We start from the raw sequence: 54,642 nt of genomic DNA, 5'->3' as shown, positions 1-54,642 counted from the left end.
GTCCTTCGACGAGAGGGAGCCCATGAGCGCAGCAGCCGAGGCGCCGTCGCCGCAGACGGGCCGCACGATCATCACCGACGTCCCCGCCCGGCTGGACCGTCTGCCCTGGTCCCGCTGGCACTGGACGATCGTGATCGGCCTGGGGACGGTCTGGATCCTCGACGGTCTGGAGGTCACGGTCGTCGGCAACATCGCCGGCCGGCTGGCCGAGCCGGGCAGCGGGGTGTCGATCACCTCGGGCCAGATCACCGGCACCGCCGCCGCGCTGTATGTGGCCGGCGCCTGTTCGGGGGCCCTCTTCTGGGGCCGCCTGACCGACCGCTTCGGCCGCAAGAGGCTCTTCATGATCACCCTGGCGGTGTACCTGGCGGCGACGGCCCTCACCGCCGTCTCCTGGGAGGCCTGGTGGTTCTTCCTGTTCCGCTTTCTGACCGGTTTCGGCATCGGCGGTGAGTACGCGGCGATCAACTCGGCGATCGACGAGCTGATCCCGGCCGCCCACCGCGGCAGGGTGGACCTGATCATCAACGGCAGCTTCTGGCTGGGCGCGGTGGGCGGTTCGCTGCTCTCGATCGTGGCGCTCGACACGGACCTGCTGGCCAGGAACGTCGGCTGGCGCCTGACCTTCGCCCTCGGAGCCGTACTGGCCCTGGTCATCCTCCTGGTACGGCGGCACGTCCCGGAGAGCCCGCGCTGGCTGCTGATCCACGGCAGGGACCGGGAGGCGGAGGAGATCGTCCGTGGCATCGAGCGGCAGGTCGAGCAGGAGAAGGGCGAGCCGCTGCCCGAGCCGCGGGGCGCGGCGTTGGAGATCCACCAGCGCAGGAGCGTGACCTTCCTGGAGATCGCCCGCACGGTCTTCGGTCACTACCGCAGGCGGGCCGTCCTCGGCTTCTCCCTCTTCATCGGCCAGGCGTTCCTGTACAACGCGATCACCTTCGGCTTCGGCGCGATCCTGACCAGGTTCTTCGACGTGCCCTCCGGCCACACCGGCTACTACTTCGCGGTGATCGCGGTCGGCAACTTCTTCGGCCCGCTGCTGCTGGGCAGGCTGTTCGACACGGTGGGCCGGCGGGTGATGATCTCCTCGACGTACCTGCTGTCGGGCCTGCTCCTGTTCGGCACGGCGTGGCTGTTCGACCAGGGCTCGCTGAGCGCGGGCACGCTGACGGCCTGCTGGTGCGCGGTCCTGTTCTTCGCCTCGGCGGGCGCCTCCAGCGCGTACCTGACGGTGTCCGAGGTCTTCCCGATGGAGACGCGGGCGATGTCCATCGCGTTCTTCTACGCCCTCGGCACGGCGGCCGGCGGCATCAGCGGCCCCCTGCTGTTCGCCGACCTCACCGGCACGGGCAAGGTCGGCGACACGGTGCTGGCCTTCTCGATCGGCGCGGCGCTGATGTGCGCGGCGGGCCTGGTCGCCGCCGTCCTGGCCGTACGGGCGGAGCGCCGCTCCCTGGAGGACATCGCCCGCCCGCTGACGGCGGTGGCGAGCCGGGTCGCGCCGAGTACGCCGAGTGCGCCGTAAGGGCGTGGGGTCGTCAGGCCCCCGTCGTGGAGCCGGGCCGCACGATCATCAGTACGGTCACGGTGGCCCACAGCAGGTTGAACACCCCGGTGTACATGGCGAGTTGCGCGGGATTGGTGCCCCTGCCCTCCACCACCGCGCCCTGAGCGGGAAGCACCAGCGCGGCCAGGACGACGGCGGCGAGCGCGGTCAGCACGATCGACGTGATCAGCCAGCCGCTCCCGAGCACGCCCATCTCGCTCGCGGTGGCGAACCCGAAGACCGGCACGACGACGCCGACGAGGGCGTAGACCCGGCAGATGCCGTGCAGCAGGCGCAGCGTGCCGGTGACATCAGGAGTGCTGCCGGCTCCGGGAGCGCCGGTGGCATCGGGAGTGCCGGGCACGGCGAGGGCCCGGCGCGCGGCGGGCGGGAACATGCTGGCGGCGACGGTCACGGGGCCTACGGCGACGATGGCGGCGAGGACGTGGACGGCGAGGAGGAACTTGGTCACGCGGTGACGGTAGGCGGCGTCCGGATCCTGCAGAAGCGGCGGAAGTGCCATGGACCAACGGATTCCCGCCACGCGGACAGCACGGAGCAACCGCTGTTAAGACGCTGACGGGCGCCGCTGGCGGCAATCCGGCGTAGGCGTACGATCCCGCCATGCACACCGTGGCCGTACTGGCGCTGGACGGAGTCATCCCCTTCGACCTCTCCGCCCCCATCGACACCTTCGGCTGGGCGCGGCTGCCCGACGGCCGGGTGCCGTACCGGGTGCGGGTGTGCTCGGTGCGGGGGGAGGTGAGCGCGGGGGCCTTCACGGTGCGGGCGCCGTACGGCCTTCAGGCGCTGGCGGAGGCGGACACGATCATCCTGCCGGGCGTGGCGGAACCCCCGGAGGAGCTGCCGCCGGGCGTGACCGAGGCGCTGCGCGCGGCGGCCGCGAACGGCACCCGGATCGCCTCGATCTGCGTGGGCGCGTTCCTCTTCGCGGCGACGGGCCTGCTGGACGGCCTGCGCGCGACCACGCACTGGTGCGCGGCGGGGGACCTGGCGGCGCGGCACCCGGGGGTGACGGTCGACCCGAACGTCCTGTACGTCGACAACGGCCAGTTCCTGACGTCGGCGGGCGCGGCGGCGGCGCTGGACATGTGCCTGCACATGATCCGCAAGGACTTCGGCTCGGCGATCGCCGCGCACGCGGCGCGGATGTCGGTGATGCCGCTGGAACGGGAGGGCGGCCAGGCCCAGTTCATCGTCCACGACCTGCCCCCGGCGCCGTCGGGGGCCACCTTGGAGCCGCTGCTGCACTGGCTGGAGGACCACTGCGACCGCGACATGACGGTGGACGAGATCGCGGCCCGGGCGGGCATGAGCACCCGCACCCTCAACCGCCGCTTCCGCGAGCAGACCGGCACGACGCCGTTGCAGTGGCTGCACCGGGCGCGGGTACGGCGGGCACAGCATCTGCTGGAGACGACGCCGTACCCGGTGGAGCGGATCGCCACGCAGACGGGCTTCGGGTCGCCGACGGCCTTCCGGGAGCGGTTCCGGAGGGTGGTGGGGACGAGCCCGCAGGCGTACCGGAGGGCGTTCAGGGCGGGGGAGCGGGCGTAGCCGTAGGCGGGGCCGGGACCGTACCCATGTCTCTCTAGGCCTTGCGGTCGGCGACGGCCCAGGAGGCGAGGGCGACGGCACCGGCGACACCAAGGACGGACGGCCAGGCGCCGACCTTCTTCGCGAGCGGGTGCGACCCGGCGAACGCGGCGACGTAGGCGGCGCTCAGCGCACCGGCGGCCTTCCCGCCGGCCTGCTTTCGCCACTGCTGAGCGGCGGTGACCCCGGCGACGGCCAGCACGGCTCCACCGAGCTGCCGCTTCTTGGTCCATCGGGCCACGCCATACCCACCGACAAGTCCGGTAGCGGCCACGACTGCACTGGGAACCCTCGCCACAACTGCCTCCTCTTTCTCCGCTTTTTCTGCTCTTTTGCGTGATGCCTGGGCCTGAGGCTAACGCGCAGCCGAACGCGCTCTCCCAACCTGAGTCGGATCTTGTCAAGTCTCCGGCGGAAGGTGCACGACTGAAGCCCCCCACGGAACTCGCCGTCGTCGTGGGGGGCTTGGTCGGGTGCTCTGCTTTTCACGGGGATGCGGGTGTCTGCGGCACCCGCGGGTCAGCGCGGCTCACCATGAACTGCAGAGCGCCGTGACGAACACGGTCGGGGCGTGGCGACCTCGCACGCATCCACACGTTGCGAGGTCGCCACGCATCTCCCGTGCCGTCGGCGGGCGAGCCGGCCGGCCCACCGGAAGCTGGCCGGCCGCCGCTTACCGCCGTCAGGGGGGTACCGAACCGCCCTCTTAGAAGGCGCTGTTGCTGCAGCCCATCGTCGACCCGATGTGGGTGTCCTGCGCGCCCGGGTCGCCCTCACCGTTGAGCGCGTTGCCCAGCACGCCGTTGAGGATCCCGACCTCACCGAGGACGTCGAGGTTGAGGTCGTGCGACTTGCAGTTGGAGCTCTGCAGGACGCTGCTGCCCCCGCCGCCACCGCCCTCGCCGCCGGCGTAGGCGGTGCCAGAGGCCAGAAGCCCGACGCTCCCGAGAGCGGCGACCAGGACGGCAGCCTTGTGAAGCTTGTGCATTTCATCTCCATCGCGTGTGGTGGATACGATCTGTGGCAGATCGACTTCCGTCAGTGACGGAGATTAGTGTGCAAATCCTCCAAAGCGGACAGCGACGCGCCGGTTGATGAGCGCGTAGCGTAACCGACTCAGCACGGACCGGCATCCCGGGGTCCCGACCGGACCCCCGCTTCCCCAAGCCGCGCCCTTGAGCTGACCACCCGTCACGTCCCCTGCCACCAGGTGCGACGCACACCGAGCCGCCCACCCCGGGCACCCAACGCGCCCAACCTGACGCCTCACCCACCCGGGGCTCCGCTTTCCCGCGGCCCTACGGCAGCGTGCCGCGAGCGACACGTTCGACACGGTGATCACCCAACGGGGCAGGTCAGCTCGGGCTTGGACCGGTTCGGAGAACAGGCCACCACGGCAAGCGACAGGTACGAGGGACGCTCGAGGTAGAACCCGAGCGATATGTCACCGCCCGAACTCAGCTTCCCAAAGGCAGAATTGATCAGCTCAGCGAGATCGAGGAGGTCGCGCTCGCGGTCAGAGGCGAACCGGCCCGCATACGCGGCCACGCGCGCCCCCATCCAGGCGGCGGCGTCCTTCGCCTCACCCCACGTGCCACGAACCAGGGAACGCGGTTTGACGAGCCAGTACGCCGTCTCCAACGGAGGAAGATCCACGGTCGGGAACTCCGCCGCAACCTCCCGATAGCGCTGGATCAGCTCGGGCTTGCTGCCGGCCGGCGGCGGCTCGGGATGCGGAGGCCGGCGGAGGGCCTCCTGATCGAAACGTTCTTTCGTCCCGACCCATAGATAGCCGTGGTAGTGCACCAGTGGTTCCCCGTAGACGTGAACGGCCGAGAGTGACCGGCCCCGGACTCACGCAGAACCCGGGACCGGTCGGGGGAGATCAGACGGACAGCCCGAACCGAGCCGGATCGATACCGGCCACGGCCAACTCCTCCGTCGTGAACCGCAACGGCTCCACATCGGGCCGCTTGCTGTCACCCAGGGCCCAGGCGTCGTCGCCGATCCGGGCGAGCGTCACGCAACCCTCAGTACAGGGACCTCCGCAGGCCTTCACGAAGGAGGCCCCGCTGATGTCGAGCCCATACAGCTTGTTTCCGTCCAGCATCACTGCACCTTCCTGCTCAACTGGTCACGGCCATGGCTGACCGCCGCCGCCCATCCGGGGCGGAAGTTTGGGAATGGAGATCGGTGCGCTGGTCACGCGAGCGTGGCCGCTGCATGTCCGCCGAAACAGGTCAGATCTCCCATGTCACGCCGCCCTCGCGCACGTGCCTGATCGTGTGATCCACGAATCGCCACACAGAACGCGTGGGCATCAGAACCGCCTTGCGTTCATCTCGTTCACGCGTGCCCGCAGGCGCTCATTGGCGTCGGCCGGCCGGAGATCGTCCGGGTTCGCTTCCCATTCGATGCCCCCACCCGAGGGGCGGAGGAGGGCCCGTCCCGCCTGGTATCCCATCACCTCGCCGACACGATCCCGCTTGGTGTCGTAGGCGAGCTCACCCACGTCCGGAGTCACCGTTTCCGCCATGTGAATCACGCTAGAAAGCGGCCAGGTGGGCCCTCAACGAACGTGCCAGAACTTGCCGAGGATCACCCGAGCGCGTCGATCGCCGACGTGATCAGCTCGCGGGCCTTCGAGCCGTAGACGGCCAACTCCTGGAGTGCCGCGAAGGTCTGCGCATACAAGTCGATCTCGTGGCTCTGCGTCACAGTGAGATGTGCGGAGACCAACTCGACGTTGGCCACCTCGGAGTCGTAGAGGAAGAAGCCCTCAACGGGCCAGATGCGCGACCGGTCGGCGGTCAGGGGGATGATTCCGAGCGAGATGGACGGGAGGGACGCGGCGGTGAGCAGGTGGCCGAGCTGCCCGGCCATGGCCTCAGGGCTGCCGATGCGGTAACGCAGGGCGGCCTCCTCCAGTACTATCGCGAAGCTGTGATCGCCTTCGTGAATGACGTGCTGTTTGGCGACGCGAACACGCACCGCCTCTTCCACGTCGTCGGCCAGCCGACGTCGATCGCGAATCGACCTCAGCAGCGCCCCGATGTAGGGGGCCGTCTGCACGGGGCCCGGAATGAGCCAGGATGAGTAAATGCGAAAGCGGCGGGTGCGTTCCCAGAGGGGAACGACAGATTCCTGCGCGTGACGCAGTCCGGAACGCTCCATGCGCCGCCACTCGACGTACATGCCGTCGATACCACGTGCCGTCGTGACGAGATCGGCAGCGAGATGCGGCACACCGCAGTGCAATGCCCAGGCCTGAAGGTCGGCTTCAGAGGGAGTCCGAGCCCCGCTCTCGTACCGGGAGCACTTGGATTCGTGCCAGTCGGCAAGCGCAGCCAACGCCCGCGCGGTGAGCCCGGCATCGAGCCGGATCTCGCGCAGACGTTGGCCGAGAGCCTTACGGGCTTCGTGGACGCTGGAGGAAGGGGACGACATGACGTTGCGTCGGACTCTACCTGCGCCGATCAGGCGAGTTGGTAGTCAGTGTGAGGAATGCCCAGTTCCCACACCGCCTCAAAGGCGGCCGCGCACAGTTTGATCTCCTGGGGGTCGGTGCTGAGCGACGGTTCCAGCCACTCGCCCTCACCATCGAAGTGGTTCACGAGCAGCAGGGACGAGTCGAACAACCAGAAGTCGTTGCCGGGCAGGGCGATACCGGTGGCTTTCCTGCGCGGCAGCCAGCGCACTTCCTCGCCTGCGGCTATGTTCAGGCCGTCGGTCACCTCGTGCTCGAACCGGATGTACTTGCTCACCGGCTCGGACACGATCCGGGCGCGGCGGACCTTCACACCTCGGCTCGTTGCCTCGGAGACCAGGGCGAGCCAGTCGGCCCACCTCTCGGCGGGGTCGATCGCCGCGCCGGCATCCCAGTCGATGTACGCCGGGTCCGACTTCATGTAGGAGTCCCGCATCTCCAGATGGACTGCCGATTCACGGCATTCGCGGAACAGTTCCTCAAACGTCGGAACCGTGGTCACGCTGTACCTCCAAGAAGAACTGGACCATGCGCCTCGGGATCTCTACCACGGACTCATGGCCGGGGATGTCCATCTGGCCGAGCCGTTCCGCGTCCAGCACTTGCCATCCCTGTACGAGATAGGTGTCCTTCTCTTCGTCCAGATACACCGTCGGGGAGCCGCCGCTAGGGCTCTCCGGGTCCTTGCCGAGCTTGCGCAGGGGCATGGGGTCCACCTCCGTCGTGGGCGACGATCCGTGTGCCAGAGCGTGCCCGACACGGCGTCCCGCGGGACAGCGGCTTGCCAGAACTTGCCAGCCCGACTATCCGGACGTGGACGTCCCCGCCCAGTCGCTGAGCAACTGCCGTGCCGCGTCACCGGCATACGCGTGCTCGGCAAACACGTCGAAGAGCCGCCTATAGCGCTCAACGTCCTTCGCCTCGCGCAGCACGACCCGCCCGGTGAAGACTTCCAACGTCGCCAGTGTGGTGTCGTAGACGGTGAAGGTGTTGAACGGAACCTCGGAGACCCGGGCCGACAGCGGAAGCACCTTGACATCCACATTCGGGCGACGCGAGAGCGACACGAGATGTTCGATCTGCCGGGCGATGACGGCCGCCTCACACAGTTGCCACCGGGCCGCCGACTCGGTGAGCAGGAACTCGAAGCGCTTTTCAGAGTCATCGAGTACGGCCTGCCGTTCCCGCTTCAACGCGATGACTTGGTCGACGTTCCTCGCCTCCGAGGCTGACGTCTTCGTCATGACGTGCCGCATGTACTCGGGTGTCTGAATCAGTCCCGTGGGGATCGCTGGGAGGAAGTAGCGCAGGCGTGTAGCGCTCCTCTCCAAGGCGGCGAGTTCATGCTGGACGCCACTCGGAGCGTTGGGCTCTGGGTCCAGCTTCATCCGCTCCCCCAAGTCAACTCGACAGGACCTGTGTTCCGGCGAACCCCACGACGCAGCGGAGTCATCCGGCCCGCCATCGTGCCTCGTTGCGCGTGCCGAGCGTTCCTATGAAGGCGCGCCATGTGACAGGTCGCACCCGGATCACAGAGCCATCCCCCCGCTTTGAATCGCGTATGAGCGTGTCGTCGTCTGTGTAAGCACACTCCACGCACTCGGTCCCACTGCCACCACTGTAAGAGGACTTGAACCAGTGAAGTTGTGACGAGGCTGCCATCAAGGCTCCCTGCTGATCCGCTCGATGAGTTCCGCTGACGACTCGAAGTCGAGTGCTTGAGCGCTGAGGTACTCGAACGCCAACTTGTAACGGTCCAGTTCTTGCGGCTTCTCCATGAAGAGTCCGCCGCCGATGAGGTCTACGTACACCACGTCGAGTTCCCGAGCTTGCCCGCGCAGGACAGCGAAGCTGCCTACGGCCGCTGCGTGCGCGCCCCGTGCGAACGGTAGTACCTGGACCGTGATGTGCGGCCGTTGTGATTGGGCGAGCAGGTGATCCAACTGTTGTCGCATGACCTCTCGGCCACCGACCAAGCGACGGATGGCAGCCTCGTCGATCACACACCAGATGTGCGGTGGCTCTTCGCGATCCAGCAGTTGCTGACGTTTCATACGGATATCGACCATGTGCTGGACCTCACGCTCCGGGCACTGCACCTCCGAGGCTCTGTGTACGGCTTCGGCGTACTCTCGGGTCTGAAGTAGGCCGGGGATGTACATGCAGGCGTAGTGGTCCTCGCGTACGACCTCGTCTTCGAGAGTCAACATGAGGTTCATGGACTCAGGGATGGGATCGGCGAGTGAACGCCACCAGCCCTGGATCTTGGCGCCCTTGGCTAGCTCAACCAGCGCCAGGCGTTCCTCGTCTGTGGCGCCGTACTCACGGCAGAGCGCGTCGACAGCCGGCCACTTGACCGTGCCTTCCTTCGTCTCGTACCGGCTGAGCGTCGCCTTGGAGATACCGACGCTCGCTCCCGCCTCCTCCAGGGTTAGCCCTTTCAGCTCTCGGAGCCGACGCAGGTCAGCTCCCAGTTGGCGCCTACGTGTGGTGGGTCCAACTGCCATGCCTCCAGCCTTTCCTGTTCACGAGGTAGATCGTCCTCAACCCTCTGGAGTACTGCAAGGTGGTGCGCGCCGGGGCGCTTTGTGCGGCAGCGCGCTCCTCTTTGCAAGGGATGAGAGTTCCATTTTGGAAGTTGCGCCGCAACACTTGGTAGCTGTGAGGTTACTTGACGCGCAGAGCGTCACCGGCAGAGTGAGCGAGGGAGCGAAGTACGCCATGGACTGCACGGGTTGTATGCCACGAAGGGCATGGAGGCTGCCGTTTCTGGCCGAGGCGGAAGAAGTGGCAGCACTGCGGCGGATCCTGCGGATTCACCTTGAACGTTGGGGGTTGCAGGAACTCAGCGAATCCGCGCAACTGTGCGTCAGCGAGCTCGTCGCCAACGTCATCAAGCACGTGGGCCCTGGCACCCCGACCATGCTTGCGGTGTCCATGAGCGGCACTCGCTTGCGCATCGAAGTCCAGGACCCCGACCCCCGAGCTCTCCCCACGCTGACGGACGTAGATGCGGACGCTGAGGCAGGGCGTGGAATGGCACTCATCGAGGCGATCTCCGACCGTTGGGGCGTCGACCTTGCGCATGGGCGCAAGGCGACTTGGTGTGAGTTCCGCACGAACCTCGAGACCGCTGATGGGCATACGACAGGCCCTCGCGTAACCCGGGCGGCGAACGTACTCGGGTTGTACGCCGACGTGACGAAGCTGCCGACAGGAACGAGGCCTGGTCGGCTGGGTGCGGCAGTGGCGGAGGAGGCAGCGATCAACGTGATCGCCGATCTTCTGTACTGGCTCGGGGCGCACGGCCGGGACCCGGACGAGGTGCTGGAGCGGGCCCAGACCCACTTCCAGGCCGACGTTTAAGTTCGCTGATCGACAGCGTGGGTCAGCTCGCCGTGATGGCCGAGTACGTCCACACGTCGGCGGGTAGTTCATGCGTCAGGCGCCATGTGATCGCCATCGGCTTGCTGCCGGTGTGGTCCTCGTAGGCGGCCGGGCCGAGCAGCATCCACGGCTGGGACTTGCCTATGTCGGTGTTCTTGTAGCGCCGCACGAACAGCAGGACGTGGCTACCGCGTTCCTTGTGCTGCTGGTAGCGCATCCCGGTGGGGGAGTTGGCGGCCGTTGAGTTCTGGGACTCCCAGTGGAAGAGCATCGGACTCAACGCGTAGTCCTTGTACCGGATGGTGGGCGAGAAGTCCTTCTCGTTCTTCTCCAGCGTGATGAGGAGTGCGTCGGTTCTGAGTTCCTCGACCCATTGCACGCCCTGCGCGAAGGAGCGGGGCATCTGGCCGCCGAAGCGAGCCACGCCGAGGGCGGCGAGGATCTCGGAGCGGTTGTAGGCGCTGTGCACCTTCAGTGGGACATGGCCAAGGGGGGTGGAGAGCGGGATGGGAACGTGATCGGCCTGCTCGATGACGTGTGAGATCACCTGCCGTAGTTCGTCCCGGAACACTCGCTGGCCCCGCAGCGAATCCAGGCCTTCCTGATAGCTGGTGAAGCCGCCCGCGTTGTCCCAGAGGTTGAAGAACAGCATGCGGGCGTACGACTGGTCAGTGGGGCTGAGCTCCTCGTACGCCGGAGCGTCGTCCTGGAGGAGCCGGAGGTAGGCCTCCGCGCGCTCCGGGTCGTCTACGTGCAGGAAGGCATGGACCCGCTTGAGTAGTGCAGCCTCTCCCGAAGGTGCGGGTTCGTCGATGAGGCCGGCGCGGCGCAGCACTGTCGTCCAGGAGTTGTCGCTCTTGTACAGCTCCTTGATCTCCCGGCGGCTTTCCCGAAGGTAACCGCCGAGACGGGGCGTGCCGTAGGCCCTGATCTCTTTCATCAGGGTCTTCACCGTGGCACCCAGCTGGGTCCGGAGGTTGTCGATGACGAGGTCTTTCGACTTGCCCTCCAGGATGATCTGGCAGCCGGACGGCAGCTGGGGGAAGTCGTGCTCGATGTGATCAAGGAGCCGGTTCCGCGACAGGTTGGTCAGGGCTCGGAACTGTTCCTCAAAGCGGAACTCGGCCCGGTGCTGTCCGATGAAGTCGAGGACGGTGAGTACGGGCTTCGTTTCGGTGCGTCGCAGCCCCCGACCCAACTGTTGGAGGAAGACGGTGGCGCTGTTGGTGGGGCGCAGGAGGAGAAGCGTGTCGACGTCAGGGATGTCGAGACCTTCGTTGAACAGGTCGACGGAGAAGATCACTTGGAGCTTTCCATCGCGAAGGTCGGACAGGGCCTGGGAGCGCACTTCGGAGGGCGAGTCGCTGTCAAGCGCCACTGCCTCCAAGTCGGCCTTGCGGAAGAAGTCCGCCATGAAGTGTGCGTGTGCCTTGGTCACGCAGAAGCCGAGGGCCCGCATGGCGCCTGGGTGGGAGACCTTGTCCCGGATCTGCTTCACCACGATCCGGGCACGCGCGTGGTTCCCTGTGTAGAGGTTGCCGAGCTCTTGGTCAGCGTACGAACCCTTCTGCCAGCCAAGGTTCGTGAGATCCGTGCCGTCGGGGATGCCGAAATAGTGGAAGGGACAGAGCAGGTCGTTCTCCAGGGCTTCCCAGAGTCGTATCTCAGCGGCGATCCGACCCTCGAAGAACTCGTCCTGGACGTTGAGGCCGTCCATCCGTTCGGGGGTGGCCGTCAGGCCCAGCAGTTCCCTCGGCGTGAAGTGGTCGATGACGCGCCGATAGGTGGCGGCTGTGGCGTGATGGAACTCGTCGATGACGATGATGTCGAAATGATCCGGTGCCAGTTGCTCAAGGCGCTGAATGTTGAGGGATTGGACGCTGGCGACGACGTGCTGCCACTCGCGTGGATCCTGCCCTGCGTGTAGCAGCTCTCCGAAGGAAGCGTCATCCAGTACTTCCCGGAAGGTACGCAGGGACTGCTTAAGGATCTCCTTCCGGTGGGCCACGAACAGCAGCTTCGGCCGACCACCCTCCGACTTGCTGCAAAGACTGCGGTAGTCGAGGGCGGCCATCACCGTCTTGCCGGTGCCAGTCGCCGCGACCAGAAGGTTCCGATGCCGTCCACGGAGCTCCCGTTCGACAGTGAGCCGCTCCAGCATGTCCCGCTGGTGGGGAAAGGGACGTACCTCGAGACCAGAAAGGCTGATCTTCAGGTCGGTGCCGGCGTTGGTGCCACTCGCCCGGGCAAGCGCTTCATCAAGGCGACCGCCGTGGAGTTCGGGATCGTACGTTTCAAAGGCGGTGTCGTTCCAGTAGGCGTCGAAGGTCGCCTCGAACTTGTTCAGCACGGCAGGTGTCGCGACGGACGACAGCCGTACGTTCCACTCCAGCCCATCGAGCAGCGCCGCTTTCGAAAGGTTGGAGCTGCCGACATACGCCGTGTCGAAGCCTGTCTTGCGCCTGAACAGCCAGGCCTTGGCGTGCAGTCGAGTGGAACGGGTCTCGTAGTTGACCTTGACCGTGGCACCGAAATCCCGGACCAGACGGTCGAGCGCGTGACGGTCGGTGGCGCCGATGTAGGTGGTCGTTATGACGCGTATCGGCACTCCCCGTTCCCTCGCGGCGCGCAGTGAGTCCTCCAAGACGCGGATGCCATACCACTTCACAAATGCGCACAGCAGGTCGATGCGGTCTGCCGTAGCCAGCTCCGCCCTGAGCTCGGCACCGAGGCTGAGGTCCTCTGGGGAGTTGGTGATGAGCGAGGTCTCGGATAGAGGTGTCAAGGGGCGCAAGGCGTACGCGCCCGGAGCCTCCTGCCGCGCGAGAGTCAGAAGTTGTCGCGGTCCCTCGATGATGGAGCTGACAGCGTCGGCATTGGTCGATTCCGGAGCGTTTGCAGCAGTCACCGCCTCGAGGATGCGGTTCGCGACCTTGACGCGATCCTCGGCGGGAACTTGAGCCAACCTTTGACCGACAGTTTCACCGATGTAGCGAGCCAGGACATGCGGAGCGGACTCCGAGCTGACCTCTGCGTCAATGGCTTTCCAGCCAGCCGCCTCGAATCGCTCGAGCTCGTCGCGTACGTCATGCGTGATCAGCTTCTCGTAGACGCCAGCGATCGGCTCCGACCGGCCCACCGGTTCCGCCACGGCTGCTCCCCCTGATCCCTCATGCTGTGCGCGACCTTGCGCGCCGATATGGATCAGTTCTAACAGCAGCCACTGACAGGTGAGGGTCGTGTACCGAAATCAGGGCACCGGCGCCCTTCAGCGGCCGTGGGGCCGCCCGCTTCCTGATCAGTGTCGTCCTTCCACAGACGGCGTCAAGGGCGCTTCACTCCGCTGCCCTAGGCTCCGTGTCGGCTGCGCCGATGGCCCTGCGGGCCCCCTGACCCGGCTCGCTCCAGCACGGGGAAGAAGCGAGCGAGCGGCCCTGAAAGCCGGCGGACGAGGTGGGGTGGCCGCGGGTTGGCCGTGCAGCGGGGCGGGGCTGGGCGCGCGTACGCCGAATGGGGGCACGCCGGGCGAGGGCGGCGGTCTGCGGTCTTGGTTGGCTGTGTGTCAGGCAGTCGTGCCGTGGCAGTCCCCGTAGACGCGCCCCGTCCCACACCAGCACCCCGCCCCTCTCAACGGCGGCCAGGCAACCGCCCGCCCCCGCGCCGCCAGCGTCGTCGCGTACTGCGGGAGCAGCGTCGCGTCCTCCGGTGAGGACCCCTCCGACGCCGCGAACGCCTCGTACGACGGGACCGTGCCCGTGACGATGCCCAGGTTGGGCGTGCCCGAAGTCGACAGTTCGCGCAGCGACGACTCTATGGTCGACAGGTGGGTGTCGTGGGACGGGTACTCCACGGCCAGGGGCGGGTACGCCGACAGCAGCTCCGTCAGCTCGGGCGCCGGCCAGTGGAGGACCGCTACCGGGAAGGGGCGGGAGAGGGCCTCCCTGTAGGCGCCCAGTTCGGCCTGGAGGCGGGTGATTTCCGCCTGGAGTTCCGCCGGGTTCTCCGAGCCGAGGGACCAGACGCGTTTGGGGTCGTGGAGTTCGTCCAGGGACACGGGGGACGTGTGGAGTGTGTCCGCCAGGGTGTCCCAGGCGTCGTGCGGCAGGCCCAGCATGCGGCGGACCCGGTGGCGGCCGTAGAGGAGGGGGTGCGTGGCGGGTGCGGGTTCCGTGTCGTCCCCCTCCGGCAGGAGCAGGCTCGCCCCCTCCGTGAAGGTCTTCTCCGCCGTCTCCAGCTCGTCGTGCGACTCCAGGGACTCCGCGATGATCAGCCAGGGGGCCGGGTCCCGGGGGGACGTCGTGCGGAGGCCCTCGATGATCGCCCTTGCCTCCGCCTCGTGGCCGTACTCCCAGAGGTTCGACGCCTTCAGGGCGCGGACCAGGGCAGGGTTTTCCAGGCCGCCGTCGGCGGACAGCAGGCGGTCGTAGAGCGCGGTGGCCGCGGGGCGGTCGCCGGACAGTTCCAGGTGGGCCGCCGCCCTCAGCAGCAGGGCCTCGGCGTCCTCGGGGTACAGTCCGGCGGTCCGCTCCAGGCGTGCCGCTTCGGCGGTGTGGTCGACGTTCTCGGCAGGCGTGTCGGGGCGCATGGGGGACACCGTACTGCCGAGCGGCGACAGGAGGGGGTAAGTCCTGGTCAGGGTTCTGGCGGAGGTCTCCTTACACCCTCTTGGGCCCTCCTACACCGTCACCCCGTCCACCTGGAGTGTCTGAACCGACTTCGCCGCGAACGGGACCGACAGGGTCCTGCCGGAGAGGTAGGTGTCGGAGTGCGCGGTGTAGAGGTCCCCGCCACCCGTCGTCACCGTGTTCCAGCGTGGGACCAGGCCTCCCGAGCCGCCGGTCACCGAGGAGAAGCGGGACAGGTCGAAGGTGAGGGTCTGGGCCGAGGAGGAGGTGTTCGCCGCCACTATCACCAGGCGTTTCGTCTGTCTGTCCAGGGCCGCCGCCGCGTAGCTCGCTCCGGTGTCCAGGATCGTCATTCCCGGGCGGATGTGGCGGGTGAACTGTGCCAGTACGTAGTACTTCGTCTGTACCGCGCCCGGCTGCAGGGTGCTCGCGTCGTACGCGATCGTCGCCCAGCCCGCGCTGGGGTCCATCACCTGCCAGTACACCCACGCCGTCGGGTGCAGCCAGCGGAAGTCGTAGAGGAGGTTGCCGGCCAGGGTCAGGCCCGTGGCGTCGCCGTCCCCGGTTTCGGAGTTCCAGAGGGCCTTGCCGGCCGTTGTCACCACGTCCGTGTAGAGCAGGTCGCGGCGGCCGCCCGAGCCCTGGTAGCCGTGGACGTTCACCCGGTCCACATAGGCTTTCGTCGTCGACGAGAAGGAGTTCCAGGTGGTGCGGGCCAGGTCGTAACTCGTCTCGTCCGACGCCGAGATCCTCGTCGCGGTCAGGCCTCGCTTGTTCAACTCGCTGCGGAGGTAGGGGAGTACGGCCGACTGGACCGTGGAGTCCATGTGGCAGCCCTCCTGGGTGCCCGTCGCCGTCCACCAGGAGGAGGACGGTTCGTTGAAGGCCTCCACCGTCGTGAAGGTCACGCCCCAGTTCTGTTTCGCGTACAGGGCCACCGACGCCAGGTGGGAGGCGTGCTGGCGGTGGTTCCAGGACTGGAGGTTGTTGCCGCCGTCCGAGGCGCCCGAGGGGTTGTGGTTGAGGCACATCCACCACATGGGGGAGTTGGCGAAGAGCTCGCTGACGGCGCCTCGCCGGGTCGCCTTCTGCAGCATCGCGCGTTGCGTGGCGTCCGCCGTCCACTTCCAGGACGAGGACGTCGGGTCCTCGTTCGTCCAGTCCTGCCAGTAGCCCTCGATCTGCTTGAAGGACGGGATGTCGGGAGAGGCGGCCATCGACTCGCCGCCCACGCTGTTCCAGCTGCACGCGCCCAGGTTGTAGCGGGCTATGTTCAGGCCCAGGCCGGGCAGTGACGTCCCGTTGTACGTCGTCGTCTTCGTCGTGAAGAAGATGTCGGCGAAGTCGTCCCTCGCCCCGAAGACGTTCGCCCACCAGGCCAGCGAGGTGCCCCAGCCCTCCCAAGTCCCGTAGGTGGTCGACGGGTCGACCGTCGTCGTCGCGTCCGCCCGGGCGGTGCCCGTGGCCAGGGCGCTGCCCAGGGCGGTGCCGCCCGCCGCGGCCAGCAGTGTTCTGCGTCGGATCATCGCTCTCTCCGCCCTTTCCCGTTGTGGCTCCGGCAGCAGGAAGCATCGGGGGTGACGGGTGGGGTTGTCGAGGGTTCTGACAGTGCTTTCTAAAACCCGTTGAGGAAGCCGCTCGGGGACGTGCCGAGAAGCCTGCCGATGAGGTCGATTCGCCTGCCGCTCTGGCCAGTTGTGCCCGTTGCACCTACCCTGCGGGCGGCCCCCGTGGAGGCCCATGGAGGTGGGTGCGGATGCCGGCATGGTCGGGCGTGCGGGTCGTACGGCACAGCGATCGGCGTCGGCGTGCCCGGCGGCGGCGCGTGCTGTGGGGCGGAGCCGAAGCGCTGGTCACCGTCGGCGTGCTGCTCATGCTGCTGGTCGTGCACCAGCTGTGGTGGACCAACCGGGAGGCCCGGCGCGGCGCCGAGCGGCAGGTGGAGGCGCTGGAGCGGGAATGGGGGCAGGAGGGGTACGGCGACGGTGGCGCGACCCCGTCGCCCAGCTCCTCCGGCTCGCCCACGGCCCCCGTGTCGACCCCGGATCCCGCCGAGTCCCGTGCGCCGCAGCGGTCGTACGTGCCCGCCGGCCTGCCCCGGCGGTCCCAGGCGTACGCCGTGCTCACCATCCCCCGGCTCGGGCTGCGCGTTCCCGTCGCCGAGGGGGTGAGCAAGGCAGACGTCCTCAACAAGGGGTACGTCGGCCATTACCGGGGCACCGGGCAGCCGGGGCAGGCGGGCAACTTCGCGCTCGCCGGGCACCGGAACACGCACGGCGAGCCCTTCCGGTACCTGCCCCGGCTGCGGCGCGGGGACGACATCGAGGTGGAGACGCGGACGGCGACGTACACGTACGACGTCGACCAGATCCTGCCGCAGACCTCCGCCCTGGACTCGGGGGTCGTCCGGCCGGTCCCGCGCTCGCTGGTCCGGCCCTCCTACGGGTACGACCAGCCGGGCTACTACATCACCCTGACCACCTGCACCCCCGAGTTCACCTCGCGCTACCGGATGGCGGTGTGGGGGAAGCTGGTGTCGATGCGGCCCCGCTAGCGCCGCTACGCCCGCTCCCGCAGCACCATCACGCTCACCGCGCCCACCGCCGCCAGCACCGCCGACACCAGCAGGGCGATGTTCGCGCCGTGGGCCAGGTTTCGGGTGGACGTGGCGAGGGCGATGGTCAGGGCCACGCCGGCGCAGGAGCCGATGTAGCGGAAGGTCTGCTGGGCGCCGGAGCCCATCGCGGCGCGTTCGCGCGGGACCGACTCGACGGCGAGCAGCGGCAGCGCGCCGTTGAGCAGGCCGCTGCCGACACCGCCGATGATCAGGCCGGGGAGCAGCCGGGTCCAGGAGCCGGAGGCCAGGGCGCCGAGCATGGTCAGGACGGCGATGGTGTGCAGGGCGAAGCCGATGGCCAGCTGGGCGCGCGGGGCGATGCGGCCGGCCAGGTGCTTGACCTGGAGGGCCACCGCGAAGCTCAGGCCGGACCAGAGCAGGAGCAGCCAGGCCGTGCCCATCGGGGACAGCCGGAGTGTCTGCTGGAGCAGGGCCGGCAGGAAGCTGAACGTGCCGATCACCGCGAGGCCCGTGAACAGGCCGCCGGCGGCCGAGGCCAGGAAGCGGGCGTGGCGCAGCAGACCGAGGTCGATCATCGGCGTGCCGGTGCGGTGTTCCACGGCGGCGAAGAGCGCGATCAGGACGACGGTGGCGGCCAGCAGCAGTCCCACCGGTGCGCGGAGCCAGCCGTCGCGGCCAAGTGTCAGGGCCGCCACCAGGGCGACCAGGGCGAGGCCGAAGGTCAGGGCACCGAGGACGTCGGGGCGGCCACCGCGTGGGGCGCGGGACTCGGCGAGCGTGCGGGTGCCCAGCGCGGCCACGACGACGGCGGCGGCGCCCAGGACGCCGTACGCCACCCGCCAGGTCGGCAGTGCGCCCGCGACCAGCGGGCCCACCGCGATACCGCCGCTGACGAAGGCGCCCCACACGCCGGTCGCGTGCAGCCGGCCGCGCGGTGTGGGGAAGGCCGCCACCAGCAGGCCGAGGCTGCTCGCCAGGATCGCCGCGCTCGCCGCTCCCTGGGCGATGCGGGCGAGGGTGAACAGCCAGGTCGAGGTGGTGAAGGCCCCGAGGGCGGTGGTGATGCCGAGGGCCAGGGTGCCGCCGAGGAAGATCCGGCGGCGGCCGTAGTCGTCGGCGAGGCTGCCGGCCACCAGCAGGAGGGCGGCGAGGCCGAGCGGGGTGCCGTTCAGCAGCCAGGCCTGGCCGGAGAGCGGGGTGTGCAGGGCGGCCGCCGTGTCCGGGAGCGTGACCATCGGGGCGGTGTACGTCATCAGCGCCACCGCGGTGGCCGCGCTGGTCAGGGCGAGGGTGGCCCGGGGGCGCGCGGGGGCGTCCCGGACGTGCGCCTCGCGTACGGATGTGGCGGCGGGGCGGGCGGTGGCGGCGGGGCCGGCGGGGCCGGCGGGGCCGGCGGTGGAGTCGAGCCCGGTCATGGCGTGGTCCTGTCCTTCCGGGGCTTGCGGTGATGTGCGGATCGGGTCCGTGAACCGATCAACTAAAGGTTCTGTCATTGAACTGACCTGACTTCGTCACCGTAACACCTCGGTTCGGTCATTGAACCAATGCGTCGAAAAGTGGCTACAGTGGAGGGCATGGCACTGGGCAAGGACTACGCGACACAGGAGTGCTCGATCGCCCGCGCACTCGAGATCGTCGGCGAGCGCTGGACGCTGCTCGTCGTCCGGGACGCGCTCTACGGCGTACGGCGCTACAACGACTTCCTGGTCCACCTCGGCATTCCGCGCGCCGTGCTGGCCGCCCGCCTGCAGACCCTGACCGCCGAGGGCATCCTCGAAAAGCGCCGGTATCAGCAGTCGCCGCCGCGTGACGAGTACGTCGTCACCGAGCGCGGCATCGCCCTGTGGCCCACCCTGCGCGCCCTCGGGCTGTGGGGCCGCGAGCACTTCACCGAGACACAGCTGCGGTACTTCCGGCACGCCGACTGCGGCGCGGACCTCGGGCCGTACGGCGAGTGCCGCGCCTGTGGGGTCGTCGTACCGGTCGCGGACGTGGTCATGGTGCCGGGCCCGGGCCTCGACCCCGACCCGGCGGACCCGGTCAGCAGGGCCCTGCTGAAGCCGAAGCGGCTGCTGGAGCCGCTGGAGACGGAACCCGCCACCGCCTGACCCCCGAGGACGTGCCCCGGGGGTCCGATCGCCGGTCAGGAGGTGCCTGAACCGGCGCCCCTGAGGATGTCGATGCCTGCCCGGTCGGTCGCCTCCGGGCTGCCGCCCAGCCGGTGGACGACCACCCAGCGGCCGTCCGCCACGGCCCCGGCGAAGACGGAGGCGTGGCGGGTCGCGCCGTTGTGCCAGAGCAGCGGGCCGGCCGTCTGCCAGGAGGGGGCCGGATCTCCCAGCCGGCGCTCCAGCACCAGCCGGACGAGCAGGTCGGCGACCGCGCGCGGGGTCGCCCACAGGCCGCCCGCCGGAAGGATCGCCCCGTCCATGGCCCAGGGCCTGCGGCTCCTGCCGAGGAACCCCGGAGCCAGCAGCCGCCGGCCCGGGTCGGGGCGTGCGCTCACCTCATGGACGTCCAGCGGCCGCAGCACGTGCTCGGCGAGCAGCTCCTCGTACGGCGCACCGGCCGCGCGGGCCAGGGCCGCGCCGAGGACGGCGTACCCGAGATTGGAGTACTCCTCCTGCTGTCCCGGCGGCCGGACCACCACCTGGTCCAGCCGCCCGAGCAGCCGGTGCAGGGCGGCGCCGTCGAACGCGGCGTACGGATCCCGGCGCCCGGTGCCGGGCGGGAGGCGCGGCAGCCCGGAGGTGTGCTCGGCCAGGTGCCGCAGCGTGATGCCGGTGCGCGGGGCGGCGGGGAGCCGGCGCTCGACCGGGTCGTCCAGGTCGAGCAGGCCCGCGGCGGCCATGCGCACGAGCGCCGTACCGGTGAGCACCTTGGTGAAGGAGCCGATCTCGACGAACCGGTCCACGGCGTGACCGTCGCCGATCTGCGCGGGGGACGTGTCACTCAGGACGCAGGTGGGCGTGCGGGGCATGTAGGGGTCCTTCGGTCGTCTGGTCAGGTCTACCTGTATAAAGGGCAGGTAGACGTTGGTGGTTGAGACCGCGGAGGGGGGAGCCGGGTGGTCCGCAGTCTGACGCGGTCGCGTGCGCTCGCCCCGCTGCTGCTGCTTGTGCTGCTGCCGGTCGTGCTGCTCGACACCGGCAACCTCTCCGCGACCGTGGCGCTCGCCGCGACCGCGGCGGCCGGGGCCGCGTTCACCGCCTGCGCGCTGATCGCCGCCCGTTCCGCGCCCGCCGTCCCGCAGACCCGGGTCCGTACGGCGATCCGCGACCGCGCCCGGCGTACGGCCTTCCTGCCACAGCGCGATCCCGACGCGCCCGGCCGCCGCCGGCCCAGGGCACCCGGGCACGCCCTTCCGGCGACCGCCGCGTAGGGCACGTCTCTCCTTCTGTCCGCGTGACCCCGCGCGGGTCGTCATGCCGTCGATTCACTCCGTTCCGGCACGACGAGACCCCCGGAGGGCTCACCCATGTCCGTCTTCTCCCTCTTCGCCCGCCTGGTCGAGCAACTCGCCGACCTGCTCCAGCCGCTCTTCCACGCCTCCGCGGCAGCCGCCGCGATCGTCCTGTTCACCGCGCTCGTACGACTCCTCGTCCACCCGCTGTCCCGCGCCGCCGCCCGCGGCCAGCGCGCCCGCGCCGCACTGCAGCCGCGCATCGCCGAACTGCGCGAGAAGCACGCCAAGGACCCGCAGCGACTGCAGCGGGCGGTGCTCGAACTGCACGCCGAGGAAAAGGTCTCACCGCTGTCCGGCTGTCTGCCCAGCCTGCTCCAGCTGCCCGCCTTCTTCCTGCTCTACCACCTCTTCTCCAGCTCCACGATCGGCGGCGAGGGCAACGGGCTGCTCGGGCACCACCTGTTCGCGGCGCCGCTGGGCGGGCGCTGGGCCGACGCCCTCGCCGGCGGTGGGCCGTTCGGCCCGGCGGGCCTGGTCCATCTCGGGCTCTTCGCGATCGTCGCGGCCGTCGCCGCCTTCAACTACCGGCGCACCAAGCGGATGACGGCCGCCGGCCCGGTCACGGTGGGTGCCGGGGGCGGCGAGCAGGTGCCGGGGCTCGGCGCGGTCAACAAGGTCATGCCGTTCATGTCCTTCTTCACGCTCGTCACCGTGGCGGTCGTACCGCTGGCCGCCGCCCTGTACGTCGTCACCAGCACCACCTGGACCGCGGTGGAACGAGCCGCGCTGTACCGGTAGGAAGGCGCGGTCACGGGTGCGGTCACGGGTGCGGTCACGCTCACGGTTACGGTCCAGTACATGAACAGGGTCTTGCGGAGTGGACGTCTCGATTGGAGGATCGACCAGTCCTCCGATGGCTGCACCCATCGGTCGGGCGCCCCGCGATCGAGGGAGATTGTGACCATGAAGCTGCTGCGAGTCGGTACGGCAGGGGCCGAGCGGCCCGCGCTGCTCGAAGCCGACGGGACCCTGCGGGACCTGTCGGGCATCGTGGACGACATCGACGGCGCGCTCCTCGCCGACGATGCCGCGCTCGACCGGGTACGGGCGGCGGCCGACTCCGGCCGGCTGCCCCGCCTGGACCCGGCGGGGCTGCGCATCGGTCCGCCGCTCGGCCGCATCGGCAAGATCGTGTGCATCGGGCTCAACTACCACGACCACGCCCGCGAGACCGGCGCCGAACCGCCCGCCGAGCCGGTGGTCTTCTTCAAGGCGCCGGACACGGTGGTCGGGCCGAACGACACGGTGCTGGTTCCGCGCGGCTCGACGAAGACCGACTGGGAGGTGGAGCTGGCCGTCGTCATCGGGCGTACGGCCCGCTACCTCGGGTCGGCCGAGGAGGCGCTCGCGCATGTCGCCGGGTACGCGGTGGCCCATGACGTGTCCGAGCGGGAGTTCCAGATCGAGCGCGGCGGCACCTGGGACAAGGGCAAGAACTGCGAGACGTTCAATCCGCTGGGGCCGTGGCTGGTGACGGCCGACGAGGCCGCCGACCCGCAGAACCTGTCGCTGAAGCTGTGGGTCAACGGGGAGCTCAAGCAGGACGGCACGACGGCCGAGCAGATCTTCCCCGTGGGCGAGGTCGTGCGGTACGTCAGCCAGTTCATGACGCTGTACCCCGGGGACGTCATCAACACCGGGACACCGGCGGGGGTGGCCATGGGGCGGCCCGAGCCCAAGCCGTACCTGCGGGCCGGGGACGTGGTCGAGCTGGAGATTCCCGGGCTGGGTCGGCAGCGGCAGGAGCTCAAGGACGCGTAGACGCTCCGCCGGGGAGCGCCGGGGAACTGCGTTTCGTCGCCGGCTGCGGGTGGACCGTGGCTGGTCGCGCCCACGCGGCGGAGCCGCATGCCGAACACAGCCCCGCGCCCCTTCGGGGCGCTTCGGGTCACCCCAGGAGAGCAGCGAGGCGGCGCCATTCGCTCCTCGGCAGGCCGTCCCTGTCGCCGCCCGCCACCACCTGGAGGGCCACGTGGTCCGCGCCCGCCTCGTGGAAGGTGTCGATGCGGTCGCGGATGCGGCTGTCGTCCCCCCAGGCGAAGACCGCGTCGACCAGGCGGTCGCTGCCGCCGTCGGCCAGGTCGTCCTCGGTGAAGCCGTGCCGGAGGAAGTTGTTGGTGTAGTTCGGCAGGGCGAGGTACATCGCGAGGGTGTCGCGGGCCAGGGAGCGGGCGCGGGCCGGGTCGGTCTCCAGGACCACCTTCAGCTCCGGGGCGAGCAGCGGGCCCGCACCGAGGATCTCGCGGGCGTGGGCGGTGTGTTCGGGCGTGACCAGGTACGGCACCGCGCCTGCCGCCCGGTCGCGCGACAGCTCCAGGACCTTCGGGCCGAGGGCTGCCAGTACCCGGCGGTCGGCGGGCACCCCTGCCTTGTCCAGGGCGTCGAGGTAGGCGACCAGGGCCGAGTACGGGCGGCGGTACTGGTCGGCGAGCTTGGCGTGGCTCACGCCGAGGCCGAGCAGGAAGCGGCCGGGGTGCGTCGCGTCGACCTCGGCGAAGGCGGCGGCGCTGGTCTCGGCGTCGTACTGCCAGATGCTCTGGATGCTGGTGCCGACGGTGAGGCGGTCGGTCGCCTCCAGCAGGGGTACGGCGTGCCGGGCGGCGCTGCTGCCGCCCAGCCATACGGCGCCGAAGCCCAGCTCCTCCAACTCGGCGGCCGCCTCGCCCAGTTCGCCGCGCCGGGAGGGGTCCTCCGCGCGCAGGCCGACGCTCCAGATGCCGTACCGGCCGATGCTGTCCTTCAAGGTGCTCACGGTGTTGCTCATGGGGCTGTCCCTCCGGGTGGGGCCGTGACGATCACGTCTGCAGCCATGCCCAACCGGAGGGATCCCTCACGTAATCCCGGTGGCTGTCACACTTTCAGGAACTGCTCCAGCGCCTCCACGACGAACCTGTGGTCCTGGAGCTGGGGCAGGCCGGACACGGTCACCGCGCCGACGACGCCCACGTCCTCGACGTTGACCGGGAACGAGCCGCCGTGGGCCGCGTAGGTGTCGGGGTCGAGGCGGGAGGAGTCCTCGAAGGTCGTGCCCTTGGCGCGGAAGCGGGCGCCGACCAGGTAGGAGGAGGCGCCGTAGCGCTCGACGACCCGGCGCTTGCGGGCGATCCAGGCGTCGTTGTCGGGGGTCGAGCCCGGCAGGGCCGCGTGGAAGAGCTGCTGGCCGGCGCGGTGGATGTCGACGGCGACCGGGGCCTGGCGCTCCCGGGCCAGTTCGACCAGCAGCGAGCCGAGGGCCCAGGCGTCGTCGTACGTGAACCGCCGGAAGACCAGGCGGCGTTCCTGCGCCTCCAACTCCTCGACGGACGGGGTGAGTTCGGGGGTGGTCCTGGGGGTGATCTGCGGATGGTGCTGCTGGTGTGGCATCAGAGGGTCACCGTCACCTTGTCCGTGGCGGACCTGCGGGCCGCTTCCAGTACGTCGAGGGCGGCGGCCGCCTCCAGGGCGGTCACCGGGTTGGGGCCGGCGCCGGTCAGGGCGCGGGCGACGGCCGCGTAGTAGGCGGGGTAGTCGCCGGGGAGCGTCGGTACGGGGGTGCCGCCGCCGGTCAGCGGGGACTCGCCGGCGCCGATACGGCCCCACAGGGACTCCGGCTCCGCGCCCCACCGGGGGCCGGGGCGCAGGCCCTCGCGCAGGGCCGCCTCCTGCGGGTCGAGGCCGTACTTCACATAGCCCGCCCGGGAGCCGAGCACCCGGAAGCGGGGGCCGAGCTGGGCGGTCGTCGCGGAGACGTAGAGGTGGGAGCGGACGCCGCTCGCGTGCGTGAGCGCGATGAAGGTGTCGTCGTCGGTCTCGGCGCCGGGGCGGCGGACGTCCGTCTCGGCGTACACCTCGGTGACCGGGCCGAAGAGGACCAGGGCCTGGTCGACGACATGGCTGCCGAGGTCGTAGAGCAGACCTCCGATCTCTGCCGGGTCGCCGGACTCGCGCCAGCCGCCCTTGGGCTGGGGGCGCCAGCGCTCGAAGCGGGACTCGAAGCGCCATACGTCACCCAGGTCGCCCCGGGAGACCAGCTGGCGGAGGGTCAGGAAGTCGTTGTCCCAGCGGCGGTTCTGGAAGACGGACAGGAGCAGGCCGCGCTCCTCGGCGAGGGCGGCGAGGTCGCGGGCCTCGGCCGCGGTGCCGGCCACCGGCTTGTCCACGACGACCGGCAGGCCCGCCTTCAGGGCGGCGGTGGCGAGCGGGACGTGCGTCCTGTTCGGGGAGGCGATGACGACCAGGTCCAGCTCGTCCGCGCGGTCGAACAGCTCCTCGGCGCCCGCGACGGGGGTCGCGTCCGGGAACTCGGCGCGGGCCTGCTGCTGCCGCTCCGGGTTGGAGGTGACCACGGTGTCCAGGGCGAGGCCCTCGGTGGCGGCGATCAGCGGGGCGTGGAAGACGGAGCCGGCGAGGCCGTAGCCGATCAGGCCGACGCGGAGGGGGGTGGCGGTCGTGCGTCCTGTCATGGATCCCATGGAACCACTTTCGCAACGCTGTTGCCAAAGTGCAAGTGGAGGGGACAATGGGTGGCGTGAACAGGACGAGGACGGGGACCGGTGTGTCGGCGAGCGGCGGTGGGCCGACGGGAGCGAACCTCGTCGCGGTGCGGTCGCACAACACCGCGCTGGTGCTGGGGCTGCTGCGGGACGCCGGGGCGGAGGGGATCAGCCGGCTCGAACTGGCCGAGCGGACCGGGCTGACCCCGCAGGCCGTCAGCAAGATCACCGCGCGGCTGCGGGAGGAGGGGTTCGCGGCGGAGGCCGGACGGCGGGCGTCGACGGGCGGCAAGCCGCGGACCGTGCTGCGGCTGGTGCCGGAGGCGGGGCACGCGGTGGGGGTGCATCTGGACCGGGACGAGCTGCGGGTGGTGCTGGTCGACCTCGACGGGGCCGTGGTGGGGGAGCGGCGCGCCGGACTGGACCTGGGGGCCGGGGCGGAGGCTGTGCTGTCGGTGGTCGGGGACGCGGTGGAGGGGGTGGTGCGGGACGGGCTCGGCCGGGATGCGGAGGGGCCGGCCTGGGCCGGTGCGCTCCTCGGGGTGGGGGTGGCGCTTCCGGGGCCGCTCGATCACGCGCGGGGGGTGCTGCACCGGGTGACCGGGTTTCCCGAGTGGGACGGGTTTCCGCTGCGGGACGCGCTCCGGGAGCGGTTGGGGGTGCCCGTGGTGGTGGACAAGGACACCAATGCGGCGGCACTCGGGCTGTCGGCCGGGGGTGCGGGCGGCGAGGGCGGGTCCTTCGCGTACCTGCATCTCGGTACGGGGCTCGGGGCCGGGTTGGTGATCGGTGGGCGCGTGCACCGGGGGTCGCGGACCGGGGCGGGGGAGTTCGGGCACCAGGTGATCCAGCTGGACGGGCCGCCGTGCGAATGCGGGAACCGGGGATGCGTGGAGGCGCTGTGCCTGGCGGCGGTGGGGCGCGGGGAGACCGGGGAGGCGGCGCGCGTACTGGGAGTGGCGGCGGCGAACCTGGTCGGGCTGCTGGACATCGATGTGGTGCTGCTCGGCGGGCGGACGGTGGCGGGGCAGGCGGAGGTGTTTCTGCGGGGGGTCGGGGATGTTCTCGAGGCGGCGCGGGCCCGGCGGGAGGGAGGCGTGGGCGGGGCGGTGCCCGTTCGGATCGTTCCGCGGGGGGAGCGGGTGGTGGCCGAGGGGGCCGCGCAACTGCTGCTGGCGCCGGTGTTCGGGCGGGGGGAGGTGTGACGGACGCTGTGCGGTGGGGGCGGGGTGCTTGCCGGGAGCGCCCCGAAGGGGCGCGGGGAACTGCGCGAGCGGCCGACCTGCGGTCGCGTACGGTCTCAGGCGGCCCGGTGGGTGGGCGCGGCCCAGGTCATGCCGGCAGGTTCAGTTGCCAGGAGACGCCGAAGCGGTCGTTGATCCAGGTGAACTTGGTGCTGAAGCCGTAGTTGCCCGGGGGCATGAGTTCCGTGCCCTGCTCGGAGAGGGCCCCGTGGAGGCGGTCGATCTCGGCCTCGTCCTCGCACTGCACGAAGAGCGAGATGGCGGGTGTGAACGTGAAGTCGTGGTGCGCGGGGCTGTCGATGCACATGAACTGCTGGCCGGCCAGCGAGAACGTGGCCTGCTGCACGCTTCCCTCCACGCCGGGCCCCTCGGCCCCGTACCGAGTGATGCTGACGACCTCGGCGTCGTCGAACAGCGAGGTGTAGAAGGCCATCGCGTCCTCCGCACCGCCCTCGAACATCAGGAACGTGGTGATCTTCTGTGACGTCGCGATCTTCATGTCGCATGCTCCTCAGGCGCTGTCGGGCGGCGTGCACAGGCCCGCCCGAGGTGTTCACAATGGACTCAAGCGCATCAATCGAACCAAACGGCCGCCACCGTCTCACGGAACGCACCGCCCGGTGCAGTGAGGAGTGAGTATGCGCTGCTCCCGCATCACCACCGCAACCCTTGTCGGCGCCGGCCTCGTGGCCCTCGCCGGCACGGCCACCGCCGCACCGGTCGGCACCGTCAGTCCCGCGAAGGTGAGGGCCGGTCAGACCGTATCCCTCACGCTCACGGGATGCAGCGATCCCAGCCGGGGCGGCCGCGCCGAAGGAGCGCCGGCCGGCCACGGCACGACGGAGCGCACCCCCATCGGCGTCGTGGACCTCAAGCCGCTGGAGAACGGCACGCTGGCCGGGATCGCCGCGACCGTGTCCGACGCGCGCCCGGGCGTGGCGCAGATCTACATGGCCTGCGCCTCCGATCCGGAGGCTGTGGTCACAGTGGACGTCACGATCGTCGGCTGACCCCCGCCGATCGGGTGGACTTCGCGGCCCGTACCGGAGTGGTTGCAGCAGGGGCGTCGGTCCTACCGGCATGGTCATGTGTTTATGCGACTGTGCACACCTATGTCCCTCTACGTGGCCGCAGCCGCCGCCGCGTCCGCCTCCGCCGGTGTGGTCGTCCCCGCCGCACCGGCAGCCGCCCTCGCCGAACCGCCCCCCGCCTGCGTCGCCGGCGACCCGCGGGCCTTCCCGCTGTCCGCCCGGATCCGTGGCGGCCCGGCCTCCTACGAGGCGGGCGGCGGATACGGCACCTGGTACATCGACCTGACCAACACCACCCGCCGGACCTGCACCGGCATCCACCCGTTGATCGTCCTCGTCGACGACAATCGCGCGCTGCAGCCGGACCAGCCCAAGCTGGAGTTCTACGACGGCCCCACGGCCCGGCCGGTGACATTCGAGAGCACCGACGAGCAGGAGCTGATCGGCGTGCTCGACGGCAACGGGTTCGACGGGTTCGCCGTACCGCCCGGCGGGACCGTCAGCGTCAAGGTCAGACTCGTCTTCCCCTCCGACACCGCGTCCGACCGGGTCACCGCCAACGCCGCCGTCGTCCAGCGCCGGGGCGACGACGGGGACTGGATCGGGGAGTCCAACGCCTACCGGTTCGGGATCGGGGAGTACGCCCCGCCGGCTCCGGACGGCACGAAGGACGGTGGCGTGGCACCCGGCGAGTCCGCCGGCCCGCAGGCGACCCCCGGCACCGGCACCACCACCCCCGACACCGGCCCCGGCCCGGACCTGCCGTTCCCCGCCGGGGCGGAGGACGCCGGGGAGCGGGCCAGTGAGCTGGCGCGCACCGGACCCCGCCTCACCCGCGGGCTGCTCGCCGCCACCGCCGCGGTCCTCGGGGTCAGCGGCGGCGCGTTGCTGCTCATCCGCAAACGCCGCTGAGCCGGGGCCCGTACGCCCGAGCCGGGGGTCGTACGACGCGCACCCCTGCCGTCTGCGACGATCCCTGCGTGGACTACCCGAACGACCAGGCCCCCGGCGCCCCCGTCCGCTCCGGCATTCCCGAGCACGGGCGCATCCCCAAGTACTACGCGGTGAAGGCACGCATCGCCGCGCTGCTGGAGGAGTTGGGGGAGGACAGTGTCATCCCCACCGAGCGGGACCTCGCCGAGCGGTACGACGTCGCCCGGGAGACCGTGCGGCAGGCCGTACGGGAGCTGGTGCTGGAAGGGCGGCTGAGGCGGAAGGGGCGGGGCACGGTCGTCGCCGGGGCCAAGCTGGCCCAGCCGCTGTCCCTCGCGAGCTACACCGAGGGCGTGCGCCGCCAGGGCCGTACGCCCGGTCGTACGCTCGTCACCCTCGAGAGGTTCCCCTGTCCGCAGGCCCTCGCCGCCGAGACCGGGCTCACCCGGGGCGAACCGGTGTGGCACCTGGAGCGCGTGCTGCTCGCCGACGAGGAGCGGGTCGGCCTGGAGAGCACGTACGTCGCCGTCGAGCGGGTGCCTCGGCTGGACAGCGACTTCGACCCCGACTCCTCCTTCTACGGCTATCTCACCAGCCAGGGCATCTCCTTCGGCGACGCCGACGAGCGCCTCGAGACCGTGCTGGCCACGCCCCGCGAGGCACTGCTCATCGGCACCCCGCCCGCCCTGCCGATGCTGCTGATCCACCGCGTCTCCCGGGACACGGAGGGCCGGCCCCTGGAGCGTGTGCGCTCGCTGTACCGGGGGGACCGGTTCTCCTTCACCGCCCATCTCAAGGGCTGAAAAGCGGCTTATGTCCCGATATAGACCCCTACCGCGATATCACGGAAAGATAACGGGTCTAGCCCAAACGTGATGGGTCGTTCACGCTCTCGTTGTCAGCCGGATGTCTCCGGTTCCCCGATCCCGAGGAGCGTTGCCGTCGTGAAAGTGACAGTCGTCGGAGCAGGCGTGGTGGGCACCATGCACGCCTGGCATGCGGTGCAGCGTGGCCACCAGGTCGTCCAGATCGAGCGCGAGGCCGAGGCGCGCGGCGCCTCGCTGCGCAACTTCGGGCAGATCTGGGTCAGTGGCCGCGCCGCTGGAGAAGAGCTGGAGACCGCGCTGCGGGCGCGGGAGTTGTGGGAGGGCATCGGCGCACGGGTGCCGGCGCTGGGCTTCCGGGCGAACGGGTCCCTGACCCCCGTCCGCGGCCCCCTGGAGCTCGCCGTCGCCGAGGCCGCGGTGGGCCGCGCGGACGCCGCCGCCCGCGGCTACAAGCTCCTCACCCCGAGCGAGGCCCGCGCCCTCAACCCGGCCCTGCGCGGCGACTTCACCGCCGCCCTGTACTGCGAGCGGGACGCGGCCGTGGAGCCGCGCACCGCACAACTCGCCCTTCGCGCAGAGCTGTTGAAATCCCCCGACTACACCTTCCTGCCGGGCCGGGAGGTCCGCGAGGTCGTCGGCGCCGGCACCGTCCGGGACGACCACGGGGACGTGCACCACGCCGACGCGGTCGTCCTGTGCACCGGTGCCTGGCTCGGCGGACTGGTCCGCGAACTCGCGGGACCGCAGCTGCCCGTGCGCCGGGTGCGCCTGCAGATGATGCAGACCGACCCGCTGGGCGAGCCGCTGCCGACCTCCGTCGCCGACGCCGACAGCTTCCGCTACTACCCCGCCTACGCCTCCCCGGCCCTCGACCGGCTCAACACCGAACAGCCGCAGCCGGAGACCGCCGCGACCCACAAGATGCAGCTGCTCATGGTGCAGCGCGCCGACGGCGGCCTGACCATCGGCGACACCCACGAGTACGAGCACCCCTTCGCCTTCGACACCGTCGAGGAGCCGTACGAGCACCTCACCGGTGTGGTCGAGTCCCTCCTCGGCCGGCCGCTGCCGCGCATCCGGCGCCGCTGGGCCGGCGTGTACGCGCAGTGCACCGAGCCCGGCCGGGTGGTGCACCGGCAGCAGGTGCGCGAGGGGGTGTGGCTGGTCACCGGGCCCGGCGGGCGCGGCATGACCTGCGCCCCCGCGATAGCCGAGACCACCGCGAACGAACTGGGCTGGTGAGCACCCCCATGACCCCCGCAACCACCGACATCCGGCTCGTCGTCCTCGACATGGCCGGCACGACCGTCGCCGACGGCGGACTTGTCGAGCGCGCCTTCGAGACGGCGGCCACCGAACTGGGCGTCGAGCCCGGGTCGGCCGAGCACGCCGAGCACCTCGCCTACGTCCGCGCCACCATGGGCGAGTCCAAGATCTCCGTCTTCCGGCACCTGTTCGGCGCCGAGGACCGCGCCCAGCGCGCCAACACCGCCTTCGAGAAGGCGTACGGCGACCTGGTCGACGGCGGCCTGATCGCACCCGTGCCGGGGGCCGAGGAGGCCATCCGGGAGCTGGCGGACAGCGGCCGCACCGTCGTGCTGACCACCGGCTTCGCCCGCGTCACCCAGGACGCGATCCTCGACGCCCTCGGCTGGCGGGACCTCGTCCCGCTCACCCTGTGCCCGGCCGACGCCGGCGGGCGCGGGCGGCCGTACCCGGACATGGTCCTGGAGGCGTTCCTGCGCACCAAGGCCGCCGAGGACGTGACGCAGGTCGCCGTCCTCGGGGACACCTCCTACGACGTGCTCAGCGGGGCGCGGGCCGGGGCCGGGCTGGTCGCCGGGGTGCGCACCGGGGCCCACGGCGACGCGGAGTTCCGGGCCGCCGGGGCCACGCACGTCCTCGACTCCGTCGCCGACCTGCCGGCGTTGCTGCTGGGAGAGCGCTGAGATGGGCATCCGCTTCGACTCCGTCACCGTCGCCTACGACGGCAACGTCGTCCTCGACTCCCTCGACCTGACCGTCGAGCCCGGCGAGGTCATGGCGCTGCTCGGGCCGTCCGGCTCCGGCAAGACCACCGCGCTGCGGGCGGTCGCCGGGTTCGTACGGCCCGTGTCCGGGCGGGTGCTCCTCGGCGGCAAGGACGTGACGGACCTGCCGCCGTACCAGCGGGGCATCGGGATGGTCGTCCAGAGCTACGCGCTGTTCCCGCACATGCGGGTGGACGAGAACGTGGCCTTCGGGCTCAAGGCCCGCAGGGCGGGCAGGACGGAGACGCGGCAGCGGGTCGCAGAGGCGCTGGAGCTGACCGGCATGGCCGCCTACGCCCGCCGGCATCCGCGCGAGCTGTCCGGCGGGCAGCAGCAGCGGGTCGCCATCGCCCGCGCCCTCGCCATCCGGCCGGACGTACTGCTGCTGGACGAGCCGCTGTCCGCGCTGGACGCCCGGCTGCGGTCCGGAATGCTGGCCGAACTCGCCCGGCTGCACCGGGAGTTGCCCGACATGTCGATGCTGTACGTCACCCACGACCAGGTCGAGGCGCTCACGCTGGCCGACCGGATCGCGGTGATGGACGCCGCGCGGCTTCAGCAGTGCGGGACGCCACGCGAGCTGTACCGGTCGCCGAAGAGCGAGTTCACGGCTTCCTTCGTGGGCGGCGCGAACGTGCTGCCGGTGACGGTGGGCTCCGGGGGCGTCGGCTTCGCGGGGACCGAGCTGAAGGTCGACACGGGCAATGCGGTCGCGGGGGCGCGGGCCACGCTGTGCGTACGGCCGCACGTCATCGGACTGGGCCAGGGCCCCAACCAACTCACGGGTGTCGTACGGGAGATCCAGTGGCGGGGGGCCACGCACCGGCTGTACGTCGAGGTCGACGGGCATTCCGTCATGGCGGACGTGCGCGAGCTGAAGGATCCGCCGGCGCTCGGGGACCCGGTGAGCCTGCACTTCGCCGCCGAGGACGCGGTGCTGCTGCCCGCAGGGGCCGGCCATGAGTAGGCGGCTGCTGTGGGCCCTTCCTCCCGTGGCCCTCCTCGCCCTCTTCTTCCTCTACCCCCTCGCCCTCGTCGTCCAGCAGTCCTTCCAGCCCGACAGCGGGGGCACCTCCCTCCGGCCGTACGCGGACGTCTTCGCCTCCGAGGCCTTCCGGAACGCGCTGTGGACCACGGTCTGGCTGGCGCCGGCCTCCACTGCCGGATGCCTGGTCCTGGGCTTCCTGCTGTCGCTGGTCATCGCGTTCGTACCGTTCCCCGGGGCGAAGGCGGTGGCACGGTTCATCGACGTCTACCTGTCCTTCCCGTCCTTCCTCATCACGCTGGCGCTGCTGTTCATCTACGGCACCACCGGCATCATCGGTTCCTTCCAGTTCCTCACCACCCCCTGGGGTGTGCTGCTGGCCGAGGTCACCTACTTCACGCCGTTCGTGATGCGGCCCCTGCTCGCCGCGTTCTCGCAGCTGGACACCGCCCAGCTGGAGGCGGCCAGTTCACTGGGCGCGCGGGCACCCCGCATCATCCGCCGGATCATCCTGCCGGAGTCGCTGCCCGCGCTCGCGGCCGGCGGGAGTCTCGTCCTGGTGCTGTGCCTGAACGAGTTCGGGATCGTGCTGTTCACCGGCGCGAAGGGGGTCACCACCCTGCCGATGCTCGTCTACAGCAAGGCGATCCTGGAGTCCGACTACCCGGGCGCGTGCGTGGTCGCCGTCGTCAACGTCCTGATCTCCGTGGGCCTCTACGGCCTCTACCGGGTGGTGAGCCGTCGTGCTGGTGCATAGCCGTGGGGCCAGGTGGGCCGTGTGGACGGTGTTCCTCGTCCTGTTCGTGCCGCTGTTCGCGCTTCCCCTGCTCGTCGTCCTCGGCGCCTCCTTCGCCACCCACTGGTCCGGCGTCCTGCCCTCGGGTCTGAACACCGCCAACTACCGTGCGGCGACCCGGGGCGAGGCCCTGCAGGCCCTCACCACCAGCCTGCTCACCGCCACCACCGCCAGCCTGCTCGCGCTGACCGTCGGCACCTGGGCCGCGCTGGCCGGTGCCGCCCTGAAGAGGCGGTACCGCAGGCTCATGGACGCCCTGTTCGTGCTGCCGGTCGCCGTGCCGTCGGTCGTGGTCGGACTGTCCGTCCTGGTCGCCTTCTCCAAGCCGCCGATCCTGCTCAACGGCACCCGGTGGATCGTGATCCTCGCCCACACCGTGCTGGTCACCGCCTTCGCCCACCAGTCCGTGTCGGCGGCGATCACCCGCCTCGACCCGGCGTACGAACAGGCCGCCGCCTCCCTCGGCGCGCGGCCCGCCCGCGTCCTGCTCCGGGTGCGGCTGCCCTTGCTGCTGCCCTCGCTCACCGCCGCGGCCGGCCTCTGCTTCGCCCTGTCCATGGGCGAGCTGAGCGCCACGATGATGCTCTATCCGCCCGACTGGACCCCGCTGCCCGTCCTGATCTACGCGGCCACCGACCGCGGTGCCCTGTTCACCGGCTCCGCCGTCGCCGTGGTGCTGATGGCCGCGACCCTGCTCGTCCTCTTCGCCGTCTCCCGGGTCCGCACCCGGGCGTCGTACCGCTGAATCCCCCTCGGTAATTCCCTTCACCACGCCAGGAGTTGGCCTCGCCATGCCCAGAAACCGCCTCACGCTCGCCGTAGCCCTCGCCCTGCTCGCCACCCCCCTGCTGTCCGCCTGCGGCGGCTCCTCCGCCGCCTCCGACGCCAAGGCCGTCACCGTCTACAGCGCCGACGGCCTCAAGGGCGAGAACGGCGACGGCTGGTACGACAAGGTCTTCGCCGACTTCACCAAGCAGACCGGCATCAAGGTCAAGTACGTCGAGGGCGGCTCCGGCGAGATGGTGCAGCGCGCCGTCCGCGAGAAGTCCAACCCGCAGGCCGACGTGCTGGTCACCCTGCCGCCGTTCATCCAGGAGGCCGACAGCAAGGGAGTGCTGCAGAAGTACGAGCCGAAGGACGCGGACCGGGTCAGCGGCGCCGACAAGGCTGTCGACGGCACCTGGACCTCCGTCGTCGACAACTACTTCGGGTTCGTCTACAACAAGAAGGAGCTGAAGCAGGCCCCCAAGACCTGGGACGAACTGCTCGACGGCAAGTACAAGAACAAGCTCCAGTACTCCACCCCGGGCGTCGCCGGTGACGGCACCGCCGTCCTCATCAAGGCCATCCACGACTTCGGCGGCAAGGAGCAGGCCCTCGCCTACCTGAAGAAGCTCCAGGCCAACAACGTCGGCCCGTCCGCCTCCACCGGCAAGCTCGCCCCCAAGGTGGACAAGGGCGAGCTGCTCGTCGCCAACGGCGATGTGCAGATGAACTACGCCCAGTCCAAGACCATGCCGGGCCTCGGCATCTGGTTCCCGGCGGCCAAGGACGGCAAGCCCACCACCTTCGCCCTGCCGTACGCGGCCGGCCTGGTCACCAAGGCCCCGCACAGCGAGAACGGCAAGAAGCTGCTCAACTTCATGCTCGCGCAGAAGCAGCAGCAGGAGGTCAGCGAGATCGGTGGCGGGTTCGCCGCCCGCCGGGACGTCAAGGCCACCGACGCCAACGCCATCGCCCTCACCAAGCTGATGGACGGCGTGGAGTTCTTCGAGCCGGACTGGAACGACATCGACAAGAACCTCACGTCGTACGTCGAGGACTGGAAGTCGGCGACCGGAAGCTGATCCGTTCGACCTGCGGACCTCGGGGTCAGGATCAGGCCACGCTGATTAGGCTGGGGGCGTCGGTACGCCGTGGTTCCGGCGCCCCAGCTCTTCAGACCGTCTTTCCTCGACCGTACGCACGCCAGGAGACGCACAACATGGCAGACCGCAAGCCGATCGAGTCGTGGCTCACCGACATGGACGGTGTCCTGATCCACGAGGGTGTTCCGATCCCCGGCGCCGACGCCTTCCTGAAGAAGCTGCGCGAGTCCGGGCGGCCCTTCCTGGTGCTCACCAACAACTCCATCTACACCGCCCGTGACCTGCACGCCCGGCTGCGGCGGATGGGTCTGGACGTGCCGGAGAAGAACATCTGGACCTCGGCCCTGGCCACCGCCCAGTTCCTCGACGACCAGCGGCCCGGCGGCAGCGCCTATGTCATCGGCGAGGCGGGCCTGACCACCGCCCTGCACGACATCGGCTACATCCTCACCGACCACGACCCCGACTTCGTGATCCTCGGCGAGACCCGCACCTACTCCTTCGAGGCGCTGACCAAGGCGGTGCGGCTGATCAACGACGGTGCGCGGTTCATCGCCACCAACCCGGACAACGTCGGCCCCTCCACGGAGGGCGACCTGCCCGCCACCGGCTCGGTCGCCGCCCTGATCACCGCGGCGACCGGCAAGAAGCCGTACTTCGTGGGCAAGCCCAACCCGCTGATGATGCGGGCCGGGCTCAATGCCATCGGGGCCCACTCCGAGAACTCCGCGATGATCGGCGACCGCATGGACACCGACGTCCTGGCGGGCCTGGAGGCCGGAATGCGCACCTTCCTGGTGCTGTCCGGCGTCACCCAGCCCGACGACGTCGACGGTTACCCCTTCCGCCCCTCGCAGGTCGTCGACTCCATCGCGGACCTGGTCGACCTCGTCTGATCCGACCTGGCCTGGCCTGACCGGCCCCGATCGGTTCTGACCTGGGCTTTTCAAACCCCGATCCACCCGTTCGGAGCAACGGGGCGCCTCCCGAGGATGCGGAGGCGCCCGCGGCGGGGGAGCCTCCTGATAACTGGAGGTTCACGATGGGCTCACTACGCCTCACTGTCTGTACAGGAATCCTGGCCGTCGCCGTGTTCGCCCCGGCGGCCCACGCGGCCGACTCGGGCTCGGTCTCCGTGACGCCCGCCGCCCCCGCCCCCGGCAGCGACGTGTCGGTGCGGGTCCACGGCTGCTCCGGGCCGCAGGGCACCGCCGCCTCGGCCGCGTTCGTCGCCGACGCCCGGCTGACCGGCACACAGGGCACCCTGGCCGGCGAGACCCGCGTCCGCTCCTCCCTCAGGCCGGGCGCCTACGACGTCAGGATCACCTGCGCCGACTACGTGATCACCGGGAAGATCACGGTGGTCGACAGGGGGACGGCACCCGGCCGGGCGACCGGGCAGTTGGCAGATCCCGCCGGCCGGCCCCCCACCGCCGCCTCGCCCGTCGCCCCGGTCCCCGCGGGCGGCGGTGGCACCGCCCACTTCGCCACGGTCGCCACCACCGACTCCGGCCCCGACACCGTGCAGACGGTGACCGGACTGGCCCTCGCCGCGGCCGCGGCGGTCGCCGTCGGGCTCCGCGCCCGCCGCAACCGCGGCACCCGCTGAGCGCGGGCCATGTCCCACGACCGTGAGCGCACCAGCGGCACCGAGCGGCTCATCGCAGCCCTGACGTGGACCCTGCTGCTGTTCGGGCTGTGGCTGTGGGGGCGCGGGCTGACCGGTGTACCGCACCCCACGGGCGGCCCCGCCACGGGGAACCTGTTCGCCCTCGCACCCGCCCGGGCCCCCCGGCTGCCCAGCCCGGCCAAGCCGCTCGGGGACGCAGTGCCCCAGCGCGTCGACATCCCCCAGCTGGGCGTGCAGGCACCGGTGGTCAGTCGCGGTCTGGACGCCCAGGGCGCCATCGACCCGCCCCCCTTCGACCAGCCGGGCGTGGTCGGCTGGTACGGCGCCGGCACCGCACCCGGCGCCAAGGGCGCGGCGCTCCTGGTCGGGCACGTCGACACCGAGACCCGGCCCGCGGTCTTCTACAAGCTCAGCACCCTCAAGCCCGGCGAGACGGTCCGGGTGGTCCGCTCGGACGGCAAGGTCGCCCGGTTCACCATCGACGACGTCCGCGTCCTGCCCCGCTCCGGCTTCGACGCCCACCAGGCCTACGCCCCCCACCGGCCCGGCCGCGCCGAACTGCGCCTGATCACCTGCGGCGGCTCCTTCGACCGCGCCGCCCACAGCTACACGGCCAACGTCGTGGTCTCCGCATACCTCAGCGGAACCGCGGGCTGACCTCCGTACATCCCCGCCCCGCACGCCCCGTGGCGCGACCTCGCGACCTCGTGACGGACCGGCCGGATATGCCAGGATTGACCCCGGACCGGTGCGCCCAGGGGGGACCAGGGGGGATTTCGCATGGACGACAGCAGGGGGGCCCGTTCTTCCGCGCGGGCGTCGGCGGCGGTGGCGCTGGGCGCGGCACTGCTGCTCGCCGGATGCTCCTCCGGCGGCGGGGACGGCAACGGCGGCCAGGGGGCCCGGATCACCCAACAGCCCAAGGCCGCCGACCCGTTCTGGGTGAACCCGGACGGCACCGCCGCCCGGCAGTTCGCCGCCTACGAGAAGTCCGGCAAGAAGACCGAGGCCGCGCAGATCCGCAAGATCGCCGAGCAGCCGGTGGGCGAGTGGATCGGCCCGGAGAACCCGGAGAAGGAGGCGCGCGGCTTCACCGAGGCCGCCGAGAAGTCCGACCGCACGGCCCTGCTCGTCCTCTACGACATCCCGCACCGCGACTGCGGCCAGTACTCCCAGGGCGGCGCCGCCGACGGCAACGCCTACCGCGCCTGGATCGACGGCGTGGCCCGGGGCATCGAGGACCGCCCCGCCATCGTCATCCTGGAACCGGACGCCGTACTCCACCTCGTGGACGGCTGTACCCCGGACCGGTTCCACGAGGAGCGCTACGACCTCCTCAAGGGCGCGATCGCCAGGCTCAAGTCCCTGCGGAACACCAGGGTCTACCTGGACGCGGGCAACGCCGGCTGGGGTCACCCCGACCAGATCTTCCAGCCCCTGCAGCAGGCCGGCATCGACCAGGCCGACGGCTTCTCCGTCAACGTCTCCAACTTCTACTCCACCCAGGACTCCATCGCCTACGGCAAGCAGCTCTCGGCGAAGGTGGGCGGCAAACACTTCGTCATCGACACCAGCCGCAACGGCAACGGCCCCTACACCGGCGGCGACCCGGCCCAGCGCTGGTGCAACCCGCCGGGCCGGGCCCTGGGAGGGACCCCGACGACGAAGACGGCCGACGCCCTGGTGGACGCCTACCTGTGGGTCAAGCGCCCGGGGGAGTCCGACGGCACGTGCAAGGGAGGCCCGAAGGCGGGGGAGTGGTGGGCAAGTTACGCACTCGCCCTCGCCGACAGCACCGAGTGACTACGGAACCCTGACCCACTGAGCCTCGCTCGGTGTCCCCTGGTCGTCGGCGACGAACAACATGTACCACCCGGAGGTCACCAGGTTCCGGTTCTTCGGGACCGTCACCGTGATCTTGTTGCCGGCCGTCCTGAAGTCCAGTGCGACGGACCGCTGGTCGACGTCCGTCACATGCGTCGAAGCACTCGGCCGGATCAAGCGCACCTTCTTGATGCCGGCCGCGTGGTCGGACGTGAACGTCCCCGAAGCGCCGCGGGCGATCGTCTGCGGACCTCCGCCGAGCGTCGGCCGCGAGTCCCGGTACAGATACGGCGGCGTGTAGATCTCGATCCGCTGCTCGAACTTCCCCGGTCTGGTGTTGGCCTTGTCGCCGTACAGCGAGTCGGACCCGAAGAACATCACCCGCCCGTCCGGCAGCAGGATGGAGCCGGAGTGGTAGTTCCGGCCCACCAGCGGATCGGCCACCCGGGTGAAGCTGTTGCTGCCGGGGTGGTAGATCCGCGCCTGCAGGATGTCGGAGTCGCCGCGCCCCCGGTAGTCCGCCGAGCCGCCGGAGACCAGCACCGTGTCGTCGGGCAGGATCGAGGACTGCGGATACCGCGTGCCCTTCTCCAGCTCGGGCCCGTCCACGAACTTGGGGTTCTTCGCTTTCAGGGCGATCAGCCGGGTCTTCTTGCTGGACAGCTTCGACTCGCCGACACCGCCGCCCCCGATCACCATGAACCTTTCGTTCTGCGCCGGCGGCAGCAGCACCGTGCCCGAGGTCTCCATCACGTTCGGGTCGCTCAGCCCGGGCAGCTCGGTGAACCTGTTGGTGTCGACGTCCCAGATGCCGGGGTCACGGCCGACGTTGTCCGGGCCGTACCCCGCGTTCGAACCCGAGTAGAAGATCTCCCCGTTCTGCATCAGGAACAGCGCAGGATACGTCGGGAACTGCCGGACCGTCCTCGTGTACGTCCACTTCTTCGTCTTCGGGTCGAAGACCTCGTTCTTGCCCGGCACCAGCTGACCGATGTCGTCGAGGCCGGACACACTGAGGATCCTGCCGTCCGACAGGGTGGTGAGCGTCGGGTACCAGCGGGCCTCGTTCATCGGGTCGACCTTGATGTACCGCTCGGCGACCGGATCGAACTCGTAGGCGTCCTTGATCCCCTCGAAGTCCTTCTTGTCGAGGGCGAGTTTCTGCGCGATGCCGTAGGTGTTGTGCGCGTCGGAGCCGGTCAGGCCCTGGATACGGTAGTTGTCCTGGGTGCCGGTCTCGTACTGGGTGCCCTCCCGCGGGGCCTCGACGTAGACGCGGCCGTAACCGGGGTTGTTGCGCAGCCACTTGCCGGTCCTGTCGAAGACCTTCGTGGCGCGCGGGACCAGCACCGGGTCCTGGGAGACGAACGTCCTGCCGTTCTGTTTGCCGGTGAACCTGGTGCCGGCCGGGAGCGTCATCGGCTTGTCCGGGTTCTCGTTGTAGAGAATCATGACGCCGCCGGCCTTCTTGACGTCACCCTTGAGCTTCTCGTACCGCTTGGTACCGCCCGCGATCAGCAGGTTGCCGTCGGGTAACTGGGTGTGGCCGGTGCAGAACAGGTCGCTGGGCGTGGGGATCTTCTTGATCGTGCCCTTGACCGGGTCCCAGATCCGGGTGTCGAACTTCTTCTTGTCGAAGTTGTCCTGGTTGTTGCCCGAGCCGGCGACCAGCAGCACCTTGCCGGTGTGCAGGAGCGCCGCGTGGATGGTGTCCTGGCGGTACTCCGGAGGGAACTCGATGATGTCCCAGTGGCCGTTGGCGGCCTTGTACTCGGGTCTGTTGATCTTGTACTGGTGGTACTGCGCGGTCCCGAAGCGGTAGAGCCACGGCCCGTTCATCCCGGCCAGCGCGAGCACCACCGCCGTACCGATCGCAAGCCTGCGGACGCGACGGCGGCCGGACTGGTCCTTCATTCCTTACGGCCCCCCAGTCCGCCAAGGGCGATCTGCACGGTCTGCTCGTTCTCCCCGCCCCGGTCCACTCCCCGGCCCCCGTGCTGCTCGCCGGCCGCCCAGGCGGGCCGCTTGGGCGGCAGGTGGGCCGCGTACGCCGCGGGCACCGCGTCCTGCGGTTCGGTGGCCGCTCCGGCTGCCGTGGCCGCCGCCGGCTTCGGACTCTTCCGCTCCTGCCGCAGCGTGTACCGCCAGGCGAAGATCGGCGAGGCGGTGATCAGCAGGGCGAAGCACGCCCAGGTGATCATCGCGGGGTGGGAGTGCCCGAACACGAAACCGGCGGCGAGCGAGCCGGCGAAGACCAGGATGAAGAACCAGTGGACCCGGAACGTCCCGAACAGCGTGTCGGGGCTTGCCGACTCACCCTTGGGCGTGACCACGAATCTGCTCCTGCGGCGCAGTACGGCGTCCATGAGGGAGCGCGCGTAGATCGGCGCGGACAGCGCGGACATCACCATGCCCGCCACACCGCCGGAGCCCTCCGGCTCGTGCGGGGAGACGTTGTGCCGCCGGTTCCAGACGTACAGGCCGATCTGGAGCGCGGAGGCGTTGCCGTACAGCATCAGCCACACGGTCGGGTCGATGTTCACGCCCGAGGCGCCCAGGCCCAGGAACAGGGCGCAACTCAGCGCCGCGAGGATCCAGTTGAGGGCAGACATCGGATAGAAGACGATCATCATCGTGTAGTTGAAGAGCTTGCCCGGCCCCAGCGTGAACAGGCCCTTCCAGTACTGCTTGAGGATCGTCTCGTACGTGCCCCGGGACCAGCGCAGCTGCTGGGTGAAGAAGTCCGTCCAGGCGTTCGGGCCCTCGCCGACCGCGAGCACGTCGGGGGTGTAGACCGACTTCCACTTCCGACCGGTCGCCGGGTTCTTGGCGCGGTGCATCTCGAAGCCCGTCGCCATGTCCTCGGTGATGGAGTCGTACAGGCCGCCGATCTGCTTGATGGCGCCGATGCGCACGGCGTTGGAGGTGCCGACGAACATCGGGGCGCCGTAGCGGTTGCCGGCGCGCTGGATCAGGGCGTGGAAGAGGAACTGCTGGGACTCGGCGGCCTTGGTGACGAACGTGTCGTAGTTGCCGTACACCTGCGGGCCGATGACGAAGCCCACGTCCGGGTCGCGGAAGTAACCGAGCATCCGCTCCAGGTAGTTGGGCAGCGGCACATGGTCGGTGTCGACCGAGGCGAAGAAGTCGTAGTCGGCGCCGTGCGCCTCCAGCCAGGCGTTGTAGTTGCCGTGCTTGGTCTTCGCGCGGTGCGGGCCCTTCGGCCGGTTCCACCGCTCGACGCCCTTGCGGGTGAAGTGGTGCACACCGAGCCGGGCGCAGACCTCCTTGACGGCCGGGTCGTCGCCCTCGTCCAGCAGCCACACGTGCAGCAGGCCCCGGTGGCGCAGCTTCACCGCCGCCTCCAGGGTCTTCGTCACCATCTCCAGCGGCTCCTTGCCGGGCACGTAGGTGGTGAGGAAGGCGACTGAAGTGCCGGTCTCGGGGACGACCGGGACCGGGTCGCGGGCGACGAGCGTGGCGTGCGCGTTGGACAGCACGTTCATGCAGCGGAAGAACTCGATCAGGCCGATCGAGACGAGCATGACGACGTCGAGCGCCGGCAGGAAGTCGTAGGCGGGGTAGTCCCGTTCGGTCCAGTGCTCGGGCTGCAGCAGCCAGAACAGCAGGACCAGGGAGAGCACGGGGGCGGCGCCCAGCATGAGGGCGGCGCGGATGCGGTGCGGCTCCTGGGAGAGCAGCGACCGGTACTGCACCTTGTACGGCTTCGCCGGGTCGGGCTGGGTGAGGGGGCCCGCGAGCCGGCTGTAGTGCTCGTAGTCGTATCTGGGCAGGCTCTTCCTGATCCGGCGGAACTGGCCCGTCCGGTGCCCGGTCATCCTGAGTTGTGTGGTCTGTGACGGGTCGTCGTGAACGTGGCTCGGCCCGGCGCCCGACGGCGTCGACGTCATGAGTCATTCCCCCCACACGCAGGTCACCGCGTGTTCTGTCGCTGTGGCGGCTCGCCGTTGCCACGTCTTCCCCACCTCACGGAACGGCGACCTTCCGGTTGCATCGATGCCCCCCTCGGCATCGGTTCATGAGCGGGGCCCCCTCCCCGCCGTCCGGCAACCGTTTGCTTCCCCCCAACTCCCGCCAAACAGCGGCAGCTTGGACATCCAAGGGTTCTACGGCGCTCCGCATGATCGCAAGATGCGAAACACGGTGTTTACCGATCAAACCCGTTCATTGTGGCGCGTGTGGGGCTCGGGGGACGGGCGCGCGCCGGTGGTCGCGGGTGGCGGGGGTGTGCCGGTGGTCGTGGGAGACGGGGGTGTGCCGGTGGTCCCGGCCGGCCGGGGTGTACCGGTGGTGGAGAGGCGGACGCGGATGTTGCCGAAGTGGTCTCTTATGGCCTCCTCCGCCCGCAGCGAGTCGCCGGAGCGGACCGCGTCCAGGATCTCCCGGTGCTGGCGGCAGGTGACCCGGGGGTCCTGCGGCACGTCCACCAGATCCCGCTGTACCCGGTGGAAGGCGTCCCAGAAAGCCTCCAGCACCTCGCTCAGCAGCACGTTGTCCAGCCCCCGGTAGAGGGTGGCGTGAAAGGCCCGGTCGGTCTCGGCGAGGCCCGCCCCCTCGGCGGCCTCCTGATCCATGCGGTCCACGAGGGCGTCCAGTTCGACGAGGTCCGCCTCGGGCAGCCGCCCGGCCAGCCGCGAGACCAGCCCGGTCTCCACGGCCTCGCGCAGCTCCAGCAGCTGCAGCAGGGAGTCCTCGCCACGGTAGTGCCCGGCGACGGTGCGGAAGGCCAGCCCCTCGATCATGGGTGCGAACGACATCGAGCCGACGTACGTCCCGAAACCGTGCCGGATCTCCACGATCCCCATCGCCTGCAGCGCCTTCAGGGCCTCGCGGACGGAGTTCCGGCTCGCGCCGAGGTACTCCATCAGCTCGGGCTCGGTCGGCAGCGGGGCACCCGAGGGCAGCCGTCGGTCGACGATCAGCTTCTTGATCCGCTCCTGGAGGTCCCGGGCTGCCATGGCGAGAGGGTATCCGGCCAGTCGGGGGGAGGGCCCGGTTCCGGACAGGGGCGATTTTCGGACACGCGAAAGGCCCCCCGCTTTCGCGAGGGGCCTTTCGGTCGGTGCGCCGCCAGGGACTCGAACCCCGGACCCGCTGATTAAGAGTCAGCTGCTCTAACCAACTGAGCTAGCGGCGCCTGCTGACGGAGACAACTCTACCTGACCTCCAGGGGTGCCCATGACCACCCTCGGGTGATCAGAGGGTGGCCGAGCGGGGCGTGTACATCATTCGGGCCGTCAAAGTGGCGGTCCGGTGGACAGTTGGAAAACTGATCAACGTGCACACTCGCGGACCAAGCCCCTTCGAATGTGAGGTAGATCGCATGACGGCTCCGGTGTTCGAGGACTTCGACCCCGCCCGCGACTGCGACTGCCCCGGCTGCGTCCAGGAGCGACGAGCCGGCCCCGGTCCGGCATCCGGCCGCCCCCGCATCCGCCCGGCGACCTGCGGGATCGTTGCCGTGGCCGCCGCGTCCGCCGTCCTCGGGGCGGTCACCCCGGCCGCGGCCCTCACTCCCGGCCGCCCCGCCGTGGTGGAGGGCCTTCGCGCCCCCGGCGACGGCGAGTCCGACACCCCGCAGGGCGCCAAGGGCCCGTTGTACGGCCCGAAGGGCAAACCGGCGGGGCCCGACACCGTTCCGACCCCCGCCACCACCCGGACCAAGATCATCGACCGGGCCAAGGTCTGGGTGACCGCACAGGTGCCGTACAGCATGGACGCCTACTGGACCGACGGCTACCGGCAGGACTGCTCGGGCTATGTCTCCATGGCCTGGGGGCTGCCGGGCAACGAGTGGACGGGCAGCCTCGACCAGTTCGGGGTGAAGATCACCAAGGCGGAGCTCGAGCCCGGCGACATGCTGCTCTTCCACAATCCCAGCAACCCCGAGAAGGGCTCTCACGTGGTGATCTTCGGCGGCTGGACGGACTACACGCGCACCTATTACACGGTCTACGAGCAGACACCCCCGCGCACCCGCCGGCAGGCCACCCCGTATCCCTACTGGAGCAACGCCGACAAGTACGTCCCGTACCGCTACAGGGGCCTGACCTCCGGAACGAAGGGCGCGCAGTCCGCCTCGGCGACCGAGGCGGGGCCGGGCCGCCCCGCCACTCGGGGGGTGCCGGTCTCGCACGGGGTGCCCGGCTATCCGGGCCGGGGCTCCTTCCGCCCGGGCGCGGAGAACGCGTACGTCGCGCAGTTGGGCCGCCGACTGGTGGAGAAAGGTTTCGGCAGGTTCTACCCCACGGGGCCCGGCACACGCTGGGGTGAAGCGGACCGACGTGCGGTGGAGGCCTTCCAGCGCACCCAGGGCTGGCGCGGCGGCGCGGCGGACGGCTACCCGGGGCCGGAGACCTGGCGCCGACTGTTCGCTGACGCGGACCCGGACGGCTTGACGGATCTCTGACCGCTGGGCCGGGCGGGCGGTCTTGGACCGCGGGGCCGGGCGAGTGGCTGTTGGGCGTCGGACCAGGCGATCGGTTCTGTGACGGCGGGGCCGTGCGGGCGGTCTGTGGGTGTCGGGTCGGGTGGTTGGTGTGTGTCGGCTATGTCGGGCGGGCGGTCTTGGACCGCTGGGGTGGGCGAGTGGCCGTTGGGCGTCGGACCAGGCGATCGGTTCTGTGACGGCCGGGCCGTGCGGGCGGTCTGTGGGTACCGGGCAGGGTGGCCGGTGGGCGGGTGGTGAGTGGGTGGGGTCGGGCGGGCGGCCTTTGAGTGCCGGGCCGGCCGGTCTCTGATCGCCGGGCCGGGCGGGCGGCCTCTGACCACCCGCCCTACGACCCCCGCCCACGCGATCGCCCTACGAGCACCCGCTCAGACGACCGCCCTCCGGCCACCGGGTCGCGCGACCGCCCTCCGGCCACCGGGTCGCGCGACCGCCCTCCGGCCACAGGGCCGCGCGACCGCCCTCCGCCCCCGCCCGCGCGATGGTCCTACGGCCCCCGGCCGCGCCACCTCGGCCGCGCGAGCGCCCTCCGCCCCCCCGGCTCAGACGACCGCCCTCCGGCCACCGGGCCGCGCGACCGCCCTCCGGCCCCCCGCCCACGCGACCGCCCCCGACCACGAAGGCGGCCGCTCCCGACCGGCAGGGCCCTGTCCGTCCGTCCCAACCCCTGTTCACGACGCATCTGGCGCGGAGGCTTGAGGCACGCATGGGTACGACCACGTCACACACACCGCCCGAATCCGAGTGGCAGCCGGACGGGTCGGTCACCGGGATCCGACGGCACGTCACCGGCGAGCAGCCGCGCCCGAGACACCCGGCGCCGGTGTGCCGCCCGCTGCCGGAGACCGGCCCGGAGCTGGTGGAGCGCCCGGCGCGGGTACTGCCGGGCGCGGCCGGGGTGCTGGCCGGGATGGCCGGGATCGCCGGCTGTCTGGCCACCTCCTGGTGGGCGGGGCTGCTCCCGACGGCCGTGGTGGAGGCGCTGCGGCTGCCCGCGTCCCTGGGCGACGGGCTCGGTCCGGCGCAGTGGGCGGCGTACACCGGGGCCGGGGCGCTCGGGATGTTCGGCTTCGGCGGGCTGACCCGGGGGCGGACCGGGCGGGCCTGGGTGCTCGGTCTGTTCGGCCGCTACCGGGGGACGGTACGGCGCACCGGACTGCTCTGGGTGAACCCGCTGCTGCGGCGGCGCGGGGTCGACGTGCGGCTGCGGCACTGGCGCAGCGAGGCGGTGCCGGCGGCGGATCCCGACGGGACGGCGCTCGGGGTGGTGGTGCTGGTGGTGTGGCGGACGCGGGACACCGCGCGGGCGGTGCTCGGCGTCGAGGACCACGAGAGGTATGTGCGGGAGTGCGTGGAGGCGGCGCTGGCGCGGGTGCCGTTGGATCCGGCGGGCGGGACGCGGCGCGGGGTGACGGCGGCCGGGGACGCGCTGACCCGGCTGGTCGCGGAGGAGACCGCGCCGGTCGGCGTGGAGGTGTTCTCGGTGCGGCCGCTCCGGGTCACGGTCGCCCTCCGTTCGCGGCGCGGGGAGCCGTCGCAGCCCGGCCTGTGATTGGTATGGACATGTTCAACAGGCGGCAATAATCTGGCACTTGGTCTAGACCTACCTGCACAGCTCACCGAACTCCCCACGTTCTCCAGGAGCGGCAGTATGCACACCAGGACCAAGTTGTCCGCGGTCGTGCTGGGCGTGGTGACCGCCGGAGCGTTCGCGCTCTCCACCGGCGGCGCCAGCGGGCACGGCTACACCGACCTCCCCATCAGCAGGCAGAAGCTCTGCGCCAACGGCGCGGTGACGGGCTGCGGCGACATCCAGTACGAGCCGCAGAGCGTCGAGGGCCCCAAGGGATTCCCGGCCGCGGGGCCCGCCGACGGCCAGATCTGCAACGGCGGCCTGAGCCGGTTCGCCCAGCTCAGCTCGCCGACCACACCGTCCGGCGCGGCCTGGCCCACGACCAGGGTGACGGGCGGGCAGACGTACACCTTCCGCTGGCAGTTCACCGCCCAGCACGCCACGACGGACTTCAAGTACTACGTCACCAGGCAGGGCTGGAACCAGAGCCACGCCCTGTCCCGCTCGGACCTCAACCTCACCCCGTTCCTGACGGTCCCGTACAACGGCCAGCGCCCGCCGGCCACCCTCAGCCACAGTGGCACCCTGCCGACCGGGCTGAGCGGGCACCACGTCATCCTCGCGGTGTGGACGATCGCCGACACGGGCAACGCGTTCTACGCCTGCTCGGACGTCACGTTCTGAGGACCGGTCCGCCACAGCACGGAAACTGAGGTTCCCTTGAGGCCGGCCGCCCCCACTCGCGGGTACGTTCCTCGCACGCCGGCCCGGCGGGGCGGCGTACCGACCTCGGGGGGACCTCATGTTCGAGTCGCTTTTCTACGTCGTGCCCGCGCTCATGATCGCCCTGGCGGTCTTCGCCCTGGTCAGGCTCCTGCGCCGGTCGCGGGAGGTGCGCCGGGCCTGGAACGGTGGGCTGACGGCGGAGGCGCGCTGCCTGCGGACGTACACCACGACCAGCGGCGGCGGTGAGACCTCCGTGAGCACGACGCTCCACCACGTGTACGAGTTCACCACCCGCGAGGGCCGTACCGTCCGCTTCGAGGAGAGCAACGGGCCGGGGACGAGGGTCGAGGGCGACATCGTCACCGTGCACTACACGGCCGAGCGTCCCGAGCGGGCGACGGCACACACCCCGGCGCGCGGGCGGCTCGCCGCCGAATCCGGCTGCGCGGTGGCGTTCTTCAGCGTGTTCATCGCGGGGTGCGTCATCTTCATGGTGGTCGCCCACTCGGCCTTCTCGATGGCGGACGGCTTCCTTCCCTAGTCTCGCCATCTGACGTTATGTCAGTTACCGTGCGCCTCCATGGAGTCCATGACACGCACGGTCGCCGAGCTGGTCGCCGCGCGGTGGGACGACCACCGGCCGGGACTCATGTGCGAGGAACGCACGCTGACGCACCACGAGGTCGCCGCCCGCGCCGCCGCCCGCGCGGCACTCCTGGCCGACCTGCTGCCACCGGGTGCCCTCCCGCATGTCGGCGTGCTCCTCGACAACACCGAGGAGTTCCCGCTGTGGCTGGGCGCCGCCGCCCTCGCCGGCGCGGCCGTCGCCGGGATCAACCCCACCCGCCGGGGTCCCGAACTGGCCCGGGACATCCTGCACACCGAGTGCCCGCTCCTGGTCACCGAGCGGGCCCACCTGCCCCTGCTGGCCGGACTGGACCTGCCGGGGGTGCGGATCCTCGTGACGGACGACGAGGAGTACGGCGCCCTCCTCGCCCCCTACGCCGACGCCCTGCCCGACCCGTCCCGCGCCGCACCCACCGACCGGCTGCTGCTGTACTTCACCTCCGGGTCGACCGGCGCCCCCAAGGCCGCGCTGTGCTCCCAGGGCCGGCTGGCGGCGGCCGGTCAGGCGCTGGTGAGACAGTTCGGGGTGCGCGCGGACGACGTGCACTACATCTGCATGCCGATGTTCCACGGCAACGCGGTGATCGCCGACTGGGCGCCCGCGCTGGCCGCCGGCGCGGGGGTCGCGCTGCGGCGGCGGTTCTCGGCGTCCGGGTTCCTGCCCGATGTGCGTCGGTACGGGGCGACGTACTTCACGTATGTCGGGCGGGCCGTCCAGTACGTCCTCGCCACCGAGGAGCGCACGGACGACCGGGACAACCCCCTGCGGCTCGGTTTCGGCACGGAGGCCGGCGCGGTGGACGCGGCGGCCTTCGAGCGGCGGTTCGGCGTCCGGCTGGTGGAGGGCTACGGCTCCTCCGAGGGCGGCGCGGCGATCCAGTGGGCGCCGGGCACGCCGAAGGGCGCGGTGGGACCGGCAGGCCCGGGGCTGGTGGTGCTCGACCCCGCCACGGGACGCGAGTGCCCGCCCGCCGTGTTCGACTCCGCCGGGCGGCTGCTCAACGGGGAGGAGGCGATCGGTGAGCTGGTGAACCGGGGGCCGAACCCCTTCGAGGGGTACTGGAGGAATCCGGCCGCCGAGGCCGAGCGGCGCCGGGGCGGGGCGTACCGGACCGGTGACCTGTTCTACCGGGACACCGACGGCTATCTGTACTTCGCGGGCCGTACCGACGACAGGATCCGTGTGGACGGGGAGAACCTGGCCGCCGCGATGATCGAGAACATCGTCGCCCGCTACGAGGGCGCGGTGGCCGTCGCCGTCTACGGGGTGCCGGACCCGGTGACCGGGGATCAGGTGATGGCGACCATCGCCGGGTCCTTCGATCCGACGGGTTTCGCCGAGTTCCTGGCGGCCCAGCCGGATCTGGGCACCAAGATGGCGCCCCGGTTCGTGCGGGTGGTGGAGCGGATGCCGGTGACGGCCACGAACAAGATCCACCGGGCGCGGCTGCGGCGGGAGGGGTACGTGTGCGCCGATCCGGTGTGGTGGCGGCCACAGGGGGAGGCGCAGTACCGGATTCTCGCCGCTGGGGACGCCCAAGGGGGCGTGGGTGGCGAAGCCCCCACGACACGCGGCGCATCGGCGCAATAACAGAGATGGCGAGCCGGGTCCGCGCTTTCCGCGGACAAGGCTCGCCATCGTCATCGTGCGCCGCCAGGGACTCGAACCCCGGACCCGCTGATTAAGAGTCAGCTGCTCTAACCAACTGAGCTAGCGGCGCATGACTCCCGCCCACCGCGGTTTTTTTCCTCCGCGGCCGGCGACGAAGAAAATACTACCTGGTCCTGAGGGGTGCTCGTGACCAGCTACAGGGCCAGGGACAGCAGTACCGGTGCCGCGTTGCGGTTCAGGGCCTCCGCGGCCTGCTTCAGCCGGTGCGCGTGCTCCACGGGCAGCGACAGTGCCAGGCAGCCCACCGAGGAGCCCGCGGTGATCGGGACCGCCGCGCAGACCGTCCCGATCGCGTACTCCTGGAGGTCCAGGACCGGCACCGTCGGCGGCTGGGACTCCAGGCGGGACAGCAGGAGCCTGTCGCTGGTGATGGTGCGCGAGGTGAGGCGGGCCATCTTGTGCCGGGAGAGGTGGTCGCGGCGGGCGTTGTGGTCCAGCTGGGTCAGCAGGCTCTTGCCGACCGCCGTGGCGTGGGCGGAGTAGCGGAAGTCGACCCACTCGTTGACCGCCGGGGTCGTGGGTCCGGCGGCGTACTGGGTGACCCTGACCTCGCCGTCGACGTACCGGCTCATGTAGACCGCCGCGCCGACCGAGTCGCGCAGCCGGTCCAGGGTGTGCTGGAGCTTCTCGCGCACCGCCCGCTCCCGGTCGTGCGCGGAGGTGAGCCGGCGCAGGGTGTCGCCGGTGACGTACGCCCCGTCGGTGATCTGCTCGACATAGCTCTCCCGGCGCAGCATGCGCAGCAGGGCGGTGAGCCGCTCGGAGCCGAGGCCGGTGCGGCGGGCCAGCTCGGTGTCGGTGACGCCTGCGGAATGGCGGGCGACGGTCTCCAGCACGCGCAGGGCGTCCTGGGCCGAGTGGTACGGGGCGGTCGGCTCGTTCATCAGCGCCACGGTGTCCCCCTGCGCTCGCCTGTGTGGGCCGCGAGATCCGGTCGGCGGATCGATACCACGATAACGGGCAAACCCGGTACGGGGAGAGGGGGTTGGCGAGATTGTTCTGCCCGCCTCACCCCTCCCAGCTGCGACGTAGACCCTCTGGCATATGCCAATGCCATGACCCAGTGGTCGGACCTCGGCATCTTCCGGATCCACGCGCCGTAGTCACAGGACCGCGCTGAGGAATTCCCGGGTGCGGTCCTGCTCAGGCTCGGTGAAGATCTTGTCCGGAGAGCCCGCTTCGATCACCCGGCCGCCGTCGAACATCAGCACCTGGTCGGAGATGTCACGGGCGAAACCCATCTCGTGGGTCACACAGAGCATGGTGATGTCGGTGCTGCGCGCGATGTCCCTCAGTACGTCGAGGACGCCCGCGACCAGCTCCGGGTCGAGCGCGGAGGTCACCTCGTCCAGCAGCAGCACCTGCGGCCGCATCGCCAGCGCCCGGGCGATCGCCACCCGCTGCTGCTGACCGCCGGAGAGCCGGGTCGGCTTCGCGTCGCACTTGTCGGTCAGCCCCACCAGCTCCAGCAGCTCCCGGGCGCGCTCCTCGGCCTCGTCCTTGGACATGCCGAGGACCTGCACCGGCGCCTCGGTGATGTTCCGCAGCACGCTCATGTTCGGGAACAGGTTGAACTGCTGGAACACCATCCCGATCTTCTTGCGGACCTCCCGGACCTGCTTCTCCGGCGCCGGGAACAGCTGCTCCCCGTCGACGGTGATCGTGCCCTCGTCCGGTTTGGTGAGGGTCATCAGGAGTCTGAGGATCGTGGTCTTGCCGGATCCGGACGGGCCGATCAGGGTCACGTGCCGGCCGGCGTCGACGGAGAAGTCCAGCCGGTCGAGCACGGTGTTGGCGCCGAACCGCTTGGTGACGTTCTCCAGGCGGATCAGCTCGGTCGGCTGGGCGTCGGTGGCGGAGGGCTGCGGACGGGTCTCAACGGACAAGGCGTCGCTCCAGAGCTCGCAGGAGAAGGGAGGCCAGGTAGGAGATGAGGATGAAGGCCACACCGATCACGGTGACCGGCTCGGTGAACTGGAAGTGCTGCTGGGAGAAGAGCCGGGCCTGGCCGAGCATCTCCAGCACGGTGATCACCATCAGCATCGGTGTGTCCTTGAGCATGGAGATCACGTAGTTGCCGAGCGCGGGCACCACGCGGCGGATGGCCTGCGGCAGGATCACGGCGGTCCAGGTCCGCAGCCGCGGCAGGTTCAGCGCGGTCGCCGCCTCCCACTGGCCGACCGGGACCGCCTCGATGCCGGCCCGGTAGACCTGCATGGTGTACGTCGAGTAGTGCAGGCCGATCGCGAAGACGCCGGTGGTCAGCGCGGAGAAGGTCACGTTCCACTCGGGCAGCACGTAGAACAGGAAGAACAGCTGCACCAGCAGCGGGGTGTTGCGCACGAACTCCGTGACCACGCCGACCGGCCAGCGCACCCACCGGCTCGGCGTCCGCATCAGCAGCGCCCACACCAGGCCCAGGCTGAACGACAGCAGCGAACCGAGGGCCAGGGCCTCCAGGGTGACCCGCAGACCGTCCCAGAAGTGTGGCATGAACTCACTGACGGCGTTCCAGTCCCACTTCATGCGACGCGCCCCCCTACTCCGGTCGTCTGCGCGCGCTTGAGCTCACGCGCCGCCGAGAACGTCCCGGCGTCCTTGCCGATCCGGGCCTTCAGCCGCTTCTCCAGCGAACGCATCAGCCGGGTGAGCACGAAGGCGATCGCGAAGTAGATCAGGAGCACGTACGTGTAGATCTCCGCGCTCTGCTGCAGCGCGAGGCGCACCAGGTTCGCGCTGAACGTCAGATCGCCCATGCCCATCACCGACACCAGCGCGGTGCCCTTGAGCAGCTCGACCAGCAGATTGCAGAAGGAGGGGATCATTTCCGGCACGGCCTGCGGCAGCAGGATCAGCCGCATCCGCTGGGCCGCGGTGAAGCTGAGTGCGATCCCGCCCTCCTGCTGCGCCGGATCGACCGACTGCAGCGCGCCGCGCACGATCTCCGAGCCGTACGCCCCGTACGTCAGCCCGAGCGCCAGCGTGCCCGCCCACATCGGCACCAGCTGCCAGCCGAAGGCGACCGGCAGCACGAAGAACACCCAGAAGATCATCACCAGCGCCGAGGTGCCGCGGAACACCTCGGTGTAGAAGCCGGCCACGAACCGCACGATCCACAGCCGGTGAGTGCGCGCGATGCCGACGACGAAGGACACGGCGGTGGCCAGCAGGGCGCTGAACACCAGCAGCTGGACGGTGGTCCAGACGCCCTTCAGTACGAGTTCCCACAGTCCCGAGGTCATCCGCCGCACAGCTCCTTCGCGGTGAGGCCGGTCATCTCGGCCCTGGTGAAGCCGAAGGGCCGAAGTATCCGGAACAACTCCCCGCTCGACTTCAGCCTGCGCAGCTCGACGTTGAAGGCGTCCCGCAGCCTCGTCTCGCTCGACCGGAACGCGAACGCGCCGCCGTCGACGTGCGGTTTGCCCTTGACCAGCGGCGCGAAGGGCGCGGTGGCCTCCGCCTTGCTCGACTTCTTCACCACTTCCCGCGTGGTGAGCGCCGTACCGGCGAACACGTCGACCCGGCCCGCCTCCACGGCGTTCAGCCCGGCCACCTGGTCCGGGACGATGAGGATGTCGCCCTGCTTGTACCCGGCCCCGACCGCGTACTCGATCTCCGCGTATCCGGTGCCGGTGGCGAACTTGGCCTTCTTCGCGACGACGTCCTTGTAGGAGTGCAACCCCAGCGGGTTGCCCTTGCGCACGATGAACGAATCGAGCATCTGATAGTCCGGATCCGCGAAGATCACCTGCTGGCAGCGCTCGGGATTGACGTACATCCCGGCCGCCACGACGTCGAACTGCTGAGAGTTGAGCCCGGGGATCAGCGAGCCGAACTCGGTGGGCACGGGCTGGACCCGGTCCACCCCCAGTCGCTTGAAGATCACCTTGGCCAGCTCGGGTGCCTCACCGGTGAGATGGCCGTCCTTGTCGATGTACCCGAAGGGGATCTCACCGGCGATCCCGAGGCGTACGACGCCCTGCGCGCGGAGGCGTTCGAGCAGGTCGCCGCCCTCCTTGCCGGACGCCTCGGCCACCCGAGAGCAGCCCGCAGCGCCCAGCACACCGAGGGCGGCGAGGCCACCGAGCACCGAGCGCCGGGTGTGACGGCTGTGTCTGAGTTCCGGCCGGAATGTGTGTACGTCGTTCCCAAGTGGTGGAGCCATGGCGGCGCGGCTACCCAAGCGGATCCCGGCTATGCACCCTTGTTTTCATGGCCGACCGATTCGTCACCGTCTCGCTCGACAAGCGGGACGTGCACTGCACGGCACGACTGCTGGACGACCGCGCGCCCCTGACCTGCACGGCGGTATGGGAAGCCCTGCCGCTGGCGGGCGACGTCTACCACGCCAAGTACGCGCGCAACGAGATCTACGCCCTCTTCCCGCCGTTCGCCTCCACGGAACCCCCACTGGAGAACCCGACGGTCACCCCGATTCCCGGCGACCTCTGTTACTTCTCCTTCGCCGGCACCGAGCTGGGCACCAAGGCCTACGGCTACGACCGCGCCGTCCGCCCCGGCACCACGGTGGTCGACCTGGCCCTGTTCTACGAACGCAACAACCTGCTCCTCAACGGTGACGTGGGCTGGGTGCCGGGAATCGTGTGGGGTCAGGTGGTGGAGGGCCTGGAAGCGATGGCCGAGGCCTGCAACGACCTGTGGCGCAGCGGGGCGGCGGGGGAGACGCTCCGTTTCCGGCGGGCTGCCTGACGGGCTGCTTGACCCTCACACCGTGTCAGGCGGTCAGCTCGGAGACATCATGTTCACCATCGGAGACTTCGCCCGGCACGGCCGCGTCTCGGTCCGGATGCTGCGTCACTACGACGCGACCGGCCTGCTGCGCCCGGCCCACGTCGACCCCGCCAGCGGCTACCGCCACTACACCGCAGCCCAGCTTGCCCGGCTCAACCGGATCATCGCGCTCAAGGACCTCGGATTCACCCTCCAGCAGGTGCGCGACATCGTGGACGAGAAGGTCGGCGCCGAGGAACTGCGCGGCATGCTGCGGAGGACATCGGCCCTGTCATCGGGCCGCTCTACGACGAGCTGTTCCGGCGCCTGGAGGCGGCAGGCGTCACGCCCCCGGGCCCCGGCATCGCGTCCTACGAGGACGCCCCGGAGGGCGGCGGCAGGATCACCGTCCACGCCGCCGTCCAGGTCTCCGCACCTGTCCAGGACGGCGCCCTGCGCATCCTCGACCTGCCGCCCCTCGACCAGGCGGCGACCATC

56 protein-coding genes, 2 tRNA genes and 2 pseudogenes (1 of these 60 cut by a window edge) are annotated in these 54,642 nt (G+C 70.3%); 29 read left to right on the top strand and 31 right to left on the bottom strand.

Translation table 11 applies throughout. From position 1 onward, the window contains the following. Positions 1–22: 22 nt before the first annotated feature. Positions 23–1,525 carry an MFS transporter gene (locus ACWGJ5_RS27755; protein ID WP_453312391.1) on the top strand — a complete coding sequence of 501 codons (1,503 nt, stop codon included), beginning with the start codon at positions 23–25 and terminating at the stop codon, positions 1,523–1,525. A 13-nt stretch (positions 1,526–1,538) separates the two neighbouring features. On the opposite strand, the gene ACWGJ5_RS27750 is transcribed toward ACWGJ5_RS27755, so the two are convergent. Beyond that, positions 1,539–2,018 carry a hypothetical protein gene (locus ACWGJ5_RS27750; RefSeq protein WP_453312390.1) on the bottom strand — a complete coding sequence of 160 codons (480 nt, stop codon included), beginning with the start codon at positions 2,016–2,018 and terminating at the stop codon, positions 1,539–1,541. 152 nt (positions 2,019–2,170) lie between these two features. Between ACWGJ5_RS27750 and ACWGJ5_RS27745 the strand changes: the two genes are divergently transcribed. After that, on the top strand, positions 2,171–3,124 hold the full coding sequence (locus ACWGJ5_RS27745) for a GlxA family transcriptional regulator (protein WP_453312389.1): 954 nt from the start codon (positions 2,171–2,173) through the stop codon (positions 3,122–3,124). Between the two features lie 34 nt (positions 3,125–3,158). On the opposite strand, the gene ACWGJ5_RS27740 is transcribed toward ACWGJ5_RS27745, so the two are convergent. The 11 genes from ACWGJ5_RS27740 to ACWGJ5_RS27690 form a co-directional block, all read right to left on the bottom strand. Next, complete coding sequence (locus ACWGJ5_RS27740; protein ID WP_228621889.1) at positions 3,159–3,461, bottom strand: hypothetical protein; 303 nt, start codon at positions 3,459–3,461, stop codon at positions 3,159–3,161. A 408-nt stretch (positions 3,462–3,869) separates the two neighbouring features. Further along, the gene (locus tag ACWGJ5_RS27735; RefSeq protein WP_453312388.1) at positions 3,870–4,151 is read right to left on the bottom strand and encodes a hypothetical protein; all 282 of its coding nucleotides are present in this window, start codon (positions 4,149–4,151) and stop codon (positions 3,870–3,872) included. A 350-nt stretch (positions 4,152–4,501) separates the two neighbouring features. After that, a complete protein-coding gene (locus tag ACWGJ5_RS27730) occupies positions 4,502–4,969 on the bottom strand; it encodes a hypothetical protein (protein WP_453312387.1) in 468 nt (155 codons plus the stop codon). A 79-nt stretch (positions 4,970–5,048) separates the two neighbouring features. Then, positions 5,049–5,273, bottom strand: a complete 225-nt coding sequence (locus ACWGJ5_RS27725) for a DUF397 domain-containing protein (RefSeq protein WP_453312386.1) — start codon at positions 5,271–5,273, stop codon at positions 5,049–5,051. Positions 5,274–5,483: 210 nt separating this feature from the next. Continuing rightward, positions 5,484–5,699 (bottom strand): hypothetical protein, encoded by a 216-nt coding sequence (locus ACWGJ5_RS27720; RefSeq protein WP_453312385.1) that lies wholly within the window; start codon positions 5,697–5,699, stop codon positions 5,484–5,486. A gap of 62 nt (positions 5,700–5,761) precedes the next feature. Further along, complete coding sequence (locus ACWGJ5_RS27715) at positions 5,762–6,610, bottom strand: DUF5753 domain-containing protein (RefSeq protein ID WP_453312384.1); 849 nt, start codon at positions 6,608–6,610, stop codon at positions 5,762–5,764. Between the two features lie 29 nt (positions 6,611–6,639). Continuing rightward, positions 6,640–7,152 carry a DUF6879 family protein gene (locus tag ACWGJ5_RS27710; protein ID WP_453312383.1) on the bottom strand — a complete coding sequence of 171 codons (513 nt, stop codon included), beginning with the start codon at positions 7,150–7,152 and terminating at the stop codon, positions 6,640–6,642. Beyond that, positions 7,130–7,357: a hypothetical protein gene (locus ACWGJ5_RS27705; RefSeq protein ID WP_453312382.1), complete on the bottom strand. Its 228-nt coding sequence runs from the start codon at positions 7,355–7,357 to the stop codon at positions 7,130–7,132. The genes ACWGJ5_RS27710 and ACWGJ5_RS27705 overlap by 23 nt, the downstream gene beginning before the upstream one ends. Before the next feature lie 96 nt (positions 7,358–7,453). Next, positions 7,454–8,038, bottom strand: coding sequence for a DUF5753 domain-containing protein (locus ACWGJ5_RS27700; protein WP_453312381.1), 585 nt, complete (start codon positions 8,036–8,038; stop codon positions 7,454–7,456). Positions 8,039–8,099: 61 nt separating this feature from the next. Further along, the gene (locus tag ACWGJ5_RS27695; protein WP_453312380.1) at positions 8,100–8,312 is read right to left on the bottom strand and encodes a DUF397 domain-containing protein; all 213 of its coding nucleotides are present in this window, start codon (positions 8,310–8,312) and stop codon (positions 8,100–8,102) included. Further along, entirely contained in the window at positions 8,312–9,157 is an 846-nt protein-coding gene (locus ACWGJ5_RS27690; RefSeq protein WP_453312379.1) for a helix-turn-helix domain-containing protein, read from the bottom strand. The genes ACWGJ5_RS27695 and ACWGJ5_RS27690 overlap by 1 nt, the downstream gene beginning before the upstream one ends. A 214-nt stretch (positions 9,158–9,371) precedes the next feature. Here ACWGJ5_RS27690 and ACWGJ5_RS27685 point away from each other — a divergent pair, with 214 nt between their 5' ends. Further along, complete coding sequence (locus tag ACWGJ5_RS27685; RefSeq protein WP_453312378.1) at positions 9,372–10,016, top strand: ATP-binding protein; 645 nt, start codon at positions 9,372–9,374, stop codon at positions 10,014–10,016. Positions 10,017–10,038: 22 nt separating this feature from the next. Here the strand turns inward: ACWGJ5_RS27685 and ACWGJ5_RS27680 are convergent, their stop codons facing one another. From ACWGJ5_RS27680 to ACWGJ5_RS27670, 3 genes are all read right to left on the bottom strand, one after another. Then, positions 10,039–13,188 (bottom strand): DUF3427 domain-containing protein, encoded by a 3,150-nt coding sequence (locus ACWGJ5_RS27680; protein WP_453312377.1) that lies wholly within the window; start codon positions 13,186–13,188, stop codon positions 10,039–10,041. Between the two features lie 411 nt (positions 13,189–13,599). After that, complete coding sequence (locus tag ACWGJ5_RS27675; protein ID WP_453312376.1) at positions 13,600–14,622, bottom strand: SEC-C domain-containing protein; 1,023 nt, start codon at positions 14,620–14,622, stop codon at positions 13,600–13,602. Positions 14,623–14,712: 90 nt separating this feature from the next. Then, positions 14,713–16,188: a beta-1,6-galactanase gene (locus tag ACWGJ5_RS27670; RefSeq protein ID WP_453312375.1), complete on the bottom strand. Its 1,476-nt coding sequence runs from the start codon at positions 16,186–16,188 to the stop codon at positions 14,713–14,715. Positions 16,189–16,418: 230 nt separating this feature from the next. Here ACWGJ5_RS27670 and ACWGJ5_RS27665 point away from each other — a divergent pair, with 230 nt between their 5' ends. Beyond that, on the top strand, positions 16,419–17,216 hold the full coding sequence (locus ACWGJ5_RS27665) for a class E sortase (RefSeq protein WP_453312374.1): 798 nt from the start codon (positions 16,419–16,421) through the stop codon (positions 17,214–17,216). A 5-nt stretch (positions 17,217–17,221) separates the two neighbouring features. Here the strand turns inward: ACWGJ5_RS27665 and ACWGJ5_RS27660 are convergent, their stop codons facing one another. Beyond that, entirely contained in the window at positions 17,222–18,655 is a 1,434-nt protein-coding gene (locus ACWGJ5_RS27660; RefSeq protein WP_453312373.1) for an MFS transporter, read from the bottom strand. 159 nt (positions 18,656–18,814) lie between these two features. Between ACWGJ5_RS27660 and ACWGJ5_RS27655 the strand changes: the two genes are divergently transcribed. After that, the gene (locus tag ACWGJ5_RS27655; RefSeq protein ID WP_249813999.1) at positions 18,815–19,348 is read left to right on the top strand and encodes a winged helix-turn-helix transcriptional regulator; all 534 of its coding nucleotides are present in this window, start codon (positions 18,815–18,817) and stop codon (positions 19,346–19,348) included. Between the two features lie 35 nt (positions 19,349–19,383). Here ACWGJ5_RS27655 and ACWGJ5_RS27650 read toward each other — a convergent pair whose 3' ends face one another. After that, complete coding sequence (locus ACWGJ5_RS27650) at positions 19,384–20,220, bottom strand: serine hydrolase domain-containing protein (protein ID WP_453312372.1); 837 nt, start codon at positions 20,218–20,220, stop codon at positions 19,384–19,386. 87 nt (positions 20,221–20,307) lie between these two features. Between ACWGJ5_RS27650 and ACWGJ5_RS27645 the strand changes: the two genes are divergently transcribed. The 3 genes from ACWGJ5_RS27645 to ACWGJ5_RS27635 all read left to right on the top strand — a co-directional run bounded on the left by ACWGJ5_RS27645 (position 20,308) and on the right by ACWGJ5_RS27635 (position 22,467). Continuing rightward, the gene (locus ACWGJ5_RS27645) at positions 20,308–20,622 is read left to right on the top strand and encodes a DUF6412 domain-containing protein (protein WP_453312371.1); all 315 of its coding nucleotides are present in this window, start codon (positions 20,308–20,310) and stop codon (positions 20,620–20,622) included. Between the two features lie 96 nt (positions 20,623–20,718). After that, positions 20,719–21,444, top strand: a complete 726-nt coding sequence (locus ACWGJ5_RS27640) for a YidC/Oxa1 family membrane protein insertase (protein ID WP_453312370.1) — start codon at positions 20,719–20,721, stop codon at positions 21,442–21,444. A 165-nt stretch (positions 21,445–21,609) separates the two neighbouring features. After that, positions 21,610–22,467, top strand: coding sequence for a fumarylacetoacetate hydrolase family protein (locus ACWGJ5_RS27635; RefSeq protein WP_453312369.1), 858 nt, complete (start codon positions 21,610–21,612; stop codon positions 22,465–22,467). Between the two features lie 127 nt (positions 22,468–22,594). Here the strand turns inward: ACWGJ5_RS27635 and ACWGJ5_RS27630 are convergent, their stop codons facing one another. The 3 genes from ACWGJ5_RS27630 to ACWGJ5_RS27620 form a co-directional block, all read right to left on the bottom strand. After that, positions 22,595–23,470, bottom strand: a complete 876-nt coding sequence (locus tag ACWGJ5_RS27630) for an LLM class F420-dependent oxidoreductase (protein ID WP_453312368.1) — start codon at positions 23,468–23,470, stop codon at positions 22,595–22,597. A gap of 86 nt (positions 23,471–23,556) precedes the next feature. Beyond that, positions 23,557–24,069, bottom strand: coding sequence for a heme-degrading domain-containing protein (locus ACWGJ5_RS27625; protein WP_453312367.1), 513 nt, complete (start codon positions 24,067–24,069; stop codon positions 23,557–23,559). Continuing rightward, the gene (locus ACWGJ5_RS27620; protein ID WP_453312366.1) at positions 24,069–25,148 is read right to left on the bottom strand and encodes a Gfo/Idh/MocA family protein; all 1,080 of its coding nucleotides are present in this window, start codon (positions 25,146–25,148) and stop codon (positions 24,069–24,071) included. Before ACWGJ5_RS27620 ends, ACWGJ5_RS27625 begins: the two co-directional genes overlap by 1 nt. A 56-nt stretch (positions 25,149–25,204) precedes the next feature. Here ACWGJ5_RS27620 and ACWGJ5_RS27615 point away from each other — a divergent pair, with 56 nt between their 5' ends. Next, the gene (locus ACWGJ5_RS27615; RefSeq protein WP_453312365.1) at positions 25,205–26,383 is read left to right on the top strand and encodes an ROK family transcriptional regulator; all 1,179 of its coding nucleotides are present in this window, start codon (positions 25,205–25,207) and stop codon (positions 26,381–26,383) included. Between the two features lie 127 nt (positions 26,384–26,510). Here the strand turns inward: ACWGJ5_RS27615 and ACWGJ5_RS27610 are convergent, their stop codons facing one another. Then, positions 26,511–26,921, bottom strand: coding sequence for a VOC family protein (locus ACWGJ5_RS27610; RefSeq protein ID WP_453312364.1), 411 nt, complete (start codon positions 26,919–26,921; stop codon positions 26,511–26,513). Positions 26,922–27,060: 139 nt separating this feature from the next. Here ACWGJ5_RS27610 and ACWGJ5_RS27605 point away from each other — a divergent pair, with 139 nt between their 5' ends. The 13 genes from ACWGJ5_RS27605 to ACWGJ5_RS27545 all read left to right on the top strand — a co-directional run bounded on the left by ACWGJ5_RS27605 (position 27,061) and on the right by ACWGJ5_RS27545 (position 38,325). Continuing rightward, a complete protein-coding gene (locus ACWGJ5_RS27605; protein ID WP_453312363.1) occupies positions 27,061–27,432 on the top strand; it encodes a hypothetical protein in 372 nt (123 codons plus the stop codon). Positions 27,433–27,534: 102 nt separating this feature from the next. Beyond that, positions 27,535–28,365 carry a hypothetical protein gene (locus ACWGJ5_RS27600; protein WP_453312362.1) on the top strand — a complete coding sequence of 277 codons (831 nt, stop codon included), beginning with the start codon at positions 27,535–27,537 and terminating at the stop codon, positions 28,363–28,365. A 68-nt stretch (positions 28,366–28,433) separates the two neighbouring features. After that, positions 28,434–29,189: a GntR family transcriptional regulator gene (locus tag ACWGJ5_RS27595; RefSeq protein WP_453312361.1), complete on the top strand. Its 756-nt coding sequence runs from the start codon at positions 28,434–28,436 to the stop codon at positions 29,187–29,189. 180 nt (positions 29,190–29,369) lie between these two features. Further along, positions 29,370–30,455: a TIGR03364 family FAD-dependent oxidoreductase gene (locus ACWGJ5_RS27590; protein WP_453312414.1), complete on the top strand. Its 1,086-nt coding sequence runs from the start codon at positions 29,370–29,372 to the stop codon at positions 30,453–30,455. An 8-nt stretch (positions 30,456–30,463) separates the two neighbouring features. Then, on the top strand, positions 30,464–31,162 hold the full coding sequence (locus ACWGJ5_RS27585) for a phosphonatase-like hydrolase (protein ID WP_453312360.1): 699 nt from the start codon (positions 30,464–30,466) through the stop codon (positions 31,160–31,162). 1 nt (position 31,163) lies between these two features. After that, positions 31,164–32,210 carry an ABC transporter ATP-binding protein gene (locus ACWGJ5_RS27580; RefSeq protein ID WP_453312359.1) on the top strand — a complete coding sequence of 349 codons (1,047 nt, stop codon included), beginning with the start codon at positions 31,164–31,166 and terminating at the stop codon, positions 32,208–32,210. Continuing rightward, positions 32,203–32,985: a 2-aminoethylphosphonate ABC transporter permease subunit gene (locus tag ACWGJ5_RS27575; RefSeq protein ID WP_453312358.1), complete on the top strand. Its 783-nt coding sequence runs from the start codon at positions 32,203–32,205 to the stop codon at positions 32,983–32,985. Before ACWGJ5_RS27580 ends, ACWGJ5_RS27575 begins: the two co-directional genes overlap by 8 nt. Beyond that, positions 32,972–33,769 (top strand): ABC transporter permease, encoded by a 798-nt coding sequence (locus tag ACWGJ5_RS27570; RefSeq protein ID WP_453312357.1) that lies wholly within the window; start codon positions 32,972–32,974, stop codon positions 33,767–33,769. Before ACWGJ5_RS27575 ends, ACWGJ5_RS27570 begins: the two co-directional genes overlap by 14 nt. Before the next feature lie 46 nt (positions 33,770–33,815). Further along, the gene (locus ACWGJ5_RS27565; RefSeq protein ID WP_453312356.1) at positions 33,816–34,871 is read left to right on the top strand and encodes a 2-aminoethylphosphonate ABC transporter substrate-binding protein; all 1,056 of its coding nucleotides are present in this window, start codon (positions 33,816–33,818) and stop codon (positions 34,869–34,871) included. Positions 34,872–35,008: 137 nt separating this feature from the next. Beyond that, on the top strand, positions 35,009–35,788 hold the full coding sequence (locus tag ACWGJ5_RS27560; RefSeq protein ID WP_453312355.1) for an HAD-IIA family hydrolase: 780 nt from the start codon (positions 35,009–35,011) through the stop codon (positions 35,786–35,788). A gap of 146 nt (positions 35,789–35,934) precedes the next feature. Then, positions 35,935–36,501, top strand: a complete 567-nt coding sequence (locus ACWGJ5_RS27555; RefSeq protein ID WP_453312354.1) for a hypothetical protein — start codon at positions 35,935–35,937, stop codon at positions 36,499–36,501. Between the two features lie 9 nt (positions 36,502–36,510). Further along, a complete protein-coding gene (locus tag ACWGJ5_RS27550; RefSeq protein ID WP_453312353.1) occupies positions 36,511–37,179 on the top strand; it encodes a class F sortase in 669 nt (222 codons plus the stop codon). 123 nt (positions 37,180–37,302) lie between these two features. Next, the gene (locus ACWGJ5_RS27545; RefSeq protein ID WP_453312352.1) at positions 37,303–38,325 is read left to right on the top strand and encodes a glycoside hydrolase family 6 protein; all 1,023 of its coding nucleotides are present in this window, start codon (positions 37,303–37,305) and stop codon (positions 38,323–38,325) included. Here ACWGJ5_RS27545 and ACWGJ5_RS27540 read toward each other — a convergent pair whose 3' ends face one another. The 4 genes from ACWGJ5_RS27540 to ACWGJ5_RS27525 form a co-directional block, all read right to left on the bottom strand. Beyond that, positions 38,326–40,260 (bottom strand): galactose oxidase-like domain-containing protein, encoded by a 1,935-nt coding sequence (locus tag ACWGJ5_RS27540; protein ID WP_453312351.1) that lies wholly within the window; start codon positions 40,258–40,260, stop codon positions 38,326–38,328. Beyond that, positions 40,257–42,257 (bottom strand): glycosyltransferase family 2 protein, encoded by a 2,001-nt coding sequence (locus tag ACWGJ5_RS27535; protein WP_453312350.1) that lies wholly within the window; start codon positions 42,255–42,257, stop codon positions 40,257–40,259. The genes ACWGJ5_RS27540 and ACWGJ5_RS27535 overlap by 4 nt, the downstream gene beginning before the upstream one ends. 264 nt (positions 42,258–42,521) lie before the next feature. Then, a complete protein-coding gene (locus ACWGJ5_RS27530; protein ID WP_453312349.1) occupies positions 42,522–43,325 on the bottom strand; it encodes a FadR/GntR family transcriptional regulator in 804 nt (267 codons plus the stop codon). A gap of 105 nt (positions 43,326–43,430) precedes the next feature. Next, positions 43,431–43,504: transfer RNA gene (locus ACWGJ5_RS27525), tRNA-Lys, on the bottom strand. Positions 43,505–43,690: 186 nt separating this feature from the next. On the opposite strand from ACWGJ5_RS27525, the gene ACWGJ5_RS27520 reads away from it, so the two are divergent. From ACWGJ5_RS27520 to ACWGJ5_RS27500, 5 genes and pseudogenes are all read left to right on the top strand, one after another. Beyond that, a complete protein-coding gene (locus ACWGJ5_RS27520; RefSeq protein ID WP_453312348.1) occupies positions 43,691–44,776 on the top strand; it encodes a peptidoglycan-binding protein in 1,086 nt (361 codons plus the stop codon). Positions 44,777–45,482: 706 nt separating this feature from the next. Then, positions 45,483–46,325: pseudogene (locus ACWGJ5_RS27515) on the top strand (SPFH domain-containing protein); the annotation flags it as partial. Between the two features lie 141 nt (positions 46,326–46,466). Continuing rightward, on the top strand, positions 46,467–47,072 hold the full coding sequence (locus ACWGJ5_RS27510) for a lytic polysaccharide monooxygenase auxiliary activity family 9 protein (RefSeq protein WP_453312347.1): 606 nt from the start codon (positions 46,467–46,469) through the stop codon (positions 47,070–47,072). Positions 47,073–47,190: 118 nt separating this feature from the next. Then, complete coding sequence (locus tag ACWGJ5_RS27505) at positions 47,191–47,655, top strand: DUF3592 domain-containing protein (protein ID WP_453312346.1); 465 nt, start codon at positions 47,191–47,193, stop codon at positions 47,653–47,655. 39 nt (positions 47,656–47,694) lie between these two features. After that, on the top strand, positions 47,695–49,332 hold the full coding sequence (locus ACWGJ5_RS27500) for an AMP-binding protein (RefSeq protein ID WP_453312345.1): 1,638 nt from the start codon (positions 47,695–47,697) through the stop codon (positions 49,330–49,332). A gap of 56 nt (positions 49,333–49,388) precedes the next feature. On the opposite strand, the gene ACWGJ5_RS27495 is transcribed toward ACWGJ5_RS27500, so the two are convergent. The 6 genes from ACWGJ5_RS27495 to ehuB all read right to left on the bottom strand — a co-directional run bounded on the left by ACWGJ5_RS27495 (position 49,389) and on the right by ehuB (position 53,578). Beyond that, positions 49,389–49,462 (bottom strand) — tRNA-Lys (locus ACWGJ5_RS27495). 85 nt (positions 49,463–49,547) lie between these two features. After that, positions 49,548–50,306, bottom strand: a complete 759-nt coding sequence (locus ACWGJ5_RS27490; RefSeq protein WP_453312344.1) for an IclR family transcriptional regulator — start codon at positions 50,304–50,306, stop codon at positions 49,548–49,550. A 210-nt stretch (positions 50,307–50,516) separates the two neighbouring features. After that, the gene (ehuA, locus tag ACWGJ5_RS27485; RefSeq protein WP_453312343.1) at positions 50,517–51,299 is read right to left on the bottom strand and encodes an ectoine/hydroxyectoine ABC transporter ATP-binding protein EhuA; all 783 of its coding nucleotides are present in this window, start codon (positions 51,297–51,299) and stop codon (positions 50,517–50,519) included. Beyond that, entirely contained in the window at positions 51,289–51,939 is a 651-nt protein-coding gene (gene ehuD, locus ACWGJ5_RS27480) for an ectoine/hydroxyectoine ABC transporter permease subunit EhuD (protein ID WP_453312342.1), read from the bottom strand. The genes ehuA and ehuD overlap by 11 nt, the downstream gene beginning before the upstream one ends. After that, complete coding sequence (gene ehuC, locus ACWGJ5_RS27475; RefSeq protein WP_453312341.1) at positions 51,936–52,655, bottom strand: ectoine/hydroxyectoine ABC transporter permease subunit EhuC; 720 nt, start codon at positions 52,653–52,655, stop codon at positions 51,936–51,938. The genes ehuD and ehuC overlap by 4 nt, the downstream gene beginning before the upstream one ends. After that, entirely contained in the window at positions 52,652–53,578 is a 927-nt protein-coding gene (ehuB, locus tag ACWGJ5_RS27470; RefSeq protein WP_453312340.1) for an ectoine/hydroxyectoine ABC transporter substrate-binding protein EhuB, read from the bottom strand. Before ehuB ends, ehuC begins: the two co-directional genes overlap by 4 nt. A 47-nt stretch (positions 53,579–53,625) precedes the next feature. Here ehuB and ACWGJ5_RS27465 point away from each other — a divergent pair, with 47 nt between their 5' ends. After that, the gene (locus tag ACWGJ5_RS27465) at positions 53,626–54,123 is read left to right on the top strand and encodes a DUF3830 family protein (RefSeq protein WP_453312339.1); all 498 of its coding nucleotides are present in this window, start codon (positions 53,626–53,628) and stop codon (positions 54,121–54,123) included. A 49-nt stretch (positions 54,124–54,172) separates the two neighbouring features. Next, a pseudogene (locus ACWGJ5_RS27460) lies at positions 54,173–54,642 on the top strand (MerR family transcriptional regulator); it runs 183 nt beyond the window's last position.

Source organism: Streptomyces sp. NPDC054783, assembly GCF_053611725.1.
The sequence above is the reverse complement of the archived record's forward strand: the minus strand, read 5'-3'. Positions and strand labels throughout refer to the sequence as shown.

Coding starts and splice junctions, on each gene's coding strand:
- ACWGJ5_RS27720 (WP_453312385.1), bottom strand. CDS start 5,699: ATGGCGGAAACGGTGACTCCGGACGTGGGTGAGCTCGCCTACGACACC.
- ACWGJ5_RS27540 (WP_453312351.1), bottom strand. CDS start 40,260: ATGAAGGACCAGTCCGGCCGCCGTCGCGTCCGCAGGCTTGCGATCGGT.
- ACWGJ5_RS27585 (WP_453312360.1), top strand. CDS start 30,464: ATGACCCCCGCAACCACCGACATCCGGCTCGTCGTCCTCGACATGGCC.
- ACWGJ5_RS27500 (WP_453312345.1), top strand. CDS start 47,695: ATGGAGTCCATGACACGCACGGTCGCCGAGCTGGTCGCCGCGCGGTGG.
- ACWGJ5_RS27705 (WP_453312382.1), bottom strand. CDS start 7,357: ATGCCCCTGCGCAAGCTCGGCAAGGACCCGGAGAGCCCTAGCGGCGGC.
- ACWGJ5_RS27665 (WP_453312374.1), top strand. CDS start 16,419: ATGCCGGCATGGTCGGGCGTGCGGGTCGTACGGCACAGCGATCGGCGT.
- ACWGJ5_RS27630 (WP_453312368.1), bottom strand. CDS start 23,470: ATGAGCAACACCGTGAGCACCTTGAAGGACAGCATCGGCCGGTACGGC.
- ACWGJ5_RS27580 (WP_453312359.1), top strand. CDS start 31,164: ATGGGCATCCGCTTCGACTCCGTCACCGTCGCCTACGACGGCAACGTC.
- ACWGJ5_RS27725 (WP_453312386.1), bottom strand. CDS start 5,273: ATGCTGGACGGAAACAAGCTGTATGGGCTCGACATCAGCGGGGCCTCC.
- ACWGJ5_RS27690 (WP_453312379.1), bottom strand. CDS start 9,157: ATGGCAGTTGGACCCACCACACGTAGGCGCCAACTGGGAGCTGACCTG.
- ACWGJ5_RS27635 (WP_453312369.1), top strand. CDS start 21,610: ATGAAGCTGCTGCGAGTCGGTACGGCAGGGGCCGAGCGGCCCGCGCTG.
- ACWGJ5_RS27625 (WP_453312367.1), bottom strand. CDS start 24,069: ATGCCACACCAGCAGCACCATCCGCAGATCACCCCCAGGACCACCCCC.
- ACWGJ5_RS27505 (WP_453312346.1), top strand. CDS start 47,191: ATGTTCGAGTCGCTTTTCTACGTCGTGCCCGCGCTCATGATCGCCCTG.
- ACWGJ5_RS27685 (WP_453312378.1), top strand. CDS start 9,372: ATGGACTGCACGGGTTGTATGCCACGAAGGGCATGGAGGCTGCCGTTT.
- ACWGJ5_RS27735 (WP_453312388.1), bottom strand. CDS start 4,151: ATGCACAAGCTTCACAAGGCTGCCGTCCTGGTCGCCGCTCTCGGGAGC.
- ACWGJ5_RS27755 (WP_453312391.1), top strand. CDS start 23: ATGAGCGCAGCAGCCGAGGCGCCGTCGCCGCAGACGGGCCGCACGATC.
- ehuD (WP_453312342.1), bottom strand. CDS start 51,939: ATGAAGTGGGACTGGAACGCCGTCAGTGAGTTCATGCCACACTTCTGG.
- ACWGJ5_RS27605 (WP_453312363.1), top strand. CDS start 27,061: ATGCGCTGCTCCCGCATCACCACCGCAACCCTTGTCGGCGCCGGCCTC.
- ehuC (WP_453312341.1), bottom strand. CDS start 52,655: ATGACCTCGGGACTGTGGGAACTCGTACTGAAGGGCGTCTGGACCACC.
- ACWGJ5_RS27745 (WP_453312389.1), top strand. CDS start 2,171: ATGCACACCGTGGCCGTACTGGCGCTGGACGGAGTCATCCCCTTCGAC.
- ACWGJ5_RS27660 (WP_453312373.1), bottom strand. CDS start 18,655: ATGACCGGGCTCGACTCCACCGCCGGCCCCGCCGGCCCCGCCGGCCCC.
- ACWGJ5_RS27600 (WP_453312362.1), top strand. CDS start 27,535: ATGTCCCTCTACGTGGCCGCAGCCGCCGCCGCGTCCGCCTCCGCCGGT.
- ACWGJ5_RS27520 (WP_453312348.1), top strand. CDS start 43,691: ATGACGGCTCCGGTGTTCGAGGACTTCGACCCCGCCCGCGACTGCGAC.
- ACWGJ5_RS27575 (WP_453312358.1), top strand. CDS start 32,203: ATGAGTAGGCGGCTGCTGTGGGCCCTTCCTCCCGTGGCCCTCCTCGCC.
- ACWGJ5_RS27535 (WP_453312350.1), bottom strand. CDS start 42,257: ATGACGTCGACGCCGTCGGGCGCCGGGCCGAGCCACGTTCACGACGAC.
- ACWGJ5_RS27640 (WP_453312370.1), top strand. CDS start 20,719: ATGTCCGTCTTCTCCCTCTTCGCCCGCCTGGTCGAGCAACTCGCCGAC.
- ACWGJ5_RS27555 (WP_453312354.1), top strand. CDS start 35,935: ATGGGCTCACTACGCCTCACTGTCTGTACAGGAATCCTGGCCGTCGCC.
- ACWGJ5_RS27550 (WP_453312353.1), top strand. CDS start 36,511: ATGTCCCACGACCGTGAGCGCACCAGCGGCACCGAGCGGCTCATCGCA.
- ACWGJ5_RS27715 (WP_453312384.1), bottom strand. CDS start 6,610: ATGTCGTCCCCTTCCTCCAGCGTCCACGAAGCCCGTAAGGCTCTCGGC.
- ACWGJ5_RS27590 (WP_453312414.1), top strand. CDS start 29,370: ATGCACGCCTGGCATGCGGTGCAGCGTGGCCACCAGGTCGTCCAGATC.
- ACWGJ5_RS27615 (WP_453312365.1), top strand. CDS start 25,205: ATGGGTGGCGTGAACAGGACGAGGACGGGGACCGGTGTGTCGGCGAGC.
- ACWGJ5_RS27670 (WP_453312375.1), bottom strand. CDS start 16,188: ATGATCCGACGCAGAACACTGCTGGCCGCGGCGGGCGGCACCGCCCTG.
- ACWGJ5_RS27565 (WP_453312356.1), top strand. CDS start 33,816: ATGCCCAGAAACCGCCTCACGCTCGCCGTAGCCCTCGCCCTGCTCGCC.
- ACWGJ5_RS27650 (WP_453312372.1), bottom strand. CDS start 20,220: ATGCCCCGCACGCCCACCTGCGTCCTGAGTGACACGTCCCCCGCGCAG.
- ACWGJ5_RS27700 (WP_453312381.1), bottom strand. CDS start 8,038: ATGAAGCTGGACCCAGAGCCCAACGCTCCGAGTGGCGTCCAGCATGAA.
- ACWGJ5_RS27465 (WP_453312339.1), top strand. CDS start 53,626: ATGGCCGACCGATTCGTCACCGTCTCGCTCGACAAGCGGGACGTGCAC.
- ACWGJ5_RS27695 (WP_453312380.1), bottom strand. CDS start 8,312: ATGGCAGCCTCGTCACAACTTCACTGGTTCAAGTCCTCTTACAGTGGT.
- ehuB (WP_453312340.1), bottom strand. CDS start 53,578: ATGGCTCCACCACTTGGGAACGACGTACACACATTCCGGCCGGAACTC.
- ACWGJ5_RS27530 (WP_453312349.1), bottom strand. CDS start 43,325: ATGGCAGCCCGGGACCTCCAGGAGCGGATCAAGAAGCTGATCGTCGAC.
- ACWGJ5_RS27620 (WP_453312366.1), bottom strand. CDS start 25,148: ATGACAGGACGCACGACCGCCACCCCCCTCCGCGTCGGCCTGATCGGC.
- ACWGJ5_RS27545 (WP_453312352.1), top strand. CDS start 37,303: ATGGACGACAGCAGGGGGGCCCGTTCTTCCGCGCGGGCGTCGGCGGCG.
- ACWGJ5_RS27675 (WP_453312376.1), bottom strand. CDS start 14,622: ATGCGCCCCGACACGCCTGCCGAGAACGTCGACCACACCGCCGAAGCG.
- ACWGJ5_RS27610 (WP_453312364.1), bottom strand. CDS start 26,921: ATGAAGATCGCGACGTCACAGAAGATCACCACGTTCCTGATGTTCGAG.
- ACWGJ5_RS27510 (WP_453312347.1), top strand. CDS start 46,467: ATGCACACCAGGACCAAGTTGTCCGCGGTCGTGCTGGGCGTGGTGACC.
- ACWGJ5_RS27560 (WP_453312355.1), top strand. CDS start 35,009: ATGGCAGACCGCAAGCCGATCGAGTCGTGGCTCACCGACATGGACGGT.
- ACWGJ5_RS27655 (WP_249813999.1), top strand. CDS start 18,815: ATGGCACTGGGCAAGGACTACGCGACACAGGAGTGCTCGATCGCCCGC.